Below are 57,671 nucleotides of genomic sequence, written 5' to 3' on the forward strand. Positions count from 1 at the left end.
CACGCACCGGGCGGGGGACGGTGAACGGAACTTGACACCTCGTTCACGGAACATATCGAACACGCAAAAGTCCCTTCCTAGGCTCGCCGAGGCGAACCGAACGGAAGGGAATGAGCAGTGAGCGTCTCGACCGCGGAGAAAGAAGAGAGCACCCCCGCGCGGAAACGCGGGAACTGGATCAACGACTGGCGCCCGGAGGACCCCGCTTTCTGGCGCAGCAAGGGCAGAAAAATCGCCTGGAAAAATCTGGGCATATCGGTCGTGGCCGAACACCTCGGTTTCAACGTGTGGACCCTGATGAGCATAGTCGTCGTCGGGCTGGACGAGGTCGGCTACTCCTTCGGGGTCGGCCAGCAGTTCTGGTTGCTGATCCTGCCCAACCTGATCGGGGCCCTGCTGCGCGTTCCCTACACCTTCGCCGTCCCCCGTTTCGGCGGCAGAGGCTGGACCACCACCAGCGTCTGCCTGCTGCTCATACCGTGCGCGATGCTCGCCGCAGCGGTGACGGCCGAGAACACCCCGTACTGGTTCTTCCTGCTCACAGCTGCCGCCATGGGGGTCGGAGGGGGCAACTTCTCCTCCTCGATGACCAACATCTCCTTCTTCTTCCCCGAGCACCGGAAAGGTCTGGCCCTCGGCCTCAACGCGGCGGGAGGCAACATCGGGGTCGCCGTGAGCCAGCTGCTCGTCCCGTTCGTCATGCATCTGGGCGCGGGAGTCAACCTCTCCTACGCCGCGCTCATGTGGATGCCGGTCATCATTCTCACCGGAGCGTGCTCGTGGCGGTACATGAACAGCCTCACCGCGGCGAAACCGGACAACGGCTCCTACCGGGAAGCCGTGCGCAGCAGGCACACCCCCGTCATGGCACTGCTCTACGTGGGAACATTCGGCTCTTTCATCGGTTTCTCCTTCGCCTTCCCATCCCTGATCGAGATCGCGTTCAGCGATTTCTCCTCCTTCATGGGAATCGCCTTCATCGGGGCGCTGATCGGTTCGGTGGCACGTCCCCTCGGAGGATGGTTCTCCGACCGGATCGGCGGCGCGCGGATCACCATGTGGAACTTCCTCGGTCTGGCAGCGGGCACGGTCGGTGTGCTTGCGGGTACCCACCTCGACAGCTTCGCCGTCTTCTTCGGATCGTTCGTGCTGCTGTTCGTGCTGACCGGCATCGGGAACGGCTCCACCTACCGCATGATCCCCCCGGTCTTCGTCCGGGAGGCCGAGCAGCGCGCGGCGCGCACCGGTGAGGACCTGGAAACCGCGCACCGAGCGGCCAAACGCCGCTCCGGTGCCGTGATCGGCGTGGTCGGCGCGGTCGGCGCCTTCGGCGGGGTGCTGATCAACCTGGTCTTCAAGTTCTCCCTGCAGGCGACGGGAACGCTCACCCCCGCGCTGTTGTCCGTGTTCGTCCTGTTCCTGGTCTGCGCAGCGATGACGTGGTGGCACTACATCCGCACCGACGTCCCGCGGACGGAGCGGGCACGTGCGGCGGGCGTTTAACGGGGCGGAAATCACGCCGAATCCGGCACGACACCGATCACCACGAACATGGTCGCCGAGTCCCGCGAACGCGAGGAGGAGATGAGCGAGTCCCATTCCACTCCCCCGCCGATGACCTCGCCCGGTGCACGGCCGGGGACTGCTCGACGGATGCGAAACCGATGACCACGACACGGCAGGAACAGCGCACGCTGACCGGGTTCACCGTGGGAACGACGGCCACGCGCCGGGTCGAGGAACTGGCGACCATGCTGCACCGACGTGGAGCCGAGGTGCGCCACGGCCCGGCCATCAGGATTCTGCCGCTCGCCGACGACGGCGAGCTGTTCGAGATGAGCGAATCACTGCTGCGGAATCCACCGGACGTGGTCGTGATAACCACGGGAATCGGTTTCCGGGGCTGGTTGGAGGCGGCCGAGGGCTGGGGTTTCGGAGCCGAGCTGGCCGGGGTGCTCGGCTCGGCGAGGATCCTGGCCAGAGGCCCGAAAGCCACCGGGGCGGTTCGCGCCGCGGGGCTCTCCGAGTGCTGGGCTCCGGAGTCCGAGAGCACCTCGGGAATACTCGCCCGGCTGCGCGGGGAGAACCTCTCCGGATGTCGCGTGGCGGTCCAGCTGCACGGACAGCGGATGCCGGAGTTCACTGCGGAGCTGCGCGCGGCCGGGGCCGAGGTCATCGAGGTGCCCGCCTACCGCTGGTCCCGACCGCACGACGAAGCCCCGCTCGACCGGCTGGTGGACGAAGTGCTCACCCGGAGGATCGATGCGCTGGTCTTCACGAGCGCCCCGGCAGTGACGAACACGCTCGACCTCGCGCGGCGGACCGGTCGGCGACGGGAACTGCTCGCCTCGCTGCGGCAGCACGTGCTGGTCACCTGCGTCGGTCCGGTCTGCGCCGCTCCGCTGGAAGGACTCGAGATTCCGGTCATCTTCCCGCAACGCCCCCGGCTCGGTTCGCTGGTGCGTTCGCTCGACGAGAGCCTGCCCGCGCGGGTCCGGCGGCTGGACATCGGCGGGAACCACGTGGAACTGCGCGGACAGGGCGTTCTGCTCAACGGTGAGCTGCGCCCCGTCCCGCCCAGTCCCATGGCCCTGCTGCGCAAGCTCTCCGAGCACCCCGGCAAGGTGCTGTCCCGGCGCGAGCTCGTCGACGCCCTGCCGAACGGCGGAGAGGAGCACGCCGTCGAGATGGCGATCGGACGACTGCGCACCGCCCTCGGCAACGAGCGCTTCGTCCAGACCGTCATCAAGCGCGGCTACCGACTCGCCCTGGACGACACCGAGATGCGCGCGCTGGCGCAGCGATGAGGCACGGGCGAGTCGGTTCGCCGCCCGGGGCTTCACCACCGGGCGGCGAAGCCCGCGACATCCGGCGAACCAGTCCGGTGCCGCGCTCCGCTCAGAGCTCCAACCTGGAGGAGTACTCCGGGGCGTAGCGGTCCCCCGCGGCCACCCCCACGGGGAACATCCGGCTCAGCTCCGCGACCACGGTTCCGTCGAGCGGACGACGCGCCGCCTCCACGTTGGCCGCGACCCTGTCCGGATTCCTGCTGCCGGGGATGGGAACGACGTCCTCCCCCTGGGCCAGCACCCATCCGAGCGCGAGCTCCGCCGGAGTACGTCCGAGTTCCTCGGCCTTGCGCTGCAGTTCACCGGCCAGTTGCAGGTTCTGGTCCAGGTTCTGGCCCGCGAACCGCGGGTAGCGCTTGCTGCGCTGATCGAGGTTCTCCACCTGATCACCGCCCTGGAATCCGCCACCGAGGATCCCCCTGCCCAGCGGGGAGTAGGGAACCAGGCCGACACCGAGCTCCCGCATGGTCGGTAGCAGCCTTTCCTCCGGCTCGCGGCTGAACAGGGAGTACTCCTGCTGCACGGCGGTGATCCGATGCGTGGCGTGCGCCCGGCGCAGGGTTTCCGCGCTGACCTCGGAAAGTCCGATGTAGCCGACCTTGCCGGCCTTGACGAGCTCGCCCATCGCCCCGACCGTCTCCTCGATCGGCGTATCCGGGTCCACCCGGTGCAGGTAGTAGAGGTCGACGTAGTCGGCCCCCAACCTCCGCAGGCTCGCGTCGATGGATGCGTGCACGTGCTCCGGCCTGCCCAGGCCGGTCTCGCTGCCCGCTCCGAACTTGGTCGCCAGCACGACTTCGTCACGGCGGTCGGCCAACACGCGCGAGATCAGCTGCTCGTTGTGACCGTCGCCGTAGACGTCGGCGGTGTCGACGAAATTCACCCCGAGATCGAGCAACTGCCGCAGCAACCGCTCCGATTCCGCGTCATCGGCCTGCCCGTAGACGCCGGACAGTCCCATCGCCCCGTACCCCACGGCGCTCACGGTGGGGCCGTACTCGCTCAACCTGCGTTGCGGAAGTGCCTGGTCGCTCATGTCCGACACCGTAGTCCCGCTCCGGAGCGGCACGCGATTCGACGAGCACGGCCCCGTCGAGGGCGAAATCTCCTCCGCTGCGGCCTGTGCTGCGCATTCCGCCGCTCAGGAACCCGTCGATGTCACGATCGTCTCCCCGGAGCGCCGGGTTTTCCAGCACGCCGTTCGACCGCGCGAGCACAGCGGGCTCCGCAGCGCAGCGGGCAGCGTCGAGCGGAACCGCGGTTGCGGAGAAAGCACCATCCGGAGTTGTTCTCCGGGAAGTTCCTCCTCGTTCCGGCAGCACCGCCGGGAAAAATCGGTTGCGCGCCGGGACGCGGCTGTCTAGGGTCGACTCCCGACTTGTCGCCATCCCCGAGGAGGGAACGTGCTCAGCTGAGGTCGGCGAGACACCGTGCGTGCCTTTCGGCGCGTGCCGGTGACGTGACCTCTGATCGAGTGCCTCCTCGCTTCGGCTCCGGCCGTTTCGAATCGCTCTCACGCGTGCGGCGCAGGTGCGGTGTCTCCACACGTCGGAACCAACCGGACACGACTTGTTCACGGGAGACACCTTCATGTGTGAGAACGGGACCGTGGTTTGCGGCAACCTCTCCTTCTCCTGGCCGGACGGCACGCGCGTGCTTCACGGCCTCGACTGGACGGCCGGAGCCGGACGCACCGGACTGATCGGCCTCAACGGAGCGGGCAAATCCACCCTGCTGAAACTGCTGACCCGCGAACTGACCCCGCAGGAGGGAACCGTCCGCATCACCGGTGAGACCGGTCTGCTGCCGCAGCACATCACGACCGACCCGGCGGAACGGGTCGAGGACGTGCTGGGCGTCTCGCGCAGGAGAGCCGCGCTGCGCTCCATCGAAAGCGGAGTCGCCGACGAGCGGCAGTTCTCGGTTCTCGACGACGACTGGGACGTCGAACAGCGCTCGCTGGCCGCGCTCGAGCGGGTCGGCCTGGGCGCGCTCGGACTCGACCGCTCGGTGGTCGAGATATCCGGCGGGGAGCTCGTGCTGCTTCACCTGGCCGCCCAGCTGCTTCGCCGCCCGAACGTGCTGCTGCTCGACGAACCGACCAACAATCTGGATCGCCGCGCCAGGGGCCTGCTCCGGGAAGCCGTGCGGAACTACGGGGGAACGCTGATCGCGATCAGCCACGACCGGGAGCTGCTCCGGGCGATGGACCGCATCTCCGAACTGCGCAACGGTGTGATCACCGACTACGGCGGGAACCTGGACCACTACGAACGAGCGCTCGAAGCGGAGCGCGAGGCCGCTGAGCGCGCGGTTCGCTCCGCCGACTCCGAGGTGCGGCGCCAACGACGCAAGCGGGCCGAGCAGCAGGAGAAGCAGGCCAGGAGCAAGCGTTACGGCATTCGGATGCACGCCGAGAACCGCGCTCCGCGAATCGTGCTGGGGCAGCGGAAGCGAGCCGCCCAGGACTCGGCGGGCAAGCAGCGGATCATGCGGGAGCGGGCGCTGGAGGAGGCGCGGGCGCGCCTGGAGTCGGCCGAGCAACGCGTGCGCGACGACGAGCTGGTTCGGATCGACCTTCCCGCCACGGCCGTACCCGCCGGCCGGCGCGTGCTCGCGGTGCGCGACGCGCGGACTCCCCGCGGGGAGCTGCTCGGGGACCTCGAGCTGCGCGGGCCGGAGCGGATCGCGCTCACCGGGCCCAACGGTGCTGGCAAGTCCACCCTGCTGCACACCGTTGCGGGCAGGAGCGCGGTCGGCGGCGGAGCGGTGCAGACGCCGGTCCCGCTGCGCTACATGCCGCAACACGCCGACGTCCTCGACGAGCACCTCTCGGTGATCGAGAACGCCAAGCGACTGGCTCCGGGGATCACGGACAACGAGGTGCGGGCGCGGCTGGCGCGCTTCCTGTTCACCGGGGATCGCGCGGACCGAACCGCGTCCACCCTCTCGGGAGGAGAACGTTTCAGAGCCGGTCTGGCCGTGTTGATGCTGGCCGAGCCGGCTCCACAGCTGCTGCTGCTGGACGAGCCCACCAACAATCTCGACACGCACAGCGTCCGGCAGCTGGTCGCGGCGCTGTCCGCGTACCGGGGAGCGCTGATCGTGACCGGCCACGACGTCACGTTCCTCGGAGAGATCGGCATCACCAGGTGGTTGTGGCTGGACGGAGGGCTGAGCGAGACCGATCCGCAGCGGCTCTGACCGGTGTCGTCCCCGGTGGACCGACGTGCTTCCCGAGCGGGGTTCTCCCCGAGTCCCGCGCTCCGGCTCGTACTGCGTCCCGATCCGCTCGATGTCCCGGTCCGCTCGATCCGGCCGGTTGGCACGGTCCGACGGGACGGAGGATTCACGCGGAGTTCGGGCTCCGTTGGCCCGTCCGCACGCATCCGTTCATTCCGACGAGGAAAAACGACGAGAATTGCGCGAACGTGCACAACCCGGGGTTCGTTTCGGCCGCCCCTGCCTTGAAGACAAATATAGGACAAGCGTACTGTTTACGCTGAAGCAAGGGTCCGCGCGCACGAACCACCGGTGTGCGCGAGACTCCACCGGACCCGTGTGGTTCCCGAACTTGCGCACGCCCGTCACGAGATGGAGTGAAACGTGACTGCACCTGTGAGCAAGGACAGCTTCGGCGCCCGCGACACGTTGCAGGTCGGCGACGCCTCCTACGAGGTGTTCCGGCTCGACGCCGTCGACGGCGCGCAGCGGCTGCCCTACAGTCTCAAGATCCTGCTGGAAAACCTGCTGCGCACCGAGGACGGCGTGAACATAACCGCCGACCACGTGCGCGCCCTGGGCAACTGGGACCCCAAGGCCGAGCCGGACACCGAGATCCAGTTCACCCCCGGCCGGGTGATCATGCAGGACTTCACCGGTGTCCCCTGCGTCGTCGACCTCGCCACGATGCGCGAGGCGGTCGTCGAGCTCGGCGGTGACGCCTCCTCGGTCAACCCGCTGGCTCCGGCCGAGCTGGTCATCGACCACTCCGTGGTCATCGACGTGTTCGGCAAGTCGGACGCCTTCGAGCGCAACGTCGAGTTCGAGTACGGGCGCAACAAGGAGCGCTACCAGTTCCTGCGGTGGGGCCAGAACGCCTTCGACGAGTTCAAGGTCGTCCCCCCGGGAACCGGCATCGTCCACCAGGTCAACATCGAGCACCTCGCCCGCGGGGTGATGGCCCGCAACGGCCAGGCCTACCCGGACACCTGCGTGGGCACCGACTCGCACACCACGATGGTCAACGGGCTCGGTGTCCTGGGCTGGGGAGTCGGCGGCATCGAGGCTGAGGCCGCCATGCTGGGCCAGCCGGTTTCGATGCTCATCCCCAAGGTCGTCGGGTTCAAGTTGACCGGCGACATCCCGCCGGGGGCCACCGCGACCGACGTGGTGCTGACGATCACCGAGATGCTGCGCGAGCACGGCGCCGTCGGCAAGTTCGTGGAGTTCTACGGCTCCGGCGTCGCCTCAGTCCCCCTGGCGAACCGGGCCACGATCGGCAACATGAGCCCGGAGTTCGGCTCCACCGCGGCGATCTTCCCGATCGACGAGGAAACCCTCCGGTACCTCAAGCTCACCGGCCGTTCCCAGGAGCAGCTCGACCTGGTCGAGAGCTACGCCAAGGAGCAGGGCCTGTGGCACGACCCGAGCCGCGAGCCCGAGTACTCCGAGTACCTCGAGCTGGACCTGTCCACCGTGGTTCCCTCCATCGCCGGCCCGAAGCGTCCGCAGGACCGGATCGCCATCTCCGAGTCCAAGAGCTCCTTCCGCGGCTCGCTCAAGGAGTACGTCTCGGTCAACTCCGACGACACCGCGCTCGACGAGGCCGGCGAGGAGTCCTTCCCCGCCAGCGACGCGCCCGCGGTGACCCACCACGACGAGGGTGACAAGCCCAAGCTGGTCTCCGCGGCCGACGGAGCCGCGGGCAGGGTCTCCAACCCCGTCAAGGTCTCCTCCGAGGAGCGGGGCGAGTTCGTGCTCGACCACGGTGCCGTGGTGATCGCGTCCATCACCTCCTGCACCAACACCTCCAACCCCTCGGTGATGCTCGGTGCCGCGCTGCTGGCCCGCAACGCCGTCGACAAGGGGCTCGAGACCAAGCCCTGGGTCAAGACCTCGATGGCTCCCGGCTCGCAGGTGGTCACCGACTACTACGAGAAGGCCGGGCTCTGGCCGTACCTGGAGAAGCTGGGCTATCACCTGGTCGGCTACGGCTGCACCACCTGCATCGGCAACTCCGGCCCGCTCCCCCAGGAGATCTCGCAGACCGTGCAGGACAACGACCTCTCGGTCGTGTCGGTGCTGTCCGGCAACCGGAACTTCGAGGGCCGGATCAACCCGGACGTCAAGATGAACTACCTGGCCTCGCCGCCGCTGGTGATCGCCTACGCGTTGGCCGGTTCGATGGACTTCGACTTCGCCAACGACCCGCTGGGCCACGACTCGGCGGGCGAGCCGATCTACCTCAGCGACATCTGGCCGAGTCCGCAGGAGATCCAGCAGACCATGGACTCCGCGATCACGCAGGAGATGTTCACCAACGACTACTCCGACGTGTTCGCCGGAGACCAGCGCTGGCGGGAGCTGCCCACCCCCGAGGGGGAGACCTTCGAGTGGGACCCGGACTCCACCTACGTCCGCAAGCCTCCCTTCTTCGAGGGCATGGGCAGCGAACCCGAACCGCTCAACGACATCTCGGGCGCCAGGGTTCTCGCGCTGCTCGGTGATTCGGTCACCACCGATCACATCTCCCCCGCCGGGGCCATCAAGCCGGACTCCCCGGCCGGGCAGTACCTGCGTGAGCACGGCATCGAGCGCAAGGACTTCAACTCCTACGGCTCGCGGCGGGGCAACCACGAGGTGATGATCCGCGGCACCTTCGCCAACATCAGGTTGCGCAACCTGCTGCTCGACGACGTGCAGGGCGGTTACACCCGGGACTTCACCCAGCCCGACGGGCCGCAGGCGTTCATCTACGACGCCGCGCAGAACTACGCCGCGCAGGGGACCCCGCTGGTGGTGCTCGCGGGCAAGGAGTACGGCTCCGGTTCCTCCCGCGACTGGGCCGCCAAGGGAACGGCGCTGCTCGGCGTGCGCGCCGTGATCGCCGAGTCCTTCGAGCGGATCCACAGGTCCAACCTGATCGGCATGGGCGTCGTCCCGCTGCAGTTCCCCGCGGGAAGCACCGCCGAGTCGCTCGGGCTGGACGGTACCGAGCACTACGACATCGCCGGGCTCACCGAGTTCAACCACGGGGAAATCCCGAGCACCGTCAAGGTGACCGCCACCAAGGAGGACGGCTCCACCGTCGAGTTCGACGCGGACGTGCGCGTGGACACGCCCGGTGAGGCCGACTACTACCGCAACGGCGGCATCCTGCAGTACGTGCTGCGGAACATGGTCAACTCCTGACCGAGCACCGCTCCACCGATGTGGCGCCGTGGCCGTTCCCCGGCCACGGCGCCACATCGCTCACGACGGACGACGCAGGCCTCGCCGTCCCGGTTCGCGCGGGGCGCGGGCGACGGCCCCGCCTCCCGCGGTGACTCCCGGGCCCGACTCGGTCGGTCTCGCCGGAGCGCCGCGCGGCGACCTCGAGCGCTCGGACGGAGGGTTCGGCGCCGGCAGTCCCGGGAGTTCGAAGCGCGGACCTGAGACCGAACGGACACATTCGTGGAAATCCCTACTAGGATCGCGATGAGCCGGGACTCCGTTAACGACTTGGCTCACTCGGATGGGTGAAAACGGTCACAGATTCCGTCCGCACGCATCACCTCTGCCCGAGCCGCGCGTCTCCCGCACGGAGGTGTGATCATGACGAGCGAACTCAAACACCACTGGCAGCCCGCCGAACAACAACGTCACGCCGTCGCGGGACCACTGCCGGGTGGGAAGCAGCACGGTGCGGGCGAAAGGCTCGACACGCTCTGCGGGCGCACGGTCGTGGCAGCCGCGTCCAACGAGCTCAACTGGCTCTGGCCCACCTGCGACAGCTGCATGGAGGTCGCCAAGGAACGCGTCGGGGCCACCACGTGACCGGCACGGTCGTCGTCCGGTACCGGGCCGGGATCGTGGGAGAGACCCAGCGTCAGGTGCACCTGACCACGCTGGACGATTCCGATCCCGCACCGACCGAGTGGCGGACCCACTGCGGTATCGGCATTCCCGCCGAGCAGGCCGAGATCTCGGAACTTCCCGCGGGGATGCCGTGTCTGCCTTGCCTGATGCGTTCCCCCGAGCTGCGGGAGTCCGCCGCGGGCGACGCCGCGGGCGACGCCGCAGGCGCGGTCGACTCCCCGGCGCGGAACGGCTGAACCACGACGCGGCACCGGGATCAGCGGGCGCGGGCCAGCGAAACGGCGAAGTCACCGGCCTCGTCGGTGTACCACTCGGCGAGCTCGAACCCCGCCGCCTCCAGCTCCGCTTCGACCCCCGCGCGACGGAACTTCGCCGACATCTCGGTCTCGATCTCCTCCCCCGGGGCGAAGTCCACGGCCAGTTCGGGGACCCGCAGCCACACCCGCATCGCGCGGCCTGCGCGCAGCGTCAGCACGATGCGTTCCCGCTCCCGCTCGTAGCGGGCCCGGTGCTCGAACTCCTCCACCGGGAAGTTCCCCCCGAGCTCGCGGTTGAGCACGTGCAGCACGTTCCTGTTGAACTCCGCGGTCACCCCGGCACCGTCGTCGTAGGCCCGGCACAGCCGGGACGGGTCCTTGACCAGGTCGGTCCCCAGCAGGAACCACTCCCCGCGCGCCAGGGATCCCCGCACCTCGCGGAGGAAGCCGCCCCGCTGCTCGACGGGCATGTTGCCGATGGTCCCCCCGAGCAGCGCGATCATCCGTTCGCCCTCGGCGGGCAACGCCGCCAGCGTCGTGGCGAAGTCGCCGACGATCCCGCGCAGCTCCAGTTCCGGGTAGTCCGCGGAAAGCGCCGCGAGCGCACCGCGCAGGGCCGAGCGTGACACGTCCGAGGGAACGAAGCGCTTCGGCGTTCCGTGCTTGCGCATCGCGTCCAACAGCAGCCTGGTCTTGTAGGAGGACCCCGAACCGAGCTCGACCAGGGTGTCCACTCCGGTTCTTTCCACGATGTCCAGCGCGTGCCGCTCCAGGATCCCGTACTCGGCCCGCGTCTGGTAGTACTCGGGCAGCTCGGTGATGCGTTCGAACAGCTCGCTGCCGCGCGCGTCGTAGAACCATTTCGGGGGCAACCACTTGGGGACGTCGGTGAGCCCGGCCCGCGCGTCGGCCAGCAGTTCGCGCGTCGCGTCGGTGCCCGAGCCGTGGTCCAGCGGTTCCACTGAGTTCATCCGGTTACCTGCTCTCGGGGGAGTTCTCGAACAACGGTGTGCAGCTGGTGGAGACGCGGTCGGCGACCACGAGGGATCCCTCGGGGACGGGATGCCACTCGGGACTCCCGTCCCCGGCGGAACTGGTCCCGCCCAGTGCCGCCGCGGGAAGTTCGAAGGGTTCCGAGGCCAGCAGCACCGCCTCGGCTGTGCGGCACACCGCCAGGGAGTGCGCCCACGTGGTGGCGATCAGCGTGTTCCCGTCGGACAGCAGCAGGTTCATCCGTGCCCGCGGCGACGCCGCGACCACTTCGGCCAACGTGTCGCGCACGGCGTCCGCCGGTGGTTGCCCCCCGTCCAGCCGGTGCAGCAACAGCGCCCACACCAGTGCCGAGTCCACGGGGGCGTCCAGAGTCACCAGTTCCGCGGGGTCCAGCTTGTCCGCGAGGTCGGCCAGCGAGTCCGGCCATCCCGGCACCGAGCCGTTGTGGCTGAACAGCCAAGGACCGGAACCGAACGGAGCGCAGGCCGCGCGCCCCGCCGGGGACGATCCGGTCGCCGAGCGGACGGCCCCGACGACGGCACCGGACCGCAGGCAGCCCGCGAGCTCGGCGAAGTTGCCATCGGCCCACATCGGCCCCTCCGCCCTGTAGCGCTTCGGGACCGTGCTGTCCCGCCCGTACCAGCCGACCCCGAAACCATCCACGTTGACCGCTCCCCCAGCACGCATGTCGTTCGGCGCCCAGGTCTGTTCGACCAGCGAGTGCGCGGGGTGCAGCAGCAGTTCGTCCAGCCCGACCTGCGGGCCCAGATATCCGATGTGGCGACACATGCCCAGCTCCGATCAGTCGAGCTCGGCGGCCGCGGGTGTGCGGGCGCAGCGGAATCCGGCGAAGATCTGCCTGCGTACGGGGAAGTCCCAGTTCCGGAACGTCGCCCTGCACGCGGCCGGGTCGGTTCCGAAGGAACCGCCGCGCAACACCTTGTAGGAGGGCCCGAAGAACACCTCGGAGTACTCCCGGTAGGGAAACGCCTCGAATCCCGGGTAGGGGGCGAAGTCCGAGGCCGTCCACTCCCACACGTCACCGATCAGCTGCCAGGCACCGGAGGGGGCGCGCCCCGCGGAGTAGGTTCCCACCGGAGCAGGGCGCAGATGGCGCTGTCCGAGGTTGGCGTGCCGCTCCTCCGGGGGGTCCTCGCCCCACGGATAGCGCTGCGACCTCCCCGTGCTCGGGTCGAACCGCGCCGCCTTCTCCCACTCCGCTTCGCTCGGGAGTCGTTTGCCCGCCCAGTTCGCGTAGGCCTGCGCCTCGTGGAAGCTGACGTGCACGACCGGTTCGTCCGGCGGAACCGGCTCGAGGCGCCCGAATCTGCGGCGCAGCCACACGTCACCGCTGCGCTGCCAGAACAGTGGTGCGCTCAGCTCGGCGTGCGCCAGGTACTGCCACCCCTGCTCGCTCCACCAGCACGGTTGCCGGTACCCGCCCGCGTCGATGAACCGGAAGAAGTCGGCGTTGGTGACCGGGTGGGAGTCGATGAGGAAGTCGTCCACGTGGACCCGGTGGGCCGGACGCTCGTTGTCCAGCGCCCACGGCTCCGCGGACGTGCCCATCGTGAAGGGGCCGCCCGGAACCAGCACCTCCCCGCGCCTCTCACCGCCGGCCTCGGCCCCGGGCGGATCCGGAGCGTGCAGCACGGGGCTCCCGCGGCGCAGCTGGTGCGTGGCCAGCATGGTCTCGTCGTGCTGTTGCTCGTGCTGCACGATCATCCCGAAAGCGAAGGCGTGTTCGACCAGTCTCCTTCCCTCCAGCGGCGCCCTTCCGAGCACGTCGTACACCTTGTCCCTGACGGTGGCGACGTACTGCCTGGACTCGTCCGGACCGAGCAGGGGGAGCTCCGGGCGGTCCGCACGGGAGTGCTGGAAGGCGTCGTAGAGATCGTCGATGTCCGGGCGCAGCGCACGTCGTCCGCCGACGTCGCGCACCAACCACTGCTCCTCCTGGCTTCCGATGTGGGCGAGGTCCCAGACCAGCGGGGACATCAGCGAAGAGTGCTGTTTGACCAGTTCCTCGTCGTCCACGGCGTCGGTCAGCTCCGCACTGCGACGCCGAGTGCGTTCCAGTTCGACCGCGACGCGGTCGCGAAGCTCCTCCGGGGACAGATCCACGGCTTCCGGACCGATCGTGCTCACCGGTGTCCTCCTTGGAATTTTCGACAGTACTCGTGCGTCCGGCCGGCTACCGCCCCGCGTGATCCGCCCGCGGGCAGGACCGCGGGACTTCTCGGGGCAGCTGCGCCGTTCCACTGGGTTTCCCGCCGCACGGACTCCGTTTCAGCGGGCCCCGAGGCGCCGCCCGACCGAGGCCGCCACCCTTTCGGCCAGTCCGCTCGGGGCGTCCGGGGCCGCCTCCAGGCAGCGGCAGGCCAGGTCGAAGATCGCTCCCGCGCTGCGGGCGATCTCGGAATCGTGCAAACCGTCCCGCGCCGCGGAGACCCAGCGGTGCGCGACCGGAGCGGTCTCCTCCAGCACCTTGTCCACCACGGTTTCCGAACGGAACAACGCCGTCAGGGCCGCCACCGGCAGCATCCACTCCGACCCCGGCTGGGCGTCGAGGTAGCGCACCTCGAAGTAACCGCGGGGGCGCACCGGGGGAAACATCGTGCTCAGGTGGTAATCGAGATCGTCCCGGTTCGGGGCCTCACCGAGTGATCCCCCGATCCACTCCGCGAAGCTGATACCGCTCGGTGCCGTCCAGTCACCGCTCTGCCTGCGCAGGCACACGACGGGGACGTCGAGCACGTGTCCGGCCCAGCAGCGTGCCGGGTCCGAGGTGATCGGAGCGGGACGGGTGCGCGGGGGGTCGGTGTGCAGCAGTGAGCGCGCGCGTGCCGAGGCCCAGCCGGTCTCGGCTCCGAGGGACACCGGTGAGTTGGCGAACGTGGCCGTGAAAACGGGACCCAGCGCGTGCAGGGCGGCCCACCGGGCTTCCAGGCGCTCACGTTCGCCCATGTCGAGGCACACCTGCACCCCGGCAGTGCTGCACATCATGCGCCTGCCGCCGCTTCCGATCCGGTCGAAGGCGTGTTGCATGGCGGCGTAACGCGGAACCGACAGCACTCTTCGCGGGGCACGCCACGGATCGATGCCCCGGTCACCGAGGACCAGTCCCGCGCGTTCCACCGCTTCGCGCAGGTATTCCGCGTCGGCCTCCACCGCCGCGAACAGCCCGTCCATCGCCTCGTGGGGCGGGCTGGATATCTCGACCTGCCCCCCTGGCTCAAGGGTGAGCACCGATCCGTTCGGCAGCGGCTGGTGGGGGCTGTCCGGGTTCAGGGAGTCGGGGGCGTGGGGGCCGAGAGCTCTGTTCAAGAGCGCGGTATCGAGAGGTTTTCGTAAATCTTCGGCATGGTGCACGGTCCATTCGAGTTCGACACCCACCAGACGCGGGGGACCGTGCTTGAAGCACACCGAGGCCACGTAGGCCTCCGCCTCAGCACGGGTCCGCAACCGCGAGGTGGGCATCTCCTGGGGCTCCGAACGTATGTCGCCCTCCTGCTCGATCGACACGGCCATGTTCATCACCGCCTGTGTCCGTTCGTGTACGTTTACGCTACCGACGATCCCGCCGTGACGCACCACTTGCACAGCACACGCCGGAGCTGTTAGGAAGCGCGCCCCCGCCGCGGCGATCGACCGCGGATAGAATTCACAAAACGTACGTACGGATTGCGATGTGCCCGCGCGAGCTGCGACGATCAACTCATGCCTCGCGTAAGCTCGGACCACTTGCAGGCCCGACGCCGCCAGATCCTGGACGGCTCGCGAGCCTGCTTCGCACGGCACGGCTACGAGGGCGCGACCGTGCGCAGGCTCGAGGAAGCCACCGGGCTCTCCCGCGGCGCCATCTTCCACCACTTCAAGGACAAGGAGTCCCTGTTCCTCGCCCTGGCCGAGGACGACGCGGAGCGAATGGCCGATGTGGTCGCCCAGCAGGGGCTGGTCCAGGTCATGCGCGACCTGCTCTCCGACCCCCAGGGCAGGGAGGGGGCCGCTCCGGGAGCGGACTGGCTCGGCACCCGACTGGAGGTCTCCCGCAGACTGCGCACCGACGCCGAGTTCCGCAGCCGGTGGGCACAGCGCTCGGAACAACTCACCGCAGCCACCCGCGAGCGCCTCAAGCGCCAGCACCGCTCCGGCAACCTCCGCGACGACGTGGACGTCGACGTGCTCACCTCCTACCTCGAGCTGGTCCTCGAGGGGCTGGTCTCGCACCTGGCCATGGGATTGCCCGCCGACGACCTGGATCCGGTGCTGGATCTCGTGGAGGAGAGCGTCCGCAGGCACCGCAGCGGTTGATCCCGGATCCCCGGGCGAACCCGAGTGAACTCCAGCGCATTCACCCGGGCCGCGTGGCGTGTGCGATGCCCACGGGCAGCACCCGGCGTAATCTCGCCCCCGGCCTGTGAACACCGTCGGAAGCGACCTTCCGAGTGAGGACTGCCGGAGGCGAGCATGTGGGGCGAGTGGTGGAACCGCTTCGTCGCCTCGGATCCCGCGCTCCGCAGGTTTCGCACCGCCATAAGGGTGAGCTGCTCCGTCGCCCTGACCCTCGCGGTGATGCTGCCCGGCCTCAGCCTGCTGGGACAGCCGCTGTCCAGCGCTCTGATCGGCGCGATCGTGGCCATCCAGTCCTCGGTGGCCGTCAACGACACGAGCCAGCGGCAACGGCTCGTGACGACCGCGCTGATGCCGTTGCCCGCGACCGCGAGCCTGGTCGTGGCCACCGCGGCCCAGCCCCTGCCGTCGTTGAAGGTGGGGCTGTTCCTCGTGGTCATCTTCCTCGCCACCTACATCCGCCGCTTCGGGGTGCGCTACTTCGCGCTGGGCTTCGTCGGGTTCTTCGGCTACTTCTTCGCGATGTTCCTGCGCCCCTCCCTCGGGCAGATCCCCTACATGGCCCTCGCCGCGGTGTGCGGGGCACTGGCCGCCGGTCTGCTGCGTTTCGCGGTCCTGCGCGACGACCCCCAGGGGGTTCTCGAACGCGGCCGCAGAACCCTGCGCGCGCACGTGCACTCCCTGCTGCACGCGGTCCGGGACCTGGCCGAACGCCCGGACTCGCCGAAGCGGCACCGCCAACTGCGGGTGCGGTCCACCCGGTTGAACGAGACGGCACTGATGCTCGAGGGGGTGCTCGAACAACTCCCCGGACTCGACGAACGCAGCCGACTGCTGCTCCGGCAGCGGCTGCTCAACGTCGAACTGGCCGCGGAGAACCTGCTCACCCCCCTGACCCGGGCTCTCGAGAACCCCGAGGACACCAGGGCCGTGCCCGCGCTGACCCCGCTGCTGGACGTGCTGCGCACCGACCCGACTGAGTTCCGCGCCGCGGGCAAGAGGGTCGCCGAGAACTTCGAGCACCAGGGCTCGGTCGAGCTGGCGATGACGGTACGCAGGCTCGGCTCGGCGATGGCGGAACTGGCCGAGGCCACTTCCGAAGTCGGCAGCGAGGGTGAATCCACCGTGGAGGAGGAAACCGCCCAGGAGGCCGATCACGGCCTGGAGGACTCCTCCTCGGAGAGTGGCGAGGAGACCGAGACCGGGCTGCGCCGCCCGGAAGTGCGCATCGCCGTGCAGGTGACCAGCGCGGCGGCGCTGGCCATACTCGGTGGCCAGTTCGTCTCCCCGAACCGCTGGTACTGGGCGGTGATCACGGCCTTCGTCGTGTTCATCAGCGTCAACAGTCGCGGCGACCTGCTGGTCCGCGCCTGGCAGCGGACGGCGGGAACCGTGTTCGGGGTGCTGGCGGGCATACTGGTCGCCTCGCAGGTGACCGGGCACCTCACCACCGAGCTGCTGCTGGTGCTGTGCTGTCTCTTCCTGGCCTTCTACTGCCTCGGGTACTCCTACTCGGCGCTGACCTTCTTCATCACCACCGCGCTGGGCATCCTCTACGGCATCCTGGGAACCTTCTCGGTGTCGGTGCTGGGCACCAGGCTCGTCGAGACCGCGGTCGGGGCGGCCGCCGGTGTGCTGGCCGCGGTGCTGATCCTGCCCACGAGCACCCGCACCTTGGTGCGCTCGCGCTCCCGCGAGTTCCTGCTGCAGCTGCGGGACCTGCTGCGGCACGCGGGCAACGAGACGAATTCCTCCGAAACCGTCACCGGGTTGCGCGAGAGCACCCGCGAACTGGACGAGAAGCTGCAGCAACTGCGCAACAGCGCACGACCGCTGACCGGGCTGCGACTGCGCTCGCGGAACAGCAGGCTGCAGCGGGAACTGACCGTCGCGCAGGGCTGCGCCTACTACGTGCGCAACCTCGCGGTCGTGCTCGGGCACACCGCGGAGATGACCGACGAGGACACGCGGCGCAGGCTCGCCGAGGCGCTGTGGGCCATGGCCGAGTCCGCCGAAGCGCTGACCGAGGAGAGCGACCGCTCCTTCGACGAGACGCTGCGCGTCCTGCACGGCTACACCGAACAACTGCACGACATAGCCGAGGCCCTGCCTGCGGGACCGACCTCGCTGCACCGGACCATCAACCTGCTGGACCGGATCGGGCAGACGATCCACGACCTCGGCCGTGAGTTCGGCTTCGCGGAGCGCAAGGAGGCGGAACCGACGAGGTGAGCCACTGGTCGGAGCGCTCCGGCGCTCCCGCAGCGCCAACATCGGACACGTCGACGAATCCGAGCCGTGCGGGCAGCATAATGCGGGCATGCACGACATCGAGCGGCGAATGGCGTTGCGGTTCCACGAGGAATCGGTCTCGGCGGACACGCACGTCAACATCTCGGCGATACGCGGCGACGCGAACGGCTGCCTGTGGCTGGCCGGCGACGAGACGGCGACCGTGGAGCGGCTGAGCGCCGAGCCCACGGAACATCCGGATTCCTACGGTGCGCAGCGCACCTTTCGGCTGGCCGATCTCGTGCCCCTTCCCGGTCCGGAGGACTCCGAGGCCGACATCGAGGGACTCGGGCTGGACGAGGACCACCTGTGGGCCGTCGGCTCACACAGCCTGGTGCGCAAGAAGATCAAGCCGAAGCACGACGACGCCAAAGCCGTGAAACGGCTGGCCCGGGTGCGCGACGAGGCGAATCGGCACGTCGTGGCTCGGCTGGCCGTGGAACGCGGTGCGGACGAGCCGCCGCGCGTGGTGCCGGAGACCAGCGACGGAAGGCGCTCCGCCGTGCTCGGGGCGCGGCGCAAGGACAGTCTCACCGAGGCCCTGGCCGAGGACGCGCACCTCAGTCCCTTCCTCCGGATCCCGGCCAAGGACAACGGGCTCGACATCGAGGGAGTCGCGGTCAAGGGCGAGCACCTCTTCCTCGGGCTGCGCGGCCCCGTCCTGCGCGGCTGGGCGGTGCTGCTGGAGATCGCTCCCGTCGAGGGGCCGAACCCCGGTGAACTCGTGCTGGACCCCTTCGGGGGATCGCGTTACCGCAAGCACTTCCTCGACCTCGGCGGCCTGGGGGTGCGGGACCTGTGCCCCCACGGTGAGGACCTGCTGATCCTGGCCGGTCCGTCCATGGAGCTGGACGGGCCCGTGCGGGTGCACCGCTGGAAGGGCGCGGCCCGTTCACGGGATCCGGAAGTGCTGCGCGCCGAACGGCTTCCGGTGGAGCTCGAGCTGCCGCACGGTTCCGGTGACGACCACGCCGAGGGGATCTCGGTGGTTTCCGAGGCCGAGGGCGACAAGCTGCTCGTCGTTTACGACAGCCCGGCGAGTCACCGGCTGCGGGAGGAGGACACCGTGCTCGGTGACATCGTCGCGCTGCCCTGAGACGGGCCGTCCCGGGAACACGGCAGCGCCCGCGGCGAAGGGGCTTCGCCGCGGGCGCGGACGACGAGCGGACCCGACAGTTCTGCGGTGGCACCCGCCGCAGCGGGACGGCCGCGGGCGGCGGAACCGGCATCGCGGTCGATGCCGTCGCCCCGGAAACGGCGGGCACGATCGCCGCCTCGTGATCACTACTTCGGCGATGACCGTGCCCGCTCGTGCCGGGTTCCGACGAACCGAGCCGGGGCACCACCACTTCCTGCGGTCACCCCGGAAGGCCGCACGACCGGCGGCGTCCTCCCCTGCTCGGTCCGCGGAGCGCGGAACTACAGCACGCCGCGCATGTACTTCTTGATCACCGGAACCAGCAACGCCAGCACGACTCCCAGGAAGACGGTCACGATCCCGACACCACCGAAGTACAGGTTCTGGTGGTCGGCGGAGTACAGCTTCGTGACCTGCGCGGCCACTCCCTGGCCCAGAGCCGGTGCCAGGAAGTACAGCCCCATCGTCTGCGAGGAGAAGGCCTGCGGAGCCAACTTCGTGGTCGCCGAGAGCCCCACCGGGGAGAGCATGAGCTCACCGATGGTCAGCAGCACGAACACGAAAGCGATCATGAAGGGGTTGAGCAACCCCTCGGCGTTGGTGAACAGGCTGGAGAACACCACCCACAGGAAGGCGATCCCCACGAAGACCAGACCACCCACGAACTTGCCCGGGGTGCTCGGCTGACGCTGCCCCAACTTGGTCCACATGACGGCGAACAGCGGGGCCAGGATGATGATGGCCAGCGGGTTGATCGACTGGAACCACCCGACCGGGAACTCGTGGCCGAACACGGTGGTGTTGGTCTGATGGTCGGTGACCACCACCAGCGTCGCGGCCTGCTGTTCGAACAGCAGGAAGAAGATGGCCGTGGACAGGAAGAGCGGGATGTAGGCGAGCAGGCGGTCGCGCTCCATCTTGGTGATCTGGTTGCTCCGGAACATCACCACGAAGTACGCGACCGGCAGCACCATCGAGATGCCGGTGATGGTGTTGATCAGCCCCGGGATCCCCCACAGGAAGACGGCGCCCCCGAGCGCGGCCAGGATCAGCAGAGCGACGATCGCGGCCCTCGTCAGGACCGTGTTCCTGCGGTCTGCGGGCAGCGGGTTGACCGGTTGGCGCCCCGCCTCGCCGAGGCGGTCACGTCCGAGAACGTACTGGATCAGCCCGAGGGCCATCCCGACGGCGGCCGCGCCGAAGCCCCAGTGGAAGCCGATGCCGGTCTGCAGGGCGGGAGTCAGGATCTGGCTGATGAAGGCACCGAGGTTGATTCCCGTGTAGAAGATCGAGAATCCGGCGTCGCGCCGCGTGTCCTCCTTGTCGTAGAGGCCGCCCACCACGTTGGACACGTTCGGCTTCAACAGGCCGGAACCGATCGTGATGAGGCCGAGCCCCACTCCCAGCGCTGGAAGACCACCGGGGAAGGCCATGGCGATGTGCCCGAACATGATCAGCACGCCGCCGTAGAAGATGGCGCGTTGCGACCCGAGCACGCGATCGGCCATCCAACCGCCGGCCACACCGGTCAGGTACACCGAGGATCCGTAAGCCAGGACCAGCGGCACCGCGATCCTGTTCTCGTCCAGCCCCAGACCACCGTCGGCGACCGCGGTGTAGAGATACAGCGCCAGGATGGCGCGCATCCCGTAGTAGGAGAAGCGCTCCCACATCTCGGTGAAGAACAGCGTGGACAGCCCGGGAGGTTGGCCGAAGAAACCTCTCCCGCGTGGCTGGTTCGCAACCGTGGAGGTGTTCACGATCACGTCCTCTCGTACGCATGGCACGGCGGCTGTAGCCACCTAACAACTTGCGGGAGGATACGCGCTCCGTTACTGGAAACGAGCACTAGGTCCCTCGAATGTACGACCTCTCGCGTAAAAACTGCTTCGCACAGTGATGTCGAGCTGTCCTTCACTGTGCTTGTAGCACATCCGAACACTCAGTGTGTTCGAGGACACGCCTCCGCCCGCCGAATCGGCTATCCTCTTCGCGGGAGCTACCGCTCCACCGAGGCCCCGTCGCCGTGGAGGGACGATGGAACTGCTGCCGGCGCACCGACTCGCCATGCGCGAGTTCGACCAGCGCGTCCAGCGCACCGAGGTCGACCAGCTGGACGATCCCACCCCGTGCAGCGAGTGGAACGTGCGCGACCTGCTCAACCACCTGGTCAGCGAGCAGCTGTGGGTGCCCTGGCTGCTGGAGGGCCACACCCTGGCCGAGGTCGGCGACCGCTTCGACGGCGACCAGATCGGCGAGTCCCCCAGGGAGACCTGGAACGAGGCGAGCGGGACGGCGCGCTCCGCCTGGGACGCGGCCTCGCTCGACGGACGTGTGCACGTGACCGGAGGAACCATCCCGACCGAGGAGTACGGCTGGCAGATGACCATGGACCTGGCCGTGCACGCGTGGGACCTGGCCCGGGGAATCGGGGCCGATGAGGCCCTGGACCCCGAACTGGTCGAGACCGTGCACGCCGTTTTCGAACCCCGGATGGACGCGATCCAGGGGGCGGGAATATTCGCGCCGCCCAAACCGGTTTCCGACTCGGCGGATCCGCAGAGCAAGCTGCTGGCCATGCTCGGCAGACAGCCCTGACCCCGCTCGACCGGTTCGGGCGAGCGAACCGGTCGTCGGCACGCGTGGGCTTTCCCGGCCCGCGCCGCGGATCACCTCGATCAGCGGCCGTCGCGCGGATCCCGCAGATATCCTCACCACAACCCGGGCCGCACCACGACGGGACGCGGTAGAATACCGACACCGAACACACGAGACCACCGAGCTCGCACGGTCGAGGGCGACTCCCGTTGGGCCGTGTGCGGCCACGTGAATTGACGCAAAGGAGGGACAGCGTCAGTGCCCGAGGCACACTCGACCGACGACAGTACCGGGCCGGGTCGAAGACCCGGCGCCTCTGTTGACTATCACCGGCCACGGTGCCGGACCCGCCGAGAGCGAGGCGGGCGCTGATGGACGTTCTCATCGCTGTGGCCGGGCTGCTGTTCGTCGGGGTGCTGACCTTCGGCACGGGGCTGGCCGTCGCGGCCGAGTTCTCCCTGACCACCCTCGAGCGAAGCACGATCGACGCTCACATCACCGAGGTCGGTGACCGGCGGGCCAGGACCGTGCGTCGAGCGCACAGCACCCTGTCCTTCCAGCTGTCCGGTGCTCAGGTGGCGATCACCCTGACCACGCTGATCACCGGTTACGTGGCCGAACCGCTGATCGGTGACCTGCTGCGACCGGTGATCACCTCCCTCGGGGTTCCGATGGGAGCGGCCGTCCCGGTCGCCCTGGTGCTGGCCATCTTCCTGGCCACGACCCTGTCGATGGTCTTCGGCGAGATGGTTCCCAAGAACCTCGCCATCGCACGTCCGCTGCCGACGGCACGAGCGGTCTCGGGCTACCACTCCCTGTTCTCCCGGCTGTTCAGCCCGCTGATCAACGGGATGAACAACAGTGCGAACTGGTTCCTGCGCAGGATGGGCATCGAGCCCCAGGAGGAGCTGCGCTCGGCGCGCTCCCCCGACGAGCTCGGTTCGATCGTGCGGTCCAGTGCCGAGCACGGGACTCTCGACGAGGCCACGGCAGCCCTGATGGACCGCTCGCTGCGCTTCGGGGAGCGCACGGCGCAGGAGCTGATGACTCCACGGGTCCGGGTCGAGTCGCTCGACGCCGCGGACAACGTCCTGGAGCTGATCGACACCGCGCGGCGCACCGGGTTCTCCCGGTTCCCCGTGCACAGCGGGGATCTGGACAACGTGCACGGTGTGGTGCACGTGAAGCAGGCGTTCGGGGTTCCGCTGGAGGCGCGGGCCGACACCGCGGTCGGGCCGCTGACCAAGCCGGTCCCCACGGTGCCGGAGTCCCTCGAGGGGGACGCGCTGCTCGAACGACTGCGCGGCTCCGGACTGCAGATGGCCCTGGTCGTCGACGAGTACGGCGGAACGGCCGGCATCGTCAGCCTCGAGGACGTCGTCGAGGAGATCATCGGCGATGTTCGGGACGAGCACGACCGGCGCGAGGCGGCCGCGATCCGCCGCACCGGCGGGTCCAGCTGGACCATCTCGGGACTGCTGCGTGCCGACGAGTTGGAGGAGGCCACCGGCTTCACCATGGCGGAAGGCGACTACGAGACGGTCGCCGGACTGGTGCTGTCCAGGCTGGGACGGATCCCCACGCCCGGGGACGGGATCCAGGAGGGTGACTGGATGCTGACCGTCACCGCCATGGACAGGAACCGGATCGCGGAGCTGCGGCTGCAGCACCTGCCCGCGGAGCTCGACGCAGGCGAGTTACCCGAGTGGGCCCATCGGCAGGAGGAGGTGTCCCGATGAACGACGGCACGGCCATCGGACTGACGGTCCTGCTCCTGCTGCTGAACGCGTTGTTCGTCGGGGCCGAGTTCTCGCTGCTGTCCTCCCGCCGCGATCGCCTGGAGGCGCTGCGCGAGCAAGGGGTGCAGCGGGCCAGGACCGTCATCAGGGCCAGCCAGGAGGGCTCGCTGATGCTGACCAGCTCCCAGCTGGGCATCACCCTGTGCTCGCTGGGACTGGGACGGCTCGGGGAGCCCGCAGTCGCCCACCAGCTGGAAAGGTTGCTCGGCCCGGTTCCCGTACCGGCCGTGCTGCTGCACGCGGTGGCCTTCGCCGTCGCGCTCGCCGTGGTGGTCGTGCTGCACGTGCTGATCGGCGAGATGGTTCCGAAGAACTTCGCGATCGCCGAACCCGAGCGGCTGGCCCTGTGGCTGGTCCCCGTCCTGGTGGGCTTCGTCAAGATCGCGCGGCCGTTCATCGCACTGTTCAACATGCTGGCCAACGCGGTGCTGCGGGTGCTGCGGGTCCAGCCCAAGGAGGACCTGGAGACCGCCTACACCTCCTCGGAGCTGGCCGAGCTGCTCGTGGAGTCGCGCAAGGAGGGGCTGCTGGACCAGTCCGAGCACCGCAGGCTGGCCAAGACGCTGTCCTCGACGGAGAGCACCGTCGGCGACGTGCTGGTTCCGCTCCACGAGCTCACCACGCTGCCGGGAGACCCGACGCTGGCCGACGTGGAGCACGCGGTCTCGTCCACCGGCTTCTCCCGGTTCCCCGTCCGCTCCGACGGCGGCAGGCTGCTCGGGTACCTGCACGTCAAGGACGTGCTGGATCAGGCGGGCAGTTCGCCGAACACCCCGGTCGCGTCCTCGCGGGTGCGGACGCTGCCGAGCGTCCGGAGCCGGGCCCGCCTCGACGACGCGCTGACGACGCTGCGCCGCACCGGCAGCCACCTGGCCACCGCCATCGACGACGGCGGCAAACCGCTCGGTGTGGTCGCGCTGGAGGACCTCGTCGAGGAGTACGTCGGCACCGTTCGGGACGCCACGCACGTGACGTGACCCCACGAGGTGGCCGGTGTCCGCCCCGGGGCGGACACCGGACCTCCGGGGCTCGGACGAGCGCCGCGCAGGTCCACCTGGAGCGCTCCGGGTGGTGATCGGCCCGCCTTCGGGGCCGTTCGACTCCGCCTCAGTTCTTGCGATCTCCGTTTTCGCAGTTCACAGGCATCGGCAGCAGCAGGCAGGAGCGGGACGAGGCGAGCTCTGTTGATCTCCCTTGTCGAGGTGCTCGCAGCCCGCTATGATCACGCGAGTCGGACCCCGCCCACGACCGCTTCCCCCGCAAGACCTTTCCGCGATCCGGCACGGGAACGCCCGCCCCCGGAAGGTGGTGTTCGCGACGTCACTTCCGGTGCTCGCGGTACGGCGGAGTCAGCGCCGCTCAAGTCCGACGACGAGGAACGCCCCGACTGCTGAATCCCTCACCGTCCGGAGCGCCCCCGCGCGACGTCACCGCGAGATGCTCGGTGCCCAACCGTCCTCGGGGCGGTCACGGGGCGTCCGGGAGATCCTCATGAACACCAGTGCCCCTGACCCCCACCTCACCCGCTCGTGGGGCTCCTCCCGGATCGGGTGAACCCCGCTGAACTACCGTGGTGGACGTGGTCGAGCAGGTCCTGACGCAAGCCCAGTGGCGGGAGCGCGCCGAGCGGCATCGCAACCGCATGCTGCACTGGACGCAACCGCACCGCGAACGGCAGCGGCGCGGTGAGAAGCACCCGGTGATGGACTTCATGTTCACCTACTACACCCAGCGCCCCTCCCGCCTGGAACGCTGGCAACCGGGTATCGGGGTGGCTCTGGAGGGCGGGCAGCCCTTCCTCGAACGCCGGGGATATCTCGAGACCACCCAGGGGGTCGCGGTTGATCCGGCGGAGCTCACCCCGCAACGGCGCGAGATGGTGGAGTTCGTCCACCGCCTGCTCTCGGCGACCGAGTCGCGGCCCGCCCAGCTCGGCTGCTTCGGGCTCCACGAGTGGGCGATGGCCTATCGCATCTCGCAGGACGAACTGCGGCACTCCTCCTGGCCGCTGCGCCTCGGGAGGAGCGGGACCGACGAGGTGGTCGAGTCCATGCGGATCCGCTGCAGCCACTACGACGCGTTCCGCTTCTTCAGCACCGAAGCGCGCCCGCTCAACTCGCTGCAACCGACGCAGCAGGACCGGGTCCGGATGGAGCAGCCGGGCTGCCTGCACAACAACATGGACGTATTCAAGTGGTGCTACAAGCTGGACCCGTTCGTGCCCTCCGAGCTGATGGGCGACTGCTTCGAACTCGCCACCGAGATCCGCGAGATGGACATGCGGGCAAGCCCCTACGACCTGAGCGAGCTGGGGTACTCGCCGATCGAGATCGAAACGCCGCACGGGCGTGCCGAGTACGTGCGGCGGCAGCGCGCGTTCGGCGAACGGGCCTCTCGGCTCCGCGAACGCCTGATCGGTGTCTGTTCCGGGCTGCTGAAGTACTGAGCGGGGCTGGAGTGAGCAGGGCTGGGTGGGGCGGCCACGGAGGTGACCACCCCACCCCGATACTGCGTACGGGTCAGCCGCTGACCGTCAGACCCAGCTCTCCGTTGTCGTCCCGTTCGGCGTCCAACGTCTTGTCGCCGAGCACGGTGGAGGCCTGCGTGTCCAGGAAGACGCGCACACCGGCCTGCTCGACGACCTCGTCGTCGTCCTCGGGAGCGGTCGCGACCGCCGCCTCCAGGCTTTCGGCCGCGGCCTGCCCGTCAGGCGAGCTGATACGCAGACCGGCACCCTCGGGGGACTCTCCGCCGGTCAAGATCAACTTGATGACCTCGGCCGCGTTCTCGCTGATGGTGAGCATACTGCTCTATACCCCTCTCGGAGTCGGTCACGTAAAGAGCCCACCGTATTAGACGGCGTCGCGTCTCGCCCGATTACCCCTCGTAAGCCGAGAGCGGCGGGCAAGAGCACACCAGATTTCTATCACCGTGGGCCTGGTCGATCCGCCGCACCGGCGGCCAGATCTTGTTCTCCGGGGTACCCATGGGGTACACCGCCTCCCACCGACCGTAGGAGTGCTCCCAGTCCCCCGCCAGCGCTGCGGCCGTGTGCGGAGCGTTGACCAGCGGGTTGTCCTCGGCGGGCCAGGCACCGGCCGCGACCTTGTCGATCTCGGCTCGGATCGCGATCATCGCATCGCAGAAGCGGTCCAGCTCCTCGAGGTTCTCGCTCTCGGTCGGCTCCACCATCAACGTGCCCGCCACGGGGAAGGACATCGTCGGGGCGTGCAGGCCGTAGTCGGCCAGCCGCTTGGCCACGTCGTCGACGCTCAGCCCCGCGTTCTTGGTGACCTCCCGCAGGTCCAGGATGCACTCGTGGGCGACGAAACCACCGTTGCCCGTGTAGAGCACCGGGAAGTGGTCGTTCAGCCGACTGGCCACGTAGTTCGCCGAGGCCACGGCGGTGAGCGTGGCCCTGCGGAGACCGTCGGCCCCCATCATGCGCACGTAGGCCCACGAGATCGGCAGGATGGAGGCACTGCCCCACGGGGCGGAGCTTATCGGTCCCACCCCGGTCTCCGGTCCGGCCTGCGGCTGCAGCGGGTGGTTCGGCAGGAACGGCGACAGGTGCTCGCGCACGCCGATCGGCCCGACGCCGGGGCCACCTCCGCCGTGCGGGATGCAGAAGGTCTTGTGCAGGTTCAGGTGGGAGACGTCGGCACCGAACTTGCCCATCCGGGCGAGCCCGATCAGGGCGTTGAGGTTGGCGCCGTCCACGTAGACCTGACCACCGGCCTCGTGCACCACCCCGCAGACCTCCTGCACGGTGTCCTCGTAGACCCCGTGGGTGGAGGGGTAGGTGATCATGATCGCGGCCAGGTCGTCCTGGTGCTTGTCCACCAGCTCACGCAGGTGGTCCATCTCGATGTTGCCCTCGTCGTCGCACCGCACCACGACCACGCGCAGGCCGGCCATGACCGCGCTGGCCGCGTTCGTGCCGTGCGCGCTGGCCGGGATCAGGCAGACCTCGCGCTGCCCCTGACCGCGCTCGCGGTGGTAGGCCCGGATGGCCAGCAGACCGGCGAACTCGCCCTGGCTGCCCGCGTTCGGCTGCAGGCTCACCGCGTCGTAGCCGGTGATCTCGGCCAGCCAGTCCTGCAGGTCCTCCACCACCCGGAGCAGCCCGGCGGCGTCCTCGGCCGGGGCGAACGGGTGCAGCTCGGCTATGGAGGGCCAGGTGATCGGTTCCATCTCGGCGGCGGCGTTGAGCTTCATCGTGCAGGAGCCGAGCGGGATCATGCTCCGGTCCAGGGCCACGTCGGAGTCCGACAGCCTGCGCAGGTAGCGCAGCAGGGCCGTCTCCGAGCGGTGGCGGTGGAACACCGGGTGGGTCATGTAGTCGCTCTCGCGCAGCAGTCCCTCGGGCAGTGCGCGGCCGACTTCCGCGTCCAGCTCGTCCACCGGGGTGCGCTCGCCCTCCTCGAGCCCGAAGGCCCGCCAGACCAGCGCGAGACGGTCCCTGGTGGTGGTCTCGTCACAGGTGATGCCGACGTGATCGGCGTCGACCCTGCGCAGGTTCACCCCGTTGCGGCGCGCGGCGGCCACGATCTCGTCGGCGCGGCCGGGCACGCGGGTGAGCACCGTGTCGAAGAACTCGTCGTGGCAGACCCGCACCCCGCCGCGCCGCAGCTGCTCGGCCAGGACGGTGGCCATCCGGTGCGTGCGGGTGGCGATCGAACGCAGCCCCGCGGGACCGTGGTAAACGGCGTACATCGAGGCGACCACCGCGAGCAGCACCTGAGCCGTGCAGATGTTGCTGGTGGCCTTCTCCCTGCGGATGTGCTGCTCCCTGGTCTGCAGCGCGAGCCGGTAGGCCTGGTTGCCATCGGCGTCCACGCTCACCCCGACCAGTCGGCCGGGCAGCTGCCGCTCCACTCCCTTGCGCACGGCCATGTAGCCGGCGTGGGGGCCTCCGAAGCCCATCGGGACCCCGAAGCGCTGGGTCGTGCCGACCACCACGTCGGCGCCCATCTCGCCCGGGGCGCGCAGCATGGTCAGCGCCAGCAGGTCCGCCGAGACCACGGCCATGCCGCCGCGCCGGTGGATCTCGGCGATGACCTCCTCGTGGTCGCGGACCGCTCCGGACGCTCCCGGGTAGGCCAGCAACGCGCCGAAGAAGTCACCCTCGGGCAACCCCTCGACCCCCCGGGAGAGATCCGCCCGCACGATCTCGATGCCCAGCGGCTCGGCGCGGGTCTCGATCACCGACAGCGTCTGCGGGAAGGCGTCGTCGTCCACCACGAACCGCGGGGACTTGGCGCGCCCGGCCCGGCGGATCAGGGTCATGCCCTCGGCCGCTGCCGTGGACTCGTCCAGCATCGAGGCGTTCGAGACCGGGACCCCGGTGAGGTCGGCCACCATCGTCTGGAAGTTCAGCAGCGCTTCGAGACGTCCTTGGGATATCTCGGGCTGGTAGGGGGTGTAGGCCGTGTACCAGGCGGGGTTCTCCAGTACGTTGCGGCGGATGACGGGGGGCGTCACGGTGGCGTGGTAGCCGAGCCCGATCATCTCGACATGGGGCGTGTTGCGGCTGGCCAGCTCGCCCAGCTCGTCCAGCGACTCGGCTTCGGTTGCAGGCTCCGGCAACCTGAGCTGCGAGTCGCGCTCGCGAATGCCGGCGGGAACCGCGTGTTCGCCGAGCTCTTCGAGGGAACCGACTCCCACCACGTCGAGCATGCTGGCCAGCTCGGCGGGCATCGGGCCGACGTGACGTTCTGCGAACGGGGTCCCGTGCTCCAGAGCGGCCAACGGTATACGGTCGTCGGTCATCGCCAAAACCTCACTCATCGCGGGCATCTCGGACAGGGCAGACAGCACGCGGTACGGACGTGCTGGCCTCCCCCTCTGTCAATGCCCGCGAAGCGGACGCCTGAGAGCTTCGCCCTGCGAATCGGGCTTGCACCGTCGGCGGGGTTCGCCACGACACTGTGGCAAAGCCCTCTTTCCAGAGGCATCTCGCCCGTACGGTCCCAATGGCCTGAGAGGTTGTCGGGGAGGGTTTGCTCCTTCGGCGCCACTCCGAGATCGCTTCGGAGTGGTCTCTCCCGCACGGGGTCGGCGACGGATGCGAGCGTACCTCATCTCGTGCCGTTCAGGAATTGTCCGAGACCACGGAAGGGCTCTCGTTTCCCACGATACGGTCTCCCGAACGGTCGAAACAGTACTGAGCGGTCGAAACAGCGCTCAGGAGCTCTCCGGTTGACGGGTTCGCCGCCTCCGGGACAACTCGTCCTCGTCCGCAGCGGACTCCTCGGAGCCGTCGGCCCGCTCCGCCGGGAAATCGCTTATCGTGCCGCTTATCTCGCGCATGGCCCCGCTGACCGCGATCCCGAAGACGCCCTGTCCGCCGCGGAGCAGATCGACGACGTCCTCGGCCGAAGTGCACTCGTAGACGGTGGTGCCGTCGCTGAACAGCGTGACCCCGGCCAGGTCGCGCACTCCCCTGCTGCGCAGGTGGTCAACGGCTGTCCGGATGTTGTGCAGCGAGACCCCCGCGTCCAGCAACCGCTTGACGATCTTCAGGACCAGAATGTCCTTGAACGAGTAGAGCCGCTGCGAACCGGACCCCTCGGCCAGCCTGATCGAGGGCCCCACGAGGTCCGTGCGTGCCCAGTAGTCCAACTGCCTGTACGTGATGCCCGCGATCTGGCACGCCGCACGACCGCGGTAGCCGACCAACTCGTCCGGCAACGCGGCGTCCGGAAAAAGTTCGCCTCGTTCCTCGTCCGTCTCGAACCATGGTGCGTTCTCGACCACGCGCGCCTCCCCTCGGCCGCTGCACTGGCGGCTACTCGATCAGGAGGAGGCGAAACAACCTCCCTCGGCCCCGGAACCAGGCTTGTCGTAGCCCCCGCCCGCTTTAGAACACCGCGCGCACGACCACCGCGTGTCCTTCGACGGTAGGCCTGCCGGTAAACGCGGTCAACGCGACGCGCGGGAACGGCTCTGCGCTCGAAGGAGCGCCCACGACAACCGCTCCGGAACCACTCCTCCACGAATGGCCGGTCACACGGCGACTCGTTCCACCGACCGCCGCCGTGTCCGACCTCGTCGAGCTTTCCCGTCAGGTATCCGCTCCGCGGAAGTCCTCGGGGGAGACCGAGTCCAGGAATTCCTTGAACTTCTCGACCTCGTCCTCCTGCTCGTCGGGAATCAACAGCCCGGCCTCGTCGAGCACGGACTGCTCGGCGTGGATCGGAACTCCCGTACGCAGCGCCAGCGCAACGGAGTCACTCGGCCGCGCCGAGACCCGCACGTCCCCGTCGAAGACCAGCTCCGCGTAGAACGTCCCCTCCTGAAGATCGGTGACCCGCACCTGCTCCAGCTCCCGTCCGAGAGCTCCGACCACGTCCTTGAGCAAGTCGTGGGTCAACGGCCTGGCTGGTCGCACCCCCTGCTGTTCCAGCGCGATCGCGGTCGCCTCGACCGACCCGATCCAGATCGGCAAGTACCGTTCGCCGTCGGTTTCGCGCAACAGCAGGATCGGCTGGTTGGCCGGCAGTTCCACTCGCACGCCGACGACGCGCATCTCGCTGCTCATCGTCAAATCGCCTCCTCCAGCGCGCCGAAGCGTGACATCTCCTCCGAGGATCGCGCACCGACGCCTTCGACGCTACCCGCGATACGGCGAAGACGCCGCCCATACGAGCGCCGACTACTTCCATCGACTCCCGAACCACCCGATGGGATCGCACCCGATCGTCCCACGGTGTCCGGACAACAGCGGAACGCACCGGGTGAACAACGGTACCGACGGAACTCCGATGGAGCACATCTCGCGAACCCACGAACCGGGACGGCCCGCGACGTTCGGCAGCCGTATCGACGGTCCCGCACCTCCGGGGGCAGCACCACCGGAACCACCCCGGAGAACGGACCGGTCACCGGGTTGCCTGCTGCCCCTCCGCCGGGCCGGTCAGAAACACCAGGCGGAACTTTCCGATCTGCACCTCGTCCCCGTTGGCCAGCACGGAGGTGTCCACGGGCTCACGGTTGACATAGGTCCCGTTGAGGCTACCCACGTCGACGACGACGTACTCGGCCCCTTCCCTCCGGAACTCGGCGTGCCTGCGCGAAACGGTGACGTCGTCCAGGAAGATGTCACTGTCGGGGTGCCGTCCGGAACTGGTCGTCTCCCGGTCGAGAAGGAACCGCGATCCGGCATTGGGCCCACGCTTGACCACCAGGAGGGCGGATCCGGCCGGCAGCGCGTCGACGCCGGACGCGGAGGCTTCCGAAGGCGCGCTCTCGGTGCTCTCCTGCTCCGAGAGGAAGGGTTTGAAGACCGACGTGGTCTCCGATGACTGCTCCGGCGGTACGTCGCCGGGCCCGTCGTTGGTGCTCACCTGAGCTCTCCTCCTGCGCATGGGTCGTACCAGTGCCATCAAACGTACCGCGCCACGCAGAGTGCCAGACGGCCTGTCCCGATTTCCATACCTGTTCATACCGAGATCACCGCCCTATTCCCACAGTAGTCGCAACGAAGATCACATCTGCGAGCGGGCTCGCCCGCCACTCCCGGCGCCGATCGGCGTCGGAGCCACGACGAACCGGCGGCACATCACGTTGACGCACCCGTGGAACAGGGCCACCCGGTCAACTACGTGCCCGAGACGATCGTACCGCGCTGATCACCTGCACCAGATAGAGCACACCAGCCCACACGTACAGCGCCCCGCCCCAGCAGGTGAAGGCGTAGGCCAGCGGCTGAGCGATCCAGTCCAGCGCGAAGTCCCCCTGGACCAGCAGCAGCAGCGGGAAGGCGTACATCAGGCAGAAAGTGGCCGCTTTGCCCAGGTAGTGCACGTCGGGGGGCTCGAATCCGTGGTAACGCAGCACCGGAAGGCACGACGTCAGCAGCACATCACGCGCGATCAACGCGGCCGCGGCCCACCAGGGAACCACCCCGCGGAGCACGAAGGCCACCAACGTCGCCACTATGTACAGCCTGTCGGCGGCGGGGTCGAGCAGCTGGCCCACCCTGCTGTACTGGCCGAGCCAGCGAGCCAGCTTGCCGTCCAACCAGTCGGTGACGCCACTGATCACCAGGACCAGCAGGGCGAACAGGTCCCACTGCGGCCCGAGAAGCAACCACAGGAAAGCCGGAACCCCGGCCAGGCGCAACGCGCTCAGCGCGTTGGGCACGGTCCACCACGGATCGCTCCAGACGTCCGCGGCGACCTCCTTGATGCGGTCCATCCCCTGCTCTGGAGGGTCCCCCCGTTCCTGGGACTGCTGAGCGTCCCGAGAGTTCGAAGCCGATCCCGCAGTGGTGCCGTCGGCGTCTTGCACCACGAGACCCTCCCCCTGTGAGCGGGCGGGCCGCACCCTCGCGGAACGGTCCCACCATCCGTGACGACGTCCTCCGCGGTCACGCCCGGACGTGTCACCTTACCTGCCTGCTCAGGGTGCCATACGCTCCCCGCTCACTCGGGCACGGCACCACCGCGGACGGGCGGGGACGGGCCGAATCGGAGCGGCTCCCGCGGACGGGGCACTGCCGCGGCCGGAGACTCGTCCGGCCCGTCGGTTTCCTCAACGGGCGGGCAGCCTCCACCCTCGGCGTTGGAGCTCGGAGTCGCTGAGAAAGCGCGGACGCCCCCTGTCGTCCACACCGACCCAGCGCGAGCGCCCTCCGATTCCCTCGAGGACGAAGGGGTGGCCACCACTCCACACGACGGAGCAGGGAGCGGTGGGAAGGGCCGTGGCCCCCGGGTCGACACCGTTGTCCGACCCCGATTCCGCTGATGTGTCACCGCGCATCTGAGTCAACACCTCCGCCGGGACGGTCCCCGACCGCTTCGGATGTGAGAGGTCTTCCCTGCACCTGCCGATTGTGCGCGCTGCTCGGCCGGCTGTCCCGCCGCGCGGAGCGCGTTGCGCCGGGCGGTCACCGGGACGCGCCGAGTCGGCACCGAGGGCCGCGCGAGCGATCCGCCGCACCGATGGGCGCACGGCGGACCACGTACCGCTCGGCGTGGCTCGCGACGCCACGAGCGGTGCTCGCCCGCCACCTACCCCGGGAACGGAGCGGGGAACGCAGATCCCCCTATCAATCAATTGTCGACAATCCGATCCGATTTTTGTTCGTCCTCGCACAATTCAGTCGTTCTCGAGCACTGCACCGCGGCCCGAATGAATTGATGACCACCAAAAATGGAGGCCACCCCTCTGACCGCCCGCCGCATCACCCCTGCCGAAGCAGAAAAATAAAAAAGCAAAGCGTGGTCGATCCGCCACACCACGTGCCGGACCAGTCGTTTTCCCACCGCAAAACCCCTTCGGAACACTCCTCCACCCGGTGGCCATGCAAAGCACAGTGGCAATTACGCAGTGAGTCGGCCAACACTTTTCCCGGAGAACCCCGCCCGACCCCACCCCGGAAGCAGTGCAGGAAATCACCCCCGAAATGCAAGAAAAAAAGCCTTGTGACCTGCTATTTTCCCGGCACTCCCCGACTGCGGAACCGCGCGGGCACCGCACCGACCGGACTGAGACCCGACCACGATTCGTTATCCCGATGTGACTAGTACATCTGTACATCTCAGTGATTTCTGGCTATGGTTCCGAATCGTTCTGACAGCGACACGGAAGGATGAACGTGCCTGCCGAAACACGTACGAACGGTGACGACAGCACCCGACCATCCGCTGCCCGAAGCGGCAAAAGCGGCATGTTGAAGATCGGCATCTTCGCGGTCGTTCTGGCTTTCGCGCTCGGTTACGTGGCCATCGCGGAACCGAATGTTTCCTGGCCAGGGCTGATCGCCATGCTGGTGTTCTACGCATTGTTCTACTGGCTGGGTGCTTTCGTGGCCGCCCGACGCGGAGGCGGGCTGGGCGACACGATGGTCGCCGGACGCAACATGCCGCTGTGGATCGGCGTGTTCACGATGACGGCGACCTGGGTCGGCGGCGGTTACATCAGCGGAACCGCCGAGAGCACGTTCAGCACCGGGATGGCCTGGGCGCAGGCCCCGTGGGGCTACGCGTTGAGCCTGCTCATCGGAGGCGCGTTCTTCGCGAAGAAGATGCGGCGCGGGCGGTTCACCACGATGCTGGACCCCATCGACATCCGGTTCGGCAAACACGTCGCGGGACTCGGCTCGATCCCCGCCATCCTGGGTGAGGTCTTCTGGACCGGAGCCATCCTCACCGCCCTGGGCACGACGTTCGGGACCATCATCGGTCTCGACTTCACGGTCTCGATCGTCCTGTCCGCGATCATCGCGATCGCCTACACCGTCGTCGGCGGCATGTGGTCGGTGGCCATCACCGATGTCGTCCAGGTGGTGCTCATCTTCATCGGGCTGATCGTCGCCGTGCCGTTCGCCGCTTCGACCGTCGGCGGCCTGGGTGAGGCGTGGAGCTCGTACCCGGCCAACTTCGACTTCGAGTCCTACGCCTCGCTGTTCCCGCCGTTGACCGGCTGGGACGACCCGGGCTGGGGTCACGCCTACTGGAACTGGTGGGACTCCGGACTCGCGCTGGTGCTGGGCGGCATCCCGTGGCAGGTGTACTTCCAGCGGGTGCTCTCGTCCAGCAGCCCGAAGAACGCACGCAGGTTGTCGATCGGCGCGAGCGTGATGTGCGTGCTCGCGGCCATCCCGCCGGTGCTCATCGGCGTCATCGCCACAGCGGCCAACTTCCAGGCCGAAGGAGCGCCTCCGCTGGACAACCCCTCCATGGTGCTGCCCTACGTGCTGCGCTACCTGCTGCCGACGGGAGCCGCCGCGCTCGGACTCGGAGTGCTCGCCGCCGCTGTGATGTCCAGCGTCGACTCCTCCGTGCTCTCGGCTTCCTCCCTGACCGGGTGGAACGTGTACCGGCGCCTGCTGAGCCCGCGAGCGGGAGCGGAGCAGGTGCAGAAGGTGATCCGCAGGCTGATCGTGATCATCGGTGCCGCGGCCACCCTGATGGCGTTGCAGGCCAGCAGCGTCTACGACCTGTGGTACCTGGCCAGCGACCTGATCTTCGTGATGCTCTTCCCGCTGCTGGTGTGCGCCCTGTTCGTGCCGTGGGCCAACCGCATCGGGGCGGCCTCCGGCTTCGTGGTCGCGGTGGTCCTGCGCCTCTCGGCCGGTGAGGACACCTTCGGGCTCCCGCCGTTCCTGCCCTGGCCCTGGTACGAGGACGGGGCGGTGCAGTTCCCGTTCCGCACGGTGGCGATGGTCGCCTCGCTGGTGACCATACTGGTGGTGTCCGCGGTAACGCGGCGCAAGAGCGCTCCGGTTCCGATGGCCGCGCTGGAGCCGGACACCCCGGAACGCACCAGGTGGGGCAACGACCTGACCGAGGAGCCCCCGGAACGGGAGGAGCCCCTCCCGGCCGCCGAGGTCCGGTAGGCCCCGGCGACTCGGTCGTCGGGCTGAGCCCGCGGGTTTGCTCGGCGCGAGCCGGCCGCTCCCCGGTGAGCGGTTGCCCGGCACCCGCAGTCGGCCCCCATCGCTGTCCGCAGCGGTGGGGGCCGACTGCTTTCGCAGGAACAGGCATACGTCAAACGGGTGTTATGCCTCACCCGCGATTTTGGTCTATACCTTATTTCACCGTTTCCGACGAGAGGTGCAGACCAGCATGAAACGCACTCGGGAAAGCACCCGAAGCCCGCACAGCAGACTCCCGGCCGCGCTCGCCCTGGCCACCACGGTGACGCTGGCCTGCGGCACCCTCGCCTCCGCCGCTCCCCAGACCTCCGCTCCCCACCCGGAGGAGCACGGCGCCGACAAGCACACCTCGGCGCTGAGCGACGTGATCCCCGCCCCCACCTCGGTGGAGCCGGACCGCGGCGCGAAGTTCCGCATAAAGTGGCACACCGGTATCCACGCACCCCGCGGCAACGCGGAGGCCAACCGCGTGGCCCGTTACCTCCAGCAGCGGCTGCGCCCCTCCACGGGATACGGACTGCTGATCAACCGCGGCACCCCCGGGCGGGGCGACATCGTGCTGAGTCTGGACGGCTCCGAGCAACGCCTCGGGGAGGCCGGCTACCGGATGAACGTGGACAAGAAGCGCCTGAGCATCCGGGCGACCAGCTCGGAGGGACTGTTCAACGGAGTCCAGACCCTGCGGCAGCTGTTGCCCGCCAAGGCCGAGAGCGACTCGCCCCGGCACGGACCGTGGAAAGTGCCCGCCGGGGAGATAGTGGACAAGCCCCGCTTCGAGCACCGCTCGGCGATGCTGGACGTCGCGCGGCACTTCTTCGAGGTCGACCAGGTCAAGCGCTACATCGACCAGATCGCGCAGTACAAGATCAATTACCTGCACCTGCACCTGACCGACGACCAGGGCTGGCGCATCCAGATCGACGGTTGGCCCAGGCTGACCTCGCACGGAGGCAGCACCGAGGTCGGCGGCGGTGACGGCGGCTACTACACCAAGCGGGAATACGCCGAAATCGTCGACTACGCGGCCGAGAACAACGTCACCATCGTCCCGGAGATCGACATGCCGGGGCACACGAACGCGGCGCTGTCCTCCTACGCCGAGCTGAACTGCGACGGGAAGGCACCACCGCTGTACACCGGGATCGAGGTCGGGTTCAGCTCGCTGTGCGTGGACAAGGAGGTCACCTACCGGTTCGTCGACGACGTCATCCGCCAGGTGGCCGCGATGACCCCCGGACAGTACCTGCACATCGGCGGCGACGAGGCCCACTCGACCACCGACGAGGACTACCGGAAGTTCATGTCCGAGGTGCTGCCGATGGTCGAGAAGCACGGCAAGACCCCGCTCGGCTGGCACGAGTACGCCCAGGCCGAGCCGTCGAAGTCGGCCATGGTGCAGTACTGGGGCACCACGCGCTCCAATTCGGAGGTCGCCGAAGCCGCGGATCGGGGCAACGACATCCTGCTGTCCCCGGCCAACAAGGCCTACGTGGATCAGAAGTACAACCCCGACACCGAGCTCGGCCTGGACTGGGCGGGCCCCACCACCGTTCGACAGGCCTACGACTGGAATCCGGGCGATTTCCTGGAATCGGTCCCCGACAGCGCGATCGCCGGTGTGGAGGCCCCGCTGTTCAGCGAGACGGTGACGAACTCCGACGAGATCGAGTTCATGGCCTTCCCGCGGATGCCCGCGATCGCTGAGCTGGGGTGGTCCTCGCCGGAGGAGCTCGACTGGTCCTCCTTCCGGCGACGTCTGGCCGGCCAGGCGGCCAGCTGGCAGGAACAGGGCATCGACTTTTACCGCTCGGAACAGGTCCCCTGGCCCGGGAACTGACCGTCCCCTGGTCCCGCACGGCGTGTCCCGGCCCGTTCCGGGACACGCCCGCCTGACCACCGGACACGGAACGAATCGTCGAGAGCACGCATAGTCGGAACCTCCCCCGGGAATCCTGCCGACGCAGACTGTTCCGCGTTCGGAGGTAACCATGGCGTCACAGGACCAACAGGACGACAAGCAGAGCCAGCTCGACCACGTCCGCGAGGATCCGCACGACAGCTACCTGACCACTCAGCAGGGCGTGCGAGTGGACCACACCGACGACTCGGTGACGGTCGGCGAACGTGGCCCCACCCTGTTGGAGGACTTCCACGCCAGGGAGAAGATCACTCACTTCGACCACGAGCGAATCCCCGAACGGGTCGTGCACGCCAGGGGCTCGGGAGCGTACGGACACTTCCGACCGTACGACAGCTGGCTGGCCGACTACACCACCGCCGACTTCCTGACCGATCCGCAGAAGACGACATCGGTCTTCGTCCGCTTCTCGACGGTCCAGGGGTCCAGGGGATCCAACGACACCGTGCGTGACGTGCGCGGATTCGCCACGAAGTTCTACACCGACCGGGGCAACTACGATCTGGTCGGCAACAACATGCCCGTCTTCTTCATCCAGGACGGGATCAAGTTCCCCGACTTCGTGCACGCCGTCAAACCGGAGCCGCACAACGAGATCCCCCAGGGTGCGTCGGCCCACGACACGCTGTGGGACTTCGTCTCGCTGCAACCGGAGACCATGCACATGATGATGTGGCTGATGTCGGACCGCGCCATTCCGCGCAGCTACCGCATGATGCAGGGCTTCGGGGTGCACACCTTCCGCCTGGTCAACTCGGCGGGCAGGGGCACCTTCGTCAAGTTCCACTGGAAACCCGTCCTGGGGACGCACTCCCTGGTGTGGGACGAGGCCCAGAAGGCCGCGGGTAAGGACCCGGATTTCAACCGCGGAGATCTCTGGGAGGCCATCGCGGCGGGCAACTACCCCGAGTGGGAGCTCGGTGTGCAGCTCGTCGACGAGTCGAAGGAGTTCGACTTCGACTTCGACCTGCTGGATCCGACCAAGATAATCCCGGAGGAGGAGGTTCCCGTACAGCCGGTCGGCAAGATGACGCTGAACAAGAACCCGGACAACTTCTTCGCCGAAACGGAGCAGATTGCCTTCCACACGGCGAACGTGGTCCCCGGAATCGACTTCACGAACGATCCCCTGCTGCAGGCGCGCAACTTCTCCTACCTGGACACGCAGCTCATCCGGCTCGGTGGTCCGAACTTCGCCCAGATACCGATCAACCGCCCGGTCGCCGAGGTGAGCAACAACCAGCGGGACGGCTTCAACCAGATGCGCATCCACCGCGGGCAAACCAGCTACTACAACAACAGCATCTCGGGCGGGTGCCCTGCGCTGGCCGGAGCCGACAACGGCGCGTTCTCCCACTACCAGGAAAAGGTCGAGGGCTCCAAGATCCGCAAGCGCAGCGAGAGCTTCAAGGACCACTACAGCCAGGCGACGCTCTTCTGGAACAGCATGGCTGCCTGGGAGCAGGAGCACATCGTCGCCGCTTTCCGGTTCGAGCTGAACAAGGTGGAGCACAAGCACATCCGGGAGCGCACGGTCGACCACCTGAACCACGTCGACCACGACCTGGCCAGCCGCGTGGCCACCGGAATCGGCGTGACCCCGCCGGCTTCCCCCGCGGTGACCAATCACGGGAAGAGCTCGCCCGCGCTGAGCCAGGCGAACTCGCCGACCGACTCCATCGCGACCAGGAAGGTGGCGGTGCTGGCCGCCGACGGCGTGCACGCCGAGGAGGTCGACCAGATGCGTCGCTACCTCGCCGAGCGGAACGCCGTGGCGGAGATACTGGCCCCGCAGGAGGGAACGCTGCAGTCCGCCAACTCCACCGAGGTCCCCGTGGACAGGGCCGTCAACACGGTGGCCTCGGTGCTCTACGACGCCGTGGTCGTTCCGGGAGGCTCCGCGAGCGTGAACACCCTGAACGCGGACGGCTACGCCGTTCACTTCGCGGCCGAGGCCTACAAGCACGCCAAACCGGTCGCCGCGAGCGGTGAGGGCACGACGCTGCTGCGCAGAGCGGGCATCGACGTGAGGTACGCCGAGGGCCAGGACGTGGTCACCGACAGCGGAGTGGTCACGGTCGCCGAGACCGGCGGATCACTTCCCTGGGGCTTCCTCTCCGACTTCGCCGAGACCCTCGCCGGCCACCGGGTGTGGAGCAGGGACACCTCGGGCATCCCCGCCTGAGGCTGTCACGCCGGTGGATCGGACGCCGCGGAGAGGTCCCGTCGCCGGGGACCTCTCCGCGGCTCAAGGGGGCGGGCCGGGCACGCGTGGTGCTCGCGCGGGCCGACCTTCTGCCGGTACGTGGTCGGCTCCCCCGCCGAGCAGCGGCGAACGGTCAACCGAACGCGGCCACACCGTCCCGGCGTCTCCCGGCCGCGTTCCCTCTGCGTGCGGGAGCTGCTCGCGATCGGTCCGGCCCGCGAACGCTCAGCGACGCCGCCCCAGGACCAGCTCCACCACGCCGACCAGCAGCGCGGCCCCCACGAAGGAGACCGAGGCCACCAGGCCGTGCGAGATCGCCGAGTCGTAGTCCCCGGGCAACTGCGCGAAGAACAGTCCGGAGGCCGTGGCGGTACCGACGGCGGTGCCGATCCGCTGTCCGGTCTGCTGCACTCCCGCAGCGGTGCCTCCGCGGGACACCTCCACCTGGCTGAGAGTCACGGTCTGGTTCGGGGAGATGACCATGCCGCTGCCCACGCCGGCGACCAGCAGCGGCAGCGCCGTGACCAACCCGGCGGCCCTGCCGGGATCGCGTGCCAGCAGCAGCTCCGTGGCCAGCAGTCCGAGCAGCGCCCCGCTCAGCCCGAGCAGCACCACGCGCCGTCCCAGCTTGTGCACCACGCGCCCGCTCAGTGCCGCGGAGAGCGCCGAGCCCACCGCGAACGGGGTCAGGGCGAGGCCTGCCTGCAGCGCCGAGTACTCCAGGCCGCGCTGGAAGTACACCGCGAGCACGAAGAAGATGCCGGTGAAGCCCGCGAAGTACAGCATCCCGAGGGACGAACCGAACGTGAAGCTGCTGATGCGGAACAACCTCAGGTCGATCAGCGGGGAGCCACCCCTCCTGGTGTAGCGGTGCTCCCACAGGACGAAGAGCAGCAGCAGGATCAGCGCGGCGCTCCACAGCAGCCAGCTCCACTCCCCGAAGCCCTCGCGGTCGACCAGGGGCAGCAGCAGGCAGACCACCCCGGTTCCCAGCAGCAGCACTCCGGGAACGTCGGCACCGCGCAGCTCCCGGGAACCGGTCGACCGGGGCATGACCCGCGCGGCCACGACGAGCGCGATCAATCCGAGGGGCAGGTTGACGAAGAACACCCAGCGCCAGCCGTGCTGCGCACCGGCGAGTTCGATGATCAAACCGCCCAGCAGGGGGCCGACTGCGGTCGATATCCCCACGACCGCGCCGAACATGCCGAACGCGGTGCCGCGCTCCCGACCGTGGAACTGCTGCTGGATGAGTCCGATCACCTGCGGATTGAGCATTCCTCCCGCCGCGCCCTGAAGCAGGCGGGCGATCACCAGCCACAGCGGGTTCACAGCCATCCCGGCCAGGGCGCTGGTCGCGGTGAACGCGGCCAGAGCGATCAGGAACATCCTGCCTCGTCCGTGGACGTCGCCGAGCTTGCCCATGGGAACCAGCACCAGGCCGAACGTCAGGGCGTATCCAGACACCACCCAGGACAGCGCGGCGTGCGGAGCTTCGAGACCCTGCTGGATGGAGGGCAGCGCGACGTTGACGATGCTGACGTCCAGCAGGGTCATGAACCCGGCCAGCAGGCACAACGCGAGAATGCGCCAGCGGTGGGCGTGCCCCTCCTCCTCTCCTTCCGTCGTGGACGGCTCGGCCTCAGCTCGACTCACTACTCACCCCATCAGTGGACATTGACTGGCCGTTCCACCTCATCACGGAGTCACGGGGCCCGCCCGGCGGGTGTTCGCGGGTCCGGACTGTCCGGTGCTGTCCGTTCTCGCCGTTCCGCGCGGGGTCCGCCGCACGGGAGCGGCGCAGTGCCGCCCCGCCGACGTTCCCGCGGCTACGCCCCGTTCCGCGGGATGGCCGCGCTCGGGGCCCGCGCGAGGACGGTCCCCTCCGCGGCCGTGGAGTCCGCAGGCGTGGTTTCCACTGCCGCGGTGGCCGCTCCCACCTCCGTCTCCGCGTCCCCGGACCGGTCGCGTTCCCGCTGGTCGGCGAGCAACCAGCGCCGCAACGACTCGAGCACGAGCGCCAGCACGAAGATGAGCGGGAAAGCCGTGATGATCGACAGGGTTTGCAACGCCTCGAGCCCGCCCACGTACATCAGCACGATCGACACCCCTGCCAGGACCACGGCCCAGAACACCCGGTGCCAGCGCGCCGGTTCGGTTCCCCGCGGCAGTTCCAGGGAGGAGACGGCGGCCATGGTGTAGGCCGAGGAATCGAGCGTCGTGGCCAGGAACAGCACCACCAGCAGCACGAACACGGCCACGACCGCTCCCCCCAGCGGCAGCTGGGACAGCGCGGCCATGATCCCCGCGGTGTCACCCTGCGAGCTGACGATCTCCGCCACCGGGAGCACGTCCGAGATCTGGTAGAACATGGCGGTGTTGCCCAGCAGGGCGAAGGAAACCCAGCATCCCGCACTTCCGGCGAGGCACATTCCGGAGATCATGCCCCGGATGGTTCTGCCCTTCGAGATGCGTGCCACGAACAGTCCGACGAACGGGGCGTAGGAGATCCACCACCCCCAGTAGAAAACGGTCCAGTCCTCCTCGAAGCCCGAGCCTCCGACCGGGTCGGTGTAGAAGCTCATCTCCACGAAGTTCTGGAAGAGCAGTCCGACGCTGTTCGTGAAAGTGTCGATCACGAACACGGTCGGCCCCATCACGAGGATGAACGCGCCGAGGCCGAAGGCCAGCCAGATGTTCACGTCGGCGAGCCTGCGCAGTCCCTTCTGCAGCCCGAAGAAGACGCTGGCCCCGAACAGCAGGGTCCAGACGGTGATCACCATGACGTCGAGCACGCTGCCCTGCTGCAGTGGCGTGATTCGGGCCAGCCCGTCCGAGACCACGGGCACCTCGAGCCCGAGGGAGGTCCCGGCCGCACCGACGAGACCGAATATGAACAGCACGTCGATCAGCCGTCCCAGCCAACCGTCCGCCCGATCGCCGATCACTCCCCTGCACGCATCGCTGAGCCTGAGAGTGCGCTGCTTGCGCACGTGGTAGACGTAGGCCAGCGCGAGCGCGGGCAGGCAGAACAACCCCCATGCGGTGAACCCCCAGTGGAACATGGGGTAGGTCGCCGCCCAGTGCGCTGCCTCGACGCTTCCCGGAGTCATCTGCATCGGTGGGTCGTTGTAGTAGTAGGCCCACTCGATGACGCCCCAGTACATGATCCCGCCTCCGATCGAGGCGGTGAATATCATCGCCATCCAGCTCAGCGTGGAGAACTCCGGCCGGTCCTGCTGCGCACCGAACCTGATCCGGCCGTACTTGCTGCAGGCCAACCAGATCAGGAAGCCGAACACGGCAGCGGCGAACCAGAGGTACAGCCACCCGAATTTGCCGGTCAGCAGACCGAGCACCGCGTCGAGGGCTTGCTGCCCGCGCTCGGGAGCCAGCATCACGGGCACGCAGATGACCCCGATGAGCAGCAGAGCCGACCAGAAAACCTGCCTGTCCACCCTAACCGTCCCGGTTGTGACAGCGATGACGAAAGCACCTCCAAAGTCGTGCGGCCGGCACCGGAACAGCGCACCGGCCGCCGTGGTGGCACGTGTGGAACCCGAGGTGTTTTCCGCGGACGGGACTTGCCCGCCCACGACTCTCCTCCGGGCCCGACAACGGGTGGTTCGACTCTCCTCGTCAGGGCGCCTCGTGCGACGTCACGGCGAAACCACCGACGAAACCCATTGCGATTCAACTGACGTGCCAGTCATTCAACGGAGCACTACCTTGAACCAACCAGCGAAACAAGTCAAGTGTCACTTACATATCAGCTGGTAAAAGCCGTATTTTTCGTTCACAAACACGAGCAACTGCAAGATCAGCATCGCAACACGAAACCAACTATTGCGATAATCGCAACTACGCTGGTAGAGTTCGCACTCGTGCAAGGGGCTACCGAAGAGCTTCGCGACCGGGTCCGCGCGGTGTTGCGCAAGAGCCCGCTCAGTCAACGCGCCTTCGCCGAGCAGATCGGCCTGGACGCGACCAAGCTGTCCAAGTCGCTGTCCGGAACCAGGAGGTTCACACCGAGCGAGCTCACCCGCATCGCCGAAGCCGGCAACGTCACGGTCAACTGGTTGATCAACGGCAGCGACGAGATCGAGACGGTGGCCGCCGTCCCCAAGCGCAGCGCGCGCGTGGGGCCCGGATCGGGGACCTCCGGAGAGGCGGGACGCTACCAGCAGATCCTCGACGCCGCGTGGCAGCTGATCGCCGAGCGCGGGTACCACTCGGTCCGGGTGTCCGACGTCGCTCGTGTCTGCGGCACGAGCGCCGCGACGATCCACTACTACTTCCCCGGCAGGGACGACCTGCTGACCGAGACGTTGCGCTACTCGGTGCGGTTGGCCTTCGACCGGCAGGTCACCGAGTTGCACACCATCACCGACGCCTACCAGCGACTGCTGCGCTTGGTGGAACTGCAACTGCCCACACCGGGGATCCTGCGTCTGGAGTGGTCGATCTGGATGCAGATCTGGAACGAGAGCACGCTGCGTCCGGAACTGCGGGTGCTGCACAGCGATTCCTACAAGCGCTGGCACGACACGATCGCTCGCACCATCCGGGAGGGCCAGCACCAGGGAGTCTTCGTCGAAACCGACCCCGAGGAGCTGACGATGACCCTGACGGCGCTCGTCGACGGGCTGGGAATCCAGGTCATCACCGACAGGCCGGGCCGAACCGTCGACGGGATGCACAAGGCCCTGCAGGACTTCGTGCACCGAGAAATCGTACGTTCCTGAAAGCCGCTCAGAACAGTTTTCCCGCTCCGGTCGCGCGCTCACGCGACCCGATGAGTGCTGCGCTCAACCAGAAAGGTCACGAGAAATGCAGGACGAGATCATCATCACCGCCGCGCTCACCGGCGCGGCCGACACACCCGGCAAGAGCGAGCACGTACCGGTGACCCCGGAGCAGATCGCCAGCTCGGCGGTGGAAGCTGCGAACGCGGGCGCGGCCGTGGTCCACATCCACGTCCGCGACCCCGAGACGGGCGCCCCCTCCCGGGACACCAAACTCTACTCCGAGGTGGTGCGCCGGATCCGCGAGACGGGAACGGACGTGATCATCAACCTGACCGCGGGCATGGGCGGTGACCTGTTCATCGACCAGGAGGATCCGCTCAAGCCGGTCGACGGAACCGACCTCGTCAACGGTCTCGACCGCCTGCCGCACGTGGAGACCCTGCTGCCGGACATCTGCACGATGGACTGCGGTTCCCTCAACTTCGGCGACGGCAGTCAGCTCTACATCAGCACCCCGGACATGCTGCGGGCCGGTGCCCGCCGCATCCAGGAACTCGGGGTGAAACCCGAGCTGGAGGTGTTCGACACCGGACAGCTGTGGCTGGCGAGCAAGCTCATCTCCGAGGGCGTCATCGACGAACCGGCCCTCTTCCAGTTCTGCATGGGAATCCCCTACGGGGCTCCGGCAGACCCCGGTGTGCTGCAGGCGATGATCAACATGCTTCCGCAGGGGTCGAACTGGGCCAGCTTCGCGATCGGGCGCGATCAACTGCCCTGGGTGGCGCAGTCCGCGGTGCTCGACGGGCACGTGCGGGTGGGACTCGAGGACAACCTCTACCTGCGCAAGGGGGTCAAGGCCACCAACGCCCAACTGGTGGAGCGCGCCGTGACGATCCTGGAAAGCATGGGCGGAACCGTGGCCTCACCCGCGCAGGCCAGGAAAAAGCTCGGGTTGCGGAACTGACCGCAGCACCGAGCGCACCCCGAACGACAACGTCATCCGGAGGCACTACTTGAACCAGCAACGGACAGCTCCGAACGAGGTGAGCAGGGTCGCCTGCATCGGAGCCGGAGTGATCGGCGGCGGCTGGGTCGCGCACTTCCTGGCGCGGGGGTATCGGGTCACCGCCTGGGACCCCGCGGCGGACGCCGGGGCCCGCCTCGAGCGGCTCGTCGACGCGGCGTGGCCCGCTCTGCGGGAACTCGGCCTGTCCGACGGGGCGACGCGGGACAACCTCACCGTCGCACCGACCCTCGAGCAGGCGGTCGCCGACGCGCAGTTCGTTCAGGAGAGCGCCCCGGAACAGCTGGAAGTCAAACGCGACCTGCTGGCCCGGATAGACGCAGCCACTCCAGCCGGTGTGGTGATCTCCTCCTCCACCTCCGGCTACGAGATGACCGACATGCAGCGCGACTGCGCGGATCCGAGCAGGCTCGTGGTGGGGCACCCGTTCAACCCGCCCTACCTGATTCCGCTGGTGGAGGTGGTCGGCGGCACCTCCACCGCCACCTGGGCGACCAGCTGGGCCGCGGAGTTCTTCGAGAGCACCGGCAAGTCGGTGATAACCATGGACCGCGAGGTGCCCGGGTTCGTCGCCAACAGGCTCCAGGAAGCGCTCTGGCGCGAGGCGCTGCACATGATCGACAACGGTGAGGCCACCGTGGAACAGATCGACACGGCGATCACCGAAGGTCCCGGGCTGCGCTGGCCGCTCTTCGGGCCGTGCATGACCTTCCACCTGGCGGGGGGCGAGGGCGGCATGGCGCACATGCTGGACCAGTTCGGTCCTTCCCTGAAGTCCCCGTGGACCAGGCTGGAGGCGCCCGAGCTCACCGAACAGCTCCGGGACTCGATGGTTCGGGGTTGCGCGGAGCAGGCAGCCGGGCGAAGCACCACCGAGCTGGTCGGTGACCGCGACCGCGCGATCATCTCCGTGCTCCGCGCCGTGGGCGACGTCCGGAGGGCAGCGCAATGAGCACGCACACCCAGTACCGGGTCCGCCCCGAGTGGATCGACTACAACGGGCACCTCAGCGAGGGCTACTACGTGCTGGTGTTCGGCTTCGCCACCGACGCGGTGCTGGACGAGATCGGGGTCGACGCGCCGTACCGGAGCTCCACGGGGTGTTCGGTCTACACCGTCGAGGCCCACGTGCGGTATCTGCGCGAGGTCGGCCCGGACAGCACGCTGGACGTCACGAGCAGAGTCGTCACGGCGGAGGGCAAGAAGCTGCGCATCTGCCACGAGATGAGCGCAAACGGCGGACTCGTCGCCACCGAGGAGCTCCTCGCCGTTCACGTGGACGGCGCCTCGGGACGGGCGACGCGACTTCCGGAGCACGTGGCACGGGAAGCCGCCGCGCTCGTCGAGCCCCTCCCCGAGTACGCCGGTCGTTCGGTCGGCTGAGCCTCGTTCGGCGGTCGAACGTGGCACACCTGCGGAGAAGGGGCGACGTGTGCAGCCGACGGGCTGCTTCCAGTCGCCCCCGCTCACCCGACCGGAGGTAACGGACTTGTGATTCATCCCATCGCTGGGTAGTTTTCGAGCAGTCCCGGCGGAGGTGATCGCATGTCGGACGCCGACGAGATCCTGGCCGAGCATCACGACGCGGTACTGCTGTTGACGTTGAACCGTCCCGCGCGGCTCAACGCGTGGACGCCGACGATGCGACATCGCTACTGCGAGCTTCTCGAGAGGGCCGATCGGGACCCGTCGGTCCGGGTGGTGGTGCTGACCGGAGCCGGGAAGGGGTTCTGCGCGGGCTCGGACATCACGGAGCTGCAGTCCGGCGAACAGTTCACCGAGCAGGACGCGCAGCGCAGACTGGCTTCGAGCATGCGACTGCGCAAACCCGTGATCTCGGCGATCAACGGAACGGCTTCCGGTGCGGGGTTGGCGGCAGCACTGTTCACCGACATACGTTTCACCTCCCCCGGAGCGAGCCTGACCACGGCTTTCAGCCGGGCGGAGCTGACGGCCGAGCACGGGATAGCTTGGCTGCTGCCGAGACTGGTGGGGCTCGGCCGGGCTGTGGACCTTTTGCTGTCCGCGCGGAAGGTGACCGGGATGCAGGCCCACGCACTGGGACTGGTCGATCGGGTCTTCTCCGGGGAGGAGGTGCTGTCCCGGAGCATGGACTACGCCAGAACCCTCGCACGGGAGTGCTCGCCCGCGGCGATGGCGACGATCAAGCAACAGGTCTACAGTGGGCTGGAGAAGAGGACCGAAATCGTGGCCTCGGAGGCTTGCAACCGCATGATGACGGCGTTACGTGGAAGCGGTCGCACGGAGACCCCACGTGGCGCACGGCGCCGGGGTGAGCCGGACCGTCCTCCGCTGGACTGATTCAGCGGAACCGACCCCCTCGCCGTCCGGGATTCATCCGCCCGGGCGAGCACGTTCTTGTGAGCAGTACCTTGTCGACCGATCCGCGCATCGTTGACGGGAGTGAGGGACATGGACTTCGAAACCCCGGAAGGCGACGCCGTCGAACAGGCCCAGGCCTACGAGGAGGCGGCGGAGGAAGCCACGAACGAGGACCGCACCGAGCTGGACCTGACGCTGGACGCCAATCCTGCCGACCGCGCAGAGCAGGACATCGCCGTTCCCGACGAGGACGAGTACTATCCCGGTTGAGCTCACGTCCACGTTCCGTCCCGGCCCCGAGGCCCGGGCGTGATCCCACCACGCGTCGAGTGCCGGGCGGATCGTTCTGCCGTGGCCGCTCGCTCGTGCGCCTCGACGCCGGAGTGTCGAGGTGCACGAGCGAGCAAGCTCCGCTCCACCAACAACTCACATTTGTCAGCAGTTCTAAGCAGGCCACAACCCGAACAACTCGGCGAATCCCTCACGCCAACTCGGCCACCTGGGACGCCACCCAGCTGCTTCCCGGAAGCGGAAGTTCGTGGCCCCGCACTGCTCCGTCAGCTGGTGGACCGTCCCCCAGTCCAGCTGTTGCCTCGCCTGCTCGAGAGTGAGCGAAACCGGTTCCGGTCCCCCGATCATCCTGGCATAGCTGGGCAGCCACTCCGCGCTTTCCGCCGGTTCGTTGTCCACGACGTTGTAGGCGGCGGGCTCCAGATCTCCCAGGGAGGCGAGCACGGCTGCCGCGGCATCCTCCACGTGGGTGAACGAAGTGATGCCGTCCCCCCGCTCCACGAGCGGCAGGGCGCTGTCCCGCACGAGGTCGTGCACGGCCCCAGCGGGGCCGAACCAGGTGTCCGCGCCGTACAGCGCGCCGAAGCGCAGCGCCACCCCTTCGAGTTCGGCGCTTTCGAACAGCTCCCGTTCCAACGCGTCCACGGACCGAAAGGCCTCTCCCCAATGACCGGGCGCTCGAGTGTACAGCGCTGCCTGCTCGTCCAGGACGCCGCGCGTGTCCGGGTCGTAGGCCGCGGCAGAGCTCTGGGCCACCACGCGCCGCACCCCCGCGGCAGCGGCCGCCGAAACCAGGTTGCTCGTTCCCCGTCTGCGCAGCAACGCCGTCCTGCGCAGTCCCAGCGACCACTCACGCCCGCGGAACCCCGAGGCCAGCTGCAGCACCACTTCGGGGCGTGCTTCGTCCAGCAGCACACGCAGCCGCTCCTCGTCGAGCAGGTTCCCGCGAACCACCTTCTCCACGGAACGGGAGACCTCCTCGGGCTCGTTCTCGTGCACGAGGGCCGTGACGTGGTGGCCGTTCTCGGCCAGCATCGGCAACAGCGGGCGACCGATCACACCGGTTGCCCCGATCACGAACACTCGCAAGGGCAGGACACCTCGCAGGCCGATCGACAGCAGCGCCTCCGCACCCTACCTCCTCAGGCCTCACAAATATGAGTGAATTCGAGCCCTTCTTTCGATCACGGACAGTTCGTCGAGCTGCGGATCCGTCCGGGGTTCCGCCGGAAGAAGGCCTGCCCCTCGCGACCCCGCTCGACGACCTCCTAAGCTTCCGCACGGGGCTGTTCCCGCCGCACACCGTTCCACCGGAATTCGCGGGAGCAACCGCATTCGGCCATGCGACTGGGAGGATGCAGGTATGAGCCAACCGGAGCCACCGAACACCGCAGGAACGGACGCGGCCGGGTCCTTGGACCAGCAGGGACAGCAGGAAACGATCCAGCGGATCGGCCGAACTCTCGTGCAGGCGCTGCCGCCGGGGTGGGAGCAGGCCAGGGTCCAGTACCGTGCCGTCGGGTCGCACCGGGAGCTCGAGGCGGAGTTGATCGCGCCGAACGGAACGCGCATTCCGCTCGCACCGCCCGGAGAAGTAGGTGAGCTGTTCGCGGACCTCCGTCACGGTATGTATCAGCGACATCGCGGGACATGGCTCAGCGCGACTTACCAGATAAGCAGACCCTCCAGCTACAGCGTGGACTTCGACGGTGATCACGAGCCCACCTGGCAGCAGCAACCACCGCACACCGAGTACGCGACCGAGCTGGAGCGGTATCCGCGGGCCGGACACAACGTTCCCGGCTGGCTCGCCGAACGCGCGGGCATGCAACCCGTCGAATCGGCTACCACGGCCGACCAGCTCCGCAAGGCGGAGGTCTTCGACGGCACCGACGCCGTGGGGCGGCCGGTGACCAACCGTCCCGAACTCCCCGCGGAGGAGAAGAACCGCGTCCTGGAATACCTCGAACGGGCCCCCGTGGTCCTGGCCGCGCGCGGCTACGACAGCGACCGCCTCTCCCCCTCGGCCAGCTCCTCGGTTCCGATGACCTTCCACACCGACGGCAGCTGGATCTGGCCGGGCGCGGTCGGCTACTACCTCCGCACCCACGACCTCACCCCCCAGGCCGAGCTGGTGGAGCACATACGCGCGCGGCAGTTCCAGCTGCCGCACGTCGACGACAGGGCACGTGAACTGGCAGTGACGGCCATAACGGAAGAACAGCGAACCTGATGCACCACGCCGAGACGGTATTCCTCGGAGGGCCGGTCGCGACGATGGATCCGGTGGGGTCGTTCACCGACGCCGTGGCCGTGCGCGAAGGCCGGATCGTCGCCACCGGCCGGGCCGAGGTCACCGAGCTCGTCTCCGGGGGGACGGAGGTCGTCGACCTGCGGGGGCGGCTGCTGCTGCCCGGTCTGCAGGACGCGCACGTGCACCCGCTCTACGGTGGGCTGCAACGGATCAGGTGCGATCTGACCGACAGCGAGAGCGAGGCCGAGTGCCTCCGTCGGGTGGCCGACTACGTGGCCGCGAACCCCGGATCGGGTTGGATCCTCGGCGGTGGCTGGGAGATGGGGCTGTTCAGCGGGGGCTGCCCGAGCCGTTCGTTGCTGGACGAGGTGACTGGGGACCGTCCAGCCCTGCTGATCAACGAGGACCAGCACGGGGCCTGGGTCAACTCGACGGCGCTGCGGCTGTCCGGTGTGGACCGGGACACTCCCGAGCCCCCGGGAGGGCGCATAGAGCGCGACGAGCGCGGCAGGCCCGCGGGAACGCTGCACGAGAACGCCGTCGACCTGGTCGGTCGACACGTTCCCCCCACTCCGGCCGCGGAGTACGTGCAAGCCCTGCTGGAAGGACAGCGTCACCTGCACGAGCAAGGGATCACCGCCTGGCACGACGCCATCCTCGGGGCCTACCTGGGCTATCCCGATCCGCTCGGCTACTACCGCGAACTCGACGACGCGGAGCTGCTCACCGGCCGAGTGACCGGTTCGTTGTGGTGGGACCGAACGCGCGGGACCGAGCAGATCCCCGAACTGATCGACCGCCGCGCCCTCGCCGCGGGCAGGCGACTGGGGGCGCACTCGGTCAAGATCATGCTCGACGGCGTCTGCGAGAACTTCACCGCGGCGATGTTGCGTCCCTACCTGCACGGGCACGGCAGCGGTATCTCCTACATGGCCCCGGACGAGCTCGCCGAGGCCGTGCGCGCGCTGGACGCGGTGGGCTTCTCGGTGCACTTCCACGCGGTCGGCGACCTCGCCGTGCGGCAGGCACTGGACGCGGTCCAGGCCGCACGACGGGCCAACGGCACCACCGGCAACCGGCACCAGATAGCTCACCTGCAGGTGGTGCACCCCGCGGACGTCACGCGCTTCGCCGAGCTCGGGATCGTGGCCAACCTTCAGGCGGAGTGGGCGCACAACGACACGGCGATGACCGAGTTGACCGCCCCTTACCTCGGCGAACAGCGCTACAGGCGCCAGTATCCGTTCAGGTCGCTGCGCGACTCGGGGGCGCTCCTCGCCGCCGGCAGCGACTGGCCGGTCTCGGAAGCGGCCCCCATGCGCGCCGTGCACGTCGCCGTCAACCGCAGCGAGCCCGGCGACGAGGCCCCACCGCTGCTGCCGGAGCAGGCCGTCGACCTCTCGGACGCGTTGGCAGCGACCACGATCGGCAGCGCACGAGCACACCTGCTGGACGGGCACACGGGGTCGATAACGCCGGGCAAGTGCGCCGACCTGACCGTGCTGGACACCAACCCGTTCGAGCTGCCGCGCTCGGAGATCGGCTACACCGGGGTGGAGCTGACCATGATCGGCGGTCGGGTGGTCCACAGCGCGGACGGTTGAGCGCTGTCGCGGAAGTGACGCCGCGGACGGGTCTTCCGATATTTTTTCGGTCGACACTGAAAGAACAGTCGTTTCCGAGGTTCCCCTCCCCGAGGTGGCGGAAGCGGCCTCGGGCGAAAGCGATTCTTCGGCTCGACACGAGCAGGAATCATGCTTCTGGTCCTCGGCGGAGCGCCGAACGCGGTCTACGGTGACGGCACGGGCGTGCGCCACGACACGTCGCCCGGTTGTCCGAACACACCACTGAAAAGGGGTGCCAGGTGGAGGCGAGGACGTGCGGATCCGTGATCGGTTCGACGGACAGGGCCACCGACTCCGCGCCGGACGCGGTGGACCGGAGTGATCACGGCCAGTATCTCTCGCGGAATCCGGCCGAGCTGGACGACGTGGTGGCACGGGTGCGGTTGGAAGGCCCGGACGCGCTGCTCACCGCGGCACGCAGCGCGCGCCGGGCGCAGCGGGACTGGGCCCGCGTACCCGCTCCGGTGCGCGGCCGGGTCGTGGCCGGGTTCGGCAGGCTCGTGGAGTCCAACAAGGAAGCGCTGGCGAGCCTGGTGACCCGTGAGATCGGCAAGCCCTACACCGAAGCCCTCGGCGAGGTGCAGGAGATCATCGACACCTGCGACTACTTCGTCGGCGAGGGCCGCAGGCTGTACGGCCAGACCGTTCCCTCCGAGATGCCGGACAAGGAACTGTTCACCTTCCGCTCCCCGGTCGGGGTGGCCACCGTCATCACGGCGGGGAACTTCCCCGTGGCGGTCCCCTCCTGGTACCTGGCCCCCGCCCTCGTCTGTGGCAACGCCGTGGTCTGGAAACCGGCCGAGTACGCCGCGGCCACCGCACGGGCGCTGGCCGAGCTCGCCTGGAAGGCCGGCGTTCCGGAGGGAGTGCTCAACCTCGTCTACGCGGAGGGCGAGTCCACTTTCGAGGGACTGCGGGCCGCACTGGAGGAAGGTGTCGTCGACAAGGTCGGTTTCACCGGATCCAGCCGGGTCGGGCGCGACATCGGCGAGCTCTGCGGAAGGTACCTGCAGACTCCCTGCCTGGAACTCGGCGGGAAGAACCCCATGGTCGTGGCGCCCGACGCCGATCTGGAGCTCGCCGTCGAGGGAGCCCTGTTCTCCGGGTGGGGAACGGGCGGGCAGCGCTGCACCTCGCTCGGCAACATCATCGTGCACCGGGACGTGCACGACGAGTTCGTGCGGCGACTGGACACCGCGCTCAAGGAAGCCGTGATCGGCAATCCGACGCAGGACGTGCTCTACGGTCCGATGCTGGACCGCAAGTTCGCGGACAACTTCGACGACGTCCTCGGTGAGATAGCACCGCACCACCGGGTGCTCGGTTCGGAGTCCACGGGGCGGATCACCGACGCCAACCCGCGCAAGGGATTCCGCGGCGACCACTCCACCGGGCTCTACTACCACCCCGTGCTGGTGGACGGGCTGCGCAGCGACGATCACCTCTTCCAGCAGGAAACGTTCGGCCCGATCGTCGGCGTCACCACCTTCGAGACCCTCGACGAAGCCATCGAGCTGGGCAACCTCCCCGGCTACGGGCTCTCCGCCGCCGTGTACACCACCGATCCGGCGACGGCCTTCCGCTTCCGCGAAGGGATCGGGGCCGGGATGGTCAGCGCCAACAACTCCACCTCGGGAGCCGAGGCCCACCTCCCGTTCGGCGGCAACGGCAGATCGGGGAACGGAAGCAGGCTCTCCGGCATGTGGGTGATCGACCAGTTCACCCGGTGGCAGTCGCTGAACTGGGACTTCTCCGGAAAGCTGCAAAAGGCCCAGATGGATGTCGGAGCCGTGGAACCCGAGTTGGACTACCGCCTGCCCGCCGATCTCCGCGGACACCGCTGACCCGGCACCGGGGAGCGTCGAAGTGCTCAACCCGATACATCTGCGCACCCTGCGGGAGTGCGTGCGCACCGGTTCCTTCGCCGAGGCGGGGCGGATACTCGGATACACGGCCTCGGCAGTGTCCCAGCAGATGGTGCTGCTGGAGCGCACGCTCGGAGCGAGCCTGTTCGAACGCACGGCACGCAGCATCCACCTCACCCCGCTGGCCGAGCGACTGGCCGACCGGGGTGGGGAGGTGCTCGGCGAGCTGGACGCGCTCGAACGCGAGATCAGGGCCATGGCCGTCGGTGACGAGGGCGGCCTCCGGCTGGCCGGCTTCGCCACGGCCAACTCCCGGATACTGCCCGACGTGCTGGCCGCGGTGGTCTCCGAGCGCCCGAACGCGCGGCTGCAGCTCGACGAGGGCGAGCCGGACGAGGTCATCGACGACGTGCGCGAAGGGGTCACCGACGCCGCCGTGGTCTTCGAGTACGACCTGGACCCGCGTTGCTGGCCCGCGGAGCTGCGCACCGAGGAGCTGATCGCCGAACCGCTCTGGCTGGCCCTGCCGGAACGGCACCGGCTGGCCGACGGCGACTCGGTCGAACTGGGCGAGCTCGCCGAGGAGTCGTGGATTTGCACCAGGGACGACACGGCGGGAGGACGAGTACTGGTGCGCATGGCCGCGGCCGCCGGGTTCGTTCCGAACATCGTGTTCCGCAGCAACGACTACGGGGTGATCCGCGACCTGGTGGCGCGTGGACTCGGCCCTGCCCTGCTGCCCGCCCTGGCGGTGAACGGCGCGGGGATCAGGACCGCACCGATAGCCGGACAGCGCCCCTGGCGCAGGGTCAAGGCGATCTACCGGCCGAACAACACCAATCCGCTGCTCCCGTTCGCGCTGGACCGCCTCGCCAAGTCCTGCGCCGCCCTGTCCGCGGACTGGCCGCAGCCGCACGGTGAACGGAGCGCGGACCGCCCGCGGGACTCGGCGCGGAACTGACCCGTGGGCCCAGTGCCGCAGCAGCCCCGTGAACCACGGGGACACCACTCGCCGAGCAGCTCGGTCCGACCTCTTCGAGCAGCTGCGGCTCCGGAGCCGTTCGCGAGACGCCCCGCCGCGACAACCGCCCCGCCCGATCGGAGAAGGATGGAACAGCAGCGCAGCGAACCGGTCGATGAGAACTTCCTCAGCGAGGTGTCCGGGATGCGGCAGTGCGGTCCCCCCGCCGCACCACGACCTGGACCCGCGGACGCCAGCGGGCTCCTCGAGCTCTTCGACAGCCAGATCGGGAGCAGGCACCTGGACCTGGCCGCACGCGAGCTGGGCAGGCGGGGATCCGGCTACTACAGCATCGGCTCCGCGGGGCACGAGTCGAACGCCGCGGTGGCCGCTGCGCTGCGCCACACCGATCCGGCGCTGCTGCACTACCGCTCCGGTGGGTTCTACCTGCGTCGAGCCGCGCAGCGAGCGGGAACGACTCCGCTGCGCGACGTCCTGCTCGGAGTGGTCGCGGCGGCCGAGGAGCCGATGGCCGGCGGCAGGCACAAGGTCTTCGGCAACGCCGAGCTGAGCGTGCTGCCCCAGACCTCCACCATCGCCTCCCACCTGCCCCGTGCGGTGGGGCTGGCCTTCGCCCTCGAGCGCTCCCGCAAGCTGGGGGTCGACGGCGAGTGGCCGCGGGACTCGGTGGTGGTGTGCAGCTTCGGCGACGCCTCGGCCAACCACTCCACCGCCACCGGCGCGATCAACACGGCACTGCACTGCGCCTATCGGATGATTCCCCTGCCGCTGCTGCTCGTGTGCGAGGACAACGGGATCGGGATCAGCGTGCCCACCCCGGAGGGGTGGATACAGCGGACCTTCGGCTCGCGCGCGGGCCTGCCCTACTTCGCCGTCGAGGGCGACGAACCCGCGGAGTGCCTGTCCACGGCCGAACGCGCCGCGGACTGGGTGCGGCGACACCGCAGACCGGCTTTTCTGCACCTGCGCACCGTCCGCCTGATGGGACACGCCGGTTCGGACGTGGAAACCGGGTACCGCAGCAGGACCGAGATCGCCGCCGAGCAACGCAGGGACCCGTTGCTGGCCACGGGCGCGGCACTGGTGCGCAACGGCGTGCTGTCCCCCGCAGAGGTGGTCGACCGCTACGAGGCCAAACGCGCGGAGGTCGCCGAAACCGCCGAGTGGGCGCTCGGCAGGCGCAAGCTGACCAGCAGCGCGGAGATCAGCGCGCCGATCGCCCCGGAAACCCCGGAGGAGATCGCCACCAGGGCCTGCTCCCCCGGGGCATCGACGGCCGAGCGGTCCGCCTCCGCGGATCGGGGTGGTACCGCCGAGCCCGCCGAGCAGGAGGCCCTGACACTGGCGCAGAGCATCAACCGCGCCCTGGCGGAGGAGCTCGAACGGGACGGGCGCGTGCTGGTGTTCGGGCAGGACGTCGCCCGCAAGGGCGGCGTGTACGGGGTCACCCGGGGGTTGTGGAAGCGGTTCGGCGCGGGACGGGTCTTCGACACGCTGCTGGACGAGCAGAGCATCCTCGGCACGGCGCTGGGGGCCGGTCTGGCCGGCCTGCTGCCCGTGCCCGAGATCCAGTACCTGGCTTACCTGCACAACGCCGCCGATCAGCTTCGCGGGGAGGCCAGCACCACGGGGTTCTTCTCCAACGGGCGCTACCGCAACCCGATGGTGGTGCGGATTCCCGGTTACGCCTATCAACGAGGTTTCGGCGGCCACTTCCACAACGACAACAGCGTGGCGGCCCTGCTGGACGTCCCGGGGCTGGTGGTGGCCTCACCGGCCAAGCCGGACGACGCGGCCGCCATGCTGCGCACCTGCGTGGCCGCGGCCGCCGTCGACGGCAGGGTCTGCGTCTTCCTCGAGCCCATAGCGCTGTACCACACCCGCGATCTGCACGAGCACGACGACGAGGGCTGGACCGCGCGGTACCCCGCCGTCGGGACGGGACACGTACCGCTCGGTACCGCTCGGCAGTACTTCGCGGGGTCAGATCTGACCCTGGTCACCACGGGCAACGGGCTGGCCATGAGCCTCCGCGCCGCGCGGCGGCTGGCACAGCGCGGTGTGGGGGTGCGCGTGCTGGACCTGCGCTGGCTGGCGCCACTGCCCCGCGAGCAGCTGTTCACCGCCGCCGAGGCCACGGGGAGAGTGTTGATCGCCGACGAGACGCGCACCTCGGGCGGAATCTCGGAGCGCGTGGTCACCGCGCTGGTCGACTCCGGTTTCACCGGAAAGATCCGCCGCGTGACCAGCGCGGACTCCTTCATCCCCCTCGGCGAGGCCGCCTACCGGGTGCTGCTCGACGAGACCGGGATCGAGAAGGCGGCCCTGGAGATGCTCTGAGCCCGCTGCCGGGCGGCCCCGCCGCCGCACCCGCGTTCGGGCGCGACGGCGGTCCAGTTCAGGCGGGCGACTTCCCCGGCGCTCGCTCAGAGGGCGCCGTTGTGCCAGGGACCGGTGATCGCGTAGGTCACCCCCGGCGTCTGCACGTTGAAGAAGAGCACCCTGCCGTCCGGGCTGAAGGTCGCTCCGGCGAGCTCACTGGTGTTGGAACTGTTCAGCGCGGCGAAGTCGAAGATCTCGCCGTCGGTGGTCACGCCTCGCAACATGTCGGAACCGCCACCGTCCTCGCAGAGCACCAGCCCACCGCTGTTCGGGGACACGCAGATGTTGT

The 57,671-nt window shown here is 68.6% G+C and carries 45 protein-coding genes and 1 riboswitch (1 of these 46 only partly in view); of the genes, 27 read left to right on the forward strand and 18 right to left on the reverse strand.

The features are described 5' to 3' along the window. The first annotated feature begins 117 nt into the window (after nt 1-117). Together G9Q41_RS07260 and G9Q41_RS07265 are read left to right on the forward strand one after the other, a co-directional pair. Entirely contained in the window at nt 118-1,503 is a 1,386-nt protein-coding gene (locus G9Q41_RS07260; protein WP_165632178.1) for a nitrate/nitrite transporter, read from the forward strand. Between the two features lie 161 nt (nt 1,504-1,664). Beyond that, a complete protein-coding gene (locus G9Q41_RS07265) occupies nt 1,665-2,807 on the forward strand; it encodes a uroporphyrinogen-III synthase (protein ID WP_165632179.1) in 1,143 nt (380 codons plus the stop codon). Nucleotides 2,808-2,898: 91 nt separating this feature from the next. Here the strand turns inward: G9Q41_RS07265 and G9Q41_RS07270 are convergent, their stop codons facing one another. Continuing rightward, nucleotides 2,899-3,885 carry an aldo/keto reductase gene (locus G9Q41_RS07270; protein ID WP_092522806.1) on the reverse strand — a complete coding sequence of 329 codons (987 nt, stop codon included), beginning with the start codon at nt 3,883-3,885 and terminating at the stop codon, nt 2,899-2,901. A 554-nt stretch (nt 3,886-4,439) separates the two neighbouring features. Between G9Q41_RS07270 and G9Q41_RS07275 the strand changes: the two genes are divergently transcribed. The 4 genes from G9Q41_RS07275 to G9Q41_RS07290 all read left to right on the forward strand — a co-directional run bounded on the left by G9Q41_RS07275 (nt 4,440) and on the right by G9Q41_RS07290 (nt 10,165). Further along, nucleotides 4,440-6,053, forward strand: a complete 1,614-nt coding sequence (locus G9Q41_RS07275) for an ABC-F family ATP-binding cassette domain-containing protein (protein ID WP_165632180.1) — start codon at nt 4,440-4,442, stop codon at nt 6,051-6,053. A gap of 402 nt (nt 6,054-6,455) precedes the next feature. Further along, a complete protein-coding gene (acnA, locus tag G9Q41_RS07280; RefSeq protein WP_165632181.1) occupies nt 6,456-9,263 on the forward strand; it encodes an aconitate hydratase AcnA in 2,808 nt (935 codons plus the stop codon). A gap of 402 nt (nt 9,264-9,665) precedes the next feature. Then, nucleotides 9,666-9,887 carry a zinc finger protein gene (locus tag G9Q41_RS07285; protein WP_092522810.1) on the forward strand — a complete coding sequence of 74 codons (222 nt, stop codon included), beginning with the start codon at nt 9,666-9,668 and terminating at the stop codon, nt 9,885-9,887. Then, nucleotides 9,884-10,165 carry a hypothetical protein gene (locus tag G9Q41_RS07290; RefSeq protein WP_165632182.1) on the forward strand — a complete coding sequence of 94 codons (282 nt, stop codon included), beginning with the start codon at nt 9,884-9,886 and terminating at the stop codon, nt 10,163-10,165. The genes G9Q41_RS07285 and G9Q41_RS07290 overlap by 4 nt, the downstream gene beginning before the upstream one ends. 20 nt (nt 10,166-10,185) lie before the next feature. On the opposite strand, the gene egtD is transcribed toward G9Q41_RS07290, so the two are convergent. From egtD to egtA, 4 genes are all read right to left on the reverse strand, one after another. After that, on the reverse strand, nt 10,186-11,157 hold the full coding sequence (gene egtD / locus G9Q41_RS07295) for an L-histidine N(alpha)-methyltransferase (RefSeq protein ID WP_165632183.1): 972 nt from the start codon (nt 11,155-11,157) through the stop codon (nt 10,186-10,188). A gap of 4 nt (nt 11,158-11,161) precedes the next feature. Beyond that, the gene (gene egtC, locus G9Q41_RS07300; RefSeq protein ID WP_165632184.1) at nt 11,162-11,968 is read right to left on the reverse strand and encodes an ergothioneine biosynthesis protein EgtC; all 807 of its coding nucleotides are present in this window, start codon (nt 11,966-11,968) and stop codon (nt 11,162-11,164) included. 12 nt (nt 11,969-11,980) lie between these two features. Beyond that, nucleotides 11,981-13,327: an ergothioneine biosynthesis protein EgtB gene (gene egtB / locus G9Q41_RS07305; protein ID WP_092521829.1), complete on the reverse strand. Its 1,347-nt coding sequence runs from the start codon at nt 13,325-13,327 to the stop codon at nt 11,981-11,983. Nucleotides 13,328-13,468: 141 nt separating this feature from the next. Next, the gene (gene egtA / locus G9Q41_RS07310) at nt 13,469-14,710 is read right to left on the reverse strand and encodes an ergothioneine biosynthesis glutamate--cysteine ligase EgtA (protein WP_242687231.1); all 1,242 of its coding nucleotides are present in this window, start codon (nt 14,708-14,710) and stop codon (nt 13,469-13,471) included. A gap of 189 nt (nt 14,711-14,899) precedes the next feature. Here egtA and G9Q41_RS07315 point away from each other — a divergent pair, with 189 nt between their 5' ends. The 3 genes from G9Q41_RS07315 (at nt 14,900) to G9Q41_RS07325 (ending at nt 18,920) form a co-directional block, all read left to right on the forward strand. Continuing rightward, entirely contained in the window at nt 14,900-15,493 is a 594-nt protein-coding gene (locus tag G9Q41_RS07315; protein WP_092521833.1) for a TetR/AcrR family transcriptional regulator, read from the forward strand. Between the two features lie 156 nt (nt 15,494-15,649). Beyond that, the gene (locus tag G9Q41_RS07320; protein WP_092521835.1) at nt 15,650-17,764 is read left to right on the forward strand and encodes an FUSC family protein; all 2,115 of its coding nucleotides are present in this window, start codon (nt 15,650-15,652) and stop codon (nt 17,762-17,764) included. An 88-nt stretch (nt 17,765-17,852) separates the two neighbouring features. Beyond that, a complete protein-coding gene (locus tag G9Q41_RS07325) occupies nt 17,853-18,920 on the forward strand; it encodes a DUF3616 domain-containing protein (protein WP_092521837.1) in 1,068 nt (355 codons plus the stop codon). Between the two features lie 323 nt (nt 18,921-19,243). On the opposite strand, the gene G9Q41_RS07330 is transcribed toward G9Q41_RS07325, so the two are convergent. Next, nucleotides 19,244-20,728 carry a peptide MFS transporter gene (locus G9Q41_RS07330; RefSeq protein ID WP_092521839.1) on the reverse strand — a complete coding sequence of 495 codons (1,485 nt, stop codon included), beginning with the start codon at nt 20,726-20,728 and terminating at the stop codon, nt 19,244-19,246. Nucleotides 20,729-20,999: 271 nt separating this feature from the next. Here G9Q41_RS07330 and G9Q41_RS07335 point away from each other — a divergent pair, with 271 nt between their 5' ends. From G9Q41_RS07335 to G9Q41_RS07350, 4 genes are all read left to right on the forward strand, one after another. Then, nucleotides 21,000-21,560 (forward strand): TIGR03086 family metal-binding protein, encoded by a 561-nt coding sequence (locus G9Q41_RS07335; protein ID WP_165632185.1) that lies wholly within the window; start codon nt 21,000-21,002, stop codon nt 21,558-21,560. A 371-nt stretch (nt 21,561-21,931) separates the two neighbouring features. Continuing rightward, nucleotides 21,932-23,299 carry a hemolysin family protein gene (locus G9Q41_RS07340; protein ID WP_165632186.1) on the forward strand — a complete coding sequence of 456 codons (1,368 nt, stop codon included), beginning with the start codon at nt 21,932-21,934 and terminating at the stop codon, nt 23,297-23,299. After that, nucleotides 23,296-24,336, forward strand: coding sequence for a hemolysin family protein (locus tag G9Q41_RS07345; protein WP_165632187.1), 1,041 nt, complete (start codon nt 23,296-23,298; stop codon nt 24,334-24,336). The genes G9Q41_RS07340 and G9Q41_RS07345 overlap by 4 nt, the downstream gene beginning before the upstream one ends. Nucleotides 24,337-25,001: 665 nt before the next feature. Then, the gene (locus tag G9Q41_RS07350; protein ID WP_165632427.1) at nt 25,002-25,805 is read left to right on the forward strand and encodes a 3-methyladenine DNA glycosylase; all 804 of its coding nucleotides are present in this window, start codon (nt 25,002-25,004) and stop codon (nt 25,803-25,805) included. Between the two features lie 73 nt (nt 25,806-25,878). On the opposite strand, the gene G9Q41_RS07355 is transcribed toward G9Q41_RS07350, so the two are convergent. The 8 genes from G9Q41_RS07355 to G9Q41_RS07385 all read right to left on the reverse strand — a co-directional run bounded on the left by G9Q41_RS07355 (nt 25,879) and on the right by G9Q41_RS07385 (nt 33,630). Further along, nucleotides 25,879-26,163 (reverse strand): iron-sulfur cluster biosynthesis family protein, encoded by a 285-nt coding sequence (locus G9Q41_RS07355; protein WP_165632188.1) that lies wholly within the window; start codon nt 26,161-26,163, stop codon nt 25,879-25,881. A gap of 73 nt (nt 26,164-26,236) precedes the next feature. After that, nucleotides 26,237-29,131 carry an aminomethyl-transferring glycine dehydrogenase gene (gene gcvP, locus G9Q41_RS07360; protein ID WP_165632189.1) on the reverse strand — a complete coding sequence of 965 codons (2,895 nt, stop codon included), beginning with the start codon at nt 29,129-29,131 and terminating at the stop codon, nt 26,237-26,239. A 185-nt stretch (nt 29,132-29,316) separates the two neighbouring features. After that, a riboswitch (glycine riboswitch) is annotated at nt 29,317-29,419 on the reverse strand. Nucleotides 29,420-29,545: 126 nt separating this feature from the next. Further along, complete coding sequence (locus G9Q41_RS07365) at nt 29,546-30,118, reverse strand: MerR family transcriptional regulator (protein WP_165632190.1); 573 nt, start codon at nt 30,116-30,118, stop codon at nt 29,546-29,548. 307 nt (nt 30,119-30,425) lie between these two features. Next, nucleotides 30,426-30,902, reverse strand: a complete 477-nt coding sequence (locus G9Q41_RS07370) for a bifunctional nuclease family protein (protein WP_026152307.1) — start codon at nt 30,900-30,902, stop codon at nt 30,426-30,428. Between the two features lie 340 nt (nt 30,903-31,242). Next, nucleotides 31,243-31,707, reverse strand: a complete 465-nt coding sequence (garA, locus tag G9Q41_RS07375) for a glycogen accumulation regulator GarA (RefSeq protein WP_092521870.1) — start codon at nt 31,705-31,707, stop codon at nt 31,243-31,245. A gap of 250 nt (nt 31,708-31,957) precedes the next feature. After that, nucleotides 31,958-32,656, reverse strand: a complete 699-nt coding sequence (locus tag G9Q41_RS07380) for a CDP-alcohol phosphatidyltransferase family protein (protein ID WP_347567483.1) — start codon at nt 32,654-32,656, stop codon at nt 31,958-31,960. A 240-nt stretch (nt 32,657-32,896) separates the two neighbouring features. Beyond that, a complete protein-coding gene (locus tag G9Q41_RS22625; protein ID WP_092521872.1) occupies nt 32,897-33,124 on the reverse strand; it encodes a hypothetical protein in 228 nt (75 codons plus the stop codon). 293 nt (nt 33,125-33,417) lie between these two features. Beyond that, entirely contained in the window at nt 33,418-33,630 is a 213-nt protein-coding gene (locus G9Q41_RS07385) for a hypothetical protein (protein WP_139186522.1), read from the reverse strand. Nucleotides 33,631-34,034: 404 nt separating this feature from the next. Here G9Q41_RS07385 and G9Q41_RS07390 point away from each other — a divergent pair, with 404 nt between their 5' ends. From G9Q41_RS07390 to G9Q41_RS07400, 3 genes are all read left to right on the forward strand, one after another. Then, nucleotides 34,035-35,705 (forward strand): sodium:solute symporter family protein, encoded by a 1,671-nt coding sequence (locus tag G9Q41_RS07390; protein ID WP_092521873.1) that lies wholly within the window; start codon nt 34,035-34,037, stop codon nt 35,703-35,705. A gap of 229 nt (nt 35,706-35,934) precedes the next feature. Further along, a complete protein-coding gene (locus G9Q41_RS07395; RefSeq protein ID WP_165632191.1) occupies nt 35,935-37,581 on the forward strand; it encodes a beta-N-acetylhexosaminidase in 1,647 nt (548 codons plus the stop codon). A 151-nt stretch (nt 37,582-37,732) separates the two neighbouring features. After that, nucleotides 37,733-39,847 (forward strand): catalase, encoded by a 2,115-nt coding sequence (locus G9Q41_RS07400; protein WP_165632192.1) that lies wholly within the window; start codon nt 37,733-37,735, stop codon nt 39,845-39,847. Between the two features lie 246 nt (nt 39,848-40,093). On the opposite strand, the gene G9Q41_RS07405 is transcribed toward G9Q41_RS07400, so the two are convergent. Together G9Q41_RS07405 and G9Q41_RS07410 are read right to left on the reverse strand one after the other, a co-directional pair. Further along, complete coding sequence (locus G9Q41_RS07405; protein WP_092521882.1) at nt 40,094-41,524, reverse strand: MFS transporter; 1,431 nt, start codon at nt 41,522-41,524, stop codon at nt 40,094-40,096. 173 nt (nt 41,525-41,697) lie between these two features. Next, entirely contained in the window at nt 41,698-43,326 is a 1,629-nt protein-coding gene (locus G9Q41_RS07410; RefSeq protein ID WP_165632193.1) for a BCCT family transporter, read from the reverse strand. 426 nt (nt 43,327-43,752) lie between these two features. Between G9Q41_RS07410 and G9Q41_RS07415 the strand changes: the two genes are divergently transcribed. The 6 genes from G9Q41_RS07415 (at nt 43,753) to G9Q41_RS07440 (ending at nt 48,253) form a co-directional block, all read left to right on the forward strand. After that, on the forward strand, nt 43,753-44,613 hold the full coding sequence (locus tag G9Q41_RS07415; protein WP_165632194.1) for a TetR/AcrR family transcriptional regulator: 861 nt from the start codon (nt 43,753-43,755) through the stop codon (nt 44,611-44,613). Nucleotides 44,614-44,698: 85 nt separating this feature from the next. After that, nucleotides 44,699-45,580, forward strand: coding sequence for a 3-keto-5-aminohexanoate cleavage protein (locus G9Q41_RS07420; protein ID WP_165632195.1), 882 nt, complete (start codon nt 44,699-44,701; stop codon nt 45,578-45,580). A gap of 49 nt (nt 45,581-45,629) precedes the next feature. Beyond that, the gene (locus tag G9Q41_RS07425) at nt 45,630-46,592 is read left to right on the forward strand and encodes a 3-hydroxyacyl-CoA dehydrogenase NAD-binding domain-containing protein (RefSeq protein WP_092521886.1); all 963 of its coding nucleotides are present in this window, start codon (nt 45,630-45,632) and stop codon (nt 46,590-46,592) included. Further along, nucleotides 46,589-47,023 carry a thioesterase family protein gene (locus G9Q41_RS07430; protein WP_092521887.1) on the forward strand — a complete coding sequence of 145 codons (435 nt, stop codon included), beginning with the start codon at nt 46,589-46,591 and terminating at the stop codon, nt 47,021-47,023. Before G9Q41_RS07425 ends, G9Q41_RS07430 begins: the two co-directional genes overlap by 4 nt. Nucleotides 47,024-47,185: 162 nt before the next feature. After that, nucleotides 47,186-47,962 carry an enoyl-CoA hydratase-related protein gene (locus G9Q41_RS07435; protein ID WP_092521890.1) on the forward strand — a complete coding sequence of 259 codons (777 nt, stop codon included), beginning with the start codon at nt 47,186-47,188 and terminating at the stop codon, nt 47,960-47,962. A gap of 111 nt (nt 47,963-48,073) precedes the next feature. After that, on the forward strand, nt 48,074-48,253 hold the full coding sequence (locus tag G9Q41_RS07440; protein ID WP_092521891.1) for a hypothetical protein: 180 nt from the start codon (nt 48,074-48,076) through the stop codon (nt 48,251-48,253). Between the two features lie 174 nt (nt 48,254-48,427). Here G9Q41_RS07440 and G9Q41_RS07445 read toward each other — a convergent pair whose 3' ends face one another. Further along, a complete protein-coding gene (locus G9Q41_RS07445) occupies nt 48,428-49,357 on the reverse strand; it encodes an NAD(P)-dependent oxidoreductase (RefSeq protein WP_347567508.1) in 930 nt (309 codons plus the stop codon). Between the two features lie 280 nt (nt 49,358-49,637). On the opposite strand from G9Q41_RS07445, the gene G9Q41_RS07450 reads away from it, so the two are divergent. The 5 genes from G9Q41_RS07450 to G9Q41_RS07470 all read left to right on the forward strand — a co-directional run bounded on the left by G9Q41_RS07450 (nt 49,638) and on the right by G9Q41_RS07470 (nt 57,340). Next, a complete protein-coding gene (locus tag G9Q41_RS07450) occupies nt 49,638-50,507 on the forward strand; it encodes a hypothetical protein (protein WP_092521894.1) in 870 nt (289 codons plus the stop codon). Then, a complete protein-coding gene (locus G9Q41_RS07455; RefSeq protein ID WP_165632196.1) occupies nt 50,507-52,132 on the forward strand; it encodes an amidohydrolase in 1,626 nt (541 codons plus the stop codon). The genes G9Q41_RS07450 and G9Q41_RS07455 overlap by 1 nt, the downstream gene beginning before the upstream one ends. A 329-nt stretch (nt 52,133-52,461) precedes the next feature. Next, nucleotides 52,462-53,997 (forward strand): aldehyde dehydrogenase family protein, encoded by a 1,536-nt coding sequence (locus tag G9Q41_RS07460; protein WP_347567509.1) that lies wholly within the window; start codon nt 52,462-52,464, stop codon nt 53,995-53,997. Between the two features lie 22 nt (nt 53,998-54,019). After that, the gene (locus G9Q41_RS07465; RefSeq protein ID WP_165632198.1) at nt 54,020-54,979 is read left to right on the forward strand and encodes a LysR family transcriptional regulator; all 960 of its coding nucleotides are present in this window, start codon (nt 54,020-54,022) and stop codon (nt 54,977-54,979) included. Nucleotides 54,980-55,126: 147 nt separating this feature from the next. Continuing rightward, nucleotides 55,127-57,340 carry a thiamine pyrophosphate-dependent enzyme gene (locus G9Q41_RS07470; protein WP_165632199.1) on the forward strand — a complete coding sequence of 738 codons (2,214 nt, stop codon included), beginning with the start codon at nt 55,127-55,129 and terminating at the stop codon, nt 57,338-57,340. 86 nt (nt 57,341-57,426) lie between these two features. On the opposite strand, the gene G9Q41_RS07475 is transcribed toward G9Q41_RS07470, so the two are convergent. Beyond that, nucleotides 57,427-57,671: the 3' portion of an alkaline phosphatase PhoX gene (locus G9Q41_RS07475; protein ID WP_207630724.1), read on the reverse strand. 1,102 nt of this gene lie beyond the right edge of the window; the window shows 245 of its 1,347 coding nt (coding positions 1,103-1,347); its start codon lies beyond the right edge, outside the window — the gene reads right to left on this strand; the stop codon is at nt 57,427-57,429.

The sequence above is a fragment of the Actinopolyspora sp. BKK2 genome, assembly GCF_011291845.1.
In the GTDB taxonomy this organism is placed as follows: Bacteria; Actinomycetota; Actinomycetes; order Mycobacteriales; family Pseudonocardiaceae; genus Actinopolyspora; species Actinopolyspora saharensis.

What these genes read in the sequence shown, in the direction of transcription:
- G9Q41_RS07265 (WP_165632179.1), top strand. Translation starts at nt 1,665, where the DNA reads ATGACCACGACACGGCAGGAACAGCGCACGCTGACCGGGTTCACCGTG.
- G9Q41_RS07270 (WP_092522806.1), bottom strand. Translation starts at nt 3,885, where the DNA reads ATGAGCGACCAGGCACTTCCGCAACGCAGGTTGAGCGAGTACGGCCCC.
- G9Q41_RS07275 (WP_165632180.1), top strand. Translation starts at nt 4,440, where the DNA reads ATGTGTGAGAACGGGACCGTGGTTTGCGGCAACCTCTCCTTCTCCTGG.
- G9Q41_RS07285 (WP_092522810.1), top strand. Translation starts at nt 9,666, where the DNA reads ATGACGAGCGAACTCAAACACCACTGGCAGCCCGCCGAACAACAACGT.
- egtD (WP_165632183.1), bottom strand. Translation starts at nt 11,157, where the DNA reads ATGAACTCAGTGGAACCGCTGGACCACGGCTCGGGCACCGACGCGACG.
- egtC (WP_165632184.1), bottom strand. Translation starts at nt 11,968, where the DNA reads ATGTGTCGCCACATCGGATATCTGGGCCCGCAGGTCGGGCTGGACGAA.
- egtA (WP_242687231.1), bottom strand. Translation starts at nt 14,710, where the DNA reads ATGGCCGTGTCGATCGAGCAGGAGGGCGACATACGTTCGGAGCCCCAG.
- G9Q41_RS07315 (WP_092521833.1), top strand. Translation starts at nt 14,900, where the DNA reads ATGCCTCGCGTAAGCTCGGACCACTTGCAGGCCCGACGCCGCCAGATC.
- G9Q41_RS07320 (WP_092521835.1), top strand. Translation starts at nt 15,650, where the DNA reads ATGTGGGGCGAGTGGTGGAACCGCTTCGTCGCCTCGGATCCCGCGCTC.
- G9Q41_RS07325 (WP_092521837.1), top strand. Translation starts at nt 17,853, where the DNA reads ATGCACGACATCGAGCGGCGAATGGCGTTGCGGTTCCACGAGGAATCG.
- G9Q41_RS07335 (WP_165632185.1), top strand. Translation starts at nt 21,000, where the DNA reads ATGGAACTGCTGCCGGCGCACCGACTCGCCATGCGCGAGTTCGACCAG.
- G9Q41_RS07340 (WP_165632186.1), top strand. Translation starts at nt 21,932, where the DNA reads ATGGACGTTCTCATCGCTGTGGCCGGGCTGCTGTTCGTCGGGGTGCTG.
- G9Q41_RS07345 (WP_165632187.1), top strand. Translation starts at nt 23,296, where the DNA reads ATGAACGACGGCACGGCCATCGGACTGACGGTCCTGCTCCTGCTGCTG.
- G9Q41_RS07350 (WP_165632427.1), top strand. Translation starts at nt 25,002, where the DNA reads ATGCTGCACTGGACGCAACCGCACCGCGAACGGCAGCGGCGCGGTGAG.
- G9Q41_RS07355 (WP_165632188.1), bottom strand. Translation starts at nt 26,163, where the DNA reads ATGCTCACCATCAGCGAGAACGCGGCCGAGGTCATCAAGTTGATCTTG.
- gcvP (WP_165632189.1), bottom strand. Translation starts at nt 29,131, where the DNA reads ATGACCGACGACCGTATACCGTTGGCCGCTCTGGAGCACGGGACCCCG.
- G9Q41_RS07370 (WP_026152307.1), bottom strand. Translation starts at nt 30,902, where the DNA reads ATGAGCAGCGAGATGCGCGTCGTCGGCGTGCGAGTGGAACTGCCGGCC.
- G9Q41_RS22625 (WP_092521872.1), bottom strand. Translation starts at nt 33,124, where the DNA reads ATGCGCGGTGACACATCAGCGGAATCGGGGTCGGACAACGGTGTCGAC.
- G9Q41_RS07390 (WP_092521873.1), top strand. Translation starts at nt 34,035, where the DNA reads ATGTTGAAGATCGGCATCTTCGCGGTCGTTCTGGCTTTCGCGCTCGGT.
- G9Q41_RS07395 (WP_165632191.1), top strand. Translation starts at nt 35,935, where the DNA reads ATGAAACGCACTCGGGAAAGCACCCGAAGCCCGCACAGCAGACTCCCG.
- G9Q41_RS07400 (WP_165632192.1), top strand. Translation starts at nt 37,733, where the DNA reads ATGGCGTCACAGGACCAACAGGACGACAAGCAGAGCCAGCTCGACCAC.
- G9Q41_RS07420 (WP_165632195.1), top strand. Translation starts at nt 44,699, where the DNA reads ATGCAGGACGAGATCATCATCACCGCCGCGCTCACCGGCGCGGCCGAC.
- G9Q41_RS07430 (WP_092521887.1), top strand. Translation starts at nt 46,589, where the DNA reads ATGAGCACGCACACCCAGTACCGGGTCCGCCCCGAGTGGATCGACTAC.
- G9Q41_RS07435 (WP_092521890.1), top strand. Translation starts at nt 47,186, where the DNA reads ATGTCGGACGCCGACGAGATCCTGGCCGAGCATCACGACGCGGTACTG.
- G9Q41_RS07440 (WP_092521891.1), top strand. Translation starts at nt 48,074, where the DNA reads ATGGACTTCGAAACCCCGGAAGGCGACGCCGTCGAACAGGCCCAGGCC.
- G9Q41_RS07450 (WP_092521894.1), top strand. Translation starts at nt 49,638, where the DNA reads ATGAGCCAACCGGAGCCACCGAACACCGCAGGAACGGACGCGGCCGGG.
- G9Q41_RS07455 (WP_165632196.1), top strand. Translation starts at nt 50,507, where the DNA reads ATGCACCACGCCGAGACGGTATTCCTCGGAGGGCCGGTCGCGACGATG.
- G9Q41_RS07470 (WP_165632199.1), top strand. Translation starts at nt 55,127, where the DNA reads ATGGAACAGCAGCGCAGCGAACCGGTCGATGAGAACTTCCTCAGCGAG.